Origin of the sequence: Agromyces zhanjiangensis (assembly GCF_040496055.1) — a bacterium.
Lineage (GTDB): Bacteria > Actinomycetota > Actinomycetes > Actinomycetales > Microbacteriaceae > Agromyces > Agromyces zhanjiangensis.
Genome location: NZ_JBEPKB010000011.1, coordinates 1 through 57,327, shown reverse-complemented (window position 1 = coordinate 57,327; position 57,327 = coordinate 1). Strand labels below are relative to the sequence as shown.

The 57,327-nt window shown below is 68.5% G+C and carries 47 protein-coding genes (1 of these 47 only partly in view); 24 read left to right on the top strand and 23 right to left on the bottom strand.

Annotated features, from left to right (window positions below; all coding sequences use genetic code 11):
* From ABME02_RS17040 to ABME02_RS16980, 13 genes are all read right to left on the bottom strand, one after another.
* On the bottom strand, positions 1-404 hold the 5' portion of the coding sequence (locus tag ABME02_RS17040) for a TetR/AcrR family transcriptional regulator (protein WP_353816553.1). It extends 184 nt beyond the left edge of the window; 404 of the gene's 588 nt are visible here — the first part of the coding sequence; it begins with the start codon at positions 402-404; the stop codon falls past the left edge of the window.
* A complete protein-coding gene (locus ABME02_RS17035) occupies positions 391-990 on the bottom strand; it encodes a sugar O-acetyltransferase (protein WP_353816552.1) in 600 nt (199 codons plus the stop codon). Before ABME02_RS17035 ends, ABME02_RS17040 begins: the two co-directional genes overlap by 14 nt.
* Positions 991-1,245: 255 nt before the next feature.
* Positions 1,246-2,079, bottom strand: a complete 834-nt coding sequence (locus tag ABME02_RS17030; RefSeq protein WP_353816551.1) for an SDR family oxidoreductase — start codon at positions 2,077-2,079, stop codon at positions 1,246-1,248.
* Positions 2,076-2,516 (bottom strand): nuclear transport factor 2 family protein, encoded by a 441-nt coding sequence (locus ABME02_RS17025; RefSeq protein ID WP_353816617.1) that lies wholly within the window; start codon positions 2,514-2,516, stop codon positions 2,076-2,078. Before ABME02_RS17025 ends, ABME02_RS17030 begins: the two co-directional genes overlap by 4 nt.
* 17 nt (positions 2,517-2,533) lie before the next feature.
* Positions 2,534-3,325, bottom strand: coding sequence for an enoyl-CoA hydratase-related protein (locus ABME02_RS17020; protein WP_353816550.1), 792 nt, complete (start codon positions 3,323-3,325; stop codon positions 2,534-2,536).
* Positions 3,322-4,557 (bottom strand): CaiB/BaiF CoA transferase family protein, encoded by a 1,236-nt coding sequence (locus ABME02_RS17015; protein WP_353816549.1) that lies wholly within the window; start codon positions 4,555-4,557, stop codon positions 3,322-3,324. The genes ABME02_RS17020 and ABME02_RS17015 overlap by 4 nt, the downstream gene beginning before the upstream one ends.
* Before the next feature lie 148 nt (positions 4,558-4,705).
* On the bottom strand, positions 4,706-5,503 hold the full coding sequence (locus ABME02_RS17010) for an enoyl-CoA hydratase/isomerase family protein (protein ID WP_353816548.1): 798 nt from the start codon (positions 5,501-5,503) through the stop codon (positions 4,706-4,708).
* Positions 5,500-6,648 carry a thiolase family protein gene (locus ABME02_RS17005; RefSeq protein WP_353816616.1) on the bottom strand — a complete coding sequence of 383 codons (1,149 nt, stop codon included), beginning with the start codon at positions 6,646-6,648 and terminating at the stop codon, positions 5,500-5,502. Before ABME02_RS17005 ends, ABME02_RS17010 begins: the two co-directional genes overlap by 4 nt.
* A 2-nt stretch (positions 6,649-6,650) precedes the next feature.
* The gene (locus ABME02_RS17000; protein WP_353816547.1) at positions 6,651-7,388 is read right to left on the bottom strand and encodes an SDR family oxidoreductase; all 738 of its coding nucleotides are present in this window, start codon (positions 7,386-7,388) and stop codon (positions 6,651-6,653) included.
* A gap of 24 nt (positions 7,389-7,412) precedes the next feature.
* On the bottom strand, positions 7,413-9,194 hold the full coding sequence (locus ABME02_RS16995; RefSeq protein ID WP_353816546.1) for an acyl-CoA dehydrogenase: 1,782 nt from the start codon (positions 9,192-9,194) through the stop codon (positions 7,413-7,415).
* A 90-nt stretch (positions 9,195-9,284) separates the two neighbouring features.
* Positions 9,285-9,743, bottom strand: coding sequence for a MaoC family dehydratase (locus ABME02_RS16990; protein ID WP_353816615.1), 459 nt, complete (start codon positions 9,741-9,743; stop codon positions 9,285-9,287).
* A gap of 155 nt (positions 9,744-9,898) precedes the next feature.
* Complete coding sequence (locus ABME02_RS16985; protein WP_353816544.1) at positions 9,899-11,077, bottom strand: TetR/AcrR family transcriptional regulator; 1,179 nt, start codon at positions 11,075-11,077, stop codon at positions 9,899-9,901.
* Positions 11,078-11,298: 221 nt separating this feature from the next.
* Complete coding sequence (locus ABME02_RS16980; protein WP_353816543.1) at positions 11,299-12,096, bottom strand: histidine phosphatase family protein; 798 nt, start codon at positions 12,094-12,096, stop codon at positions 11,299-11,301.
* A gap of 168 nt (positions 12,097-12,264) precedes the next feature.
* Between ABME02_RS16980 and ABME02_RS16975 the strand changes: the two genes are divergently transcribed.
* The 4 genes from ABME02_RS16975 to ABME02_RS16960 all read left to right on the top strand — a co-directional run bounded on the left by ABME02_RS16975 (position 12,265) and on the right by ABME02_RS16960 (position 17,256).
* Positions 12,265-13,569, top strand: a complete 1,305-nt coding sequence (locus tag ABME02_RS16975) for an MFS transporter (RefSeq protein WP_353816542.1) — start codon at positions 12,265-12,267, stop codon at positions 13,567-13,569.
* Positions 13,569-15,368, top strand: a complete 1,800-nt coding sequence (locus tag ABME02_RS16970) for a glycoside hydrolase family 3 protein (protein ID WP_353816541.1) — start codon at positions 13,569-13,571, stop codon at positions 15,366-15,368. The genes ABME02_RS16975 and ABME02_RS16970 overlap by 1 nt, the downstream gene beginning before the upstream one ends.
* A gap of 131 nt (positions 15,369-15,499) precedes the next feature.
* A complete protein-coding gene (locus ABME02_RS16965) occupies positions 15,500-16,468 on the top strand; it encodes a lipocalin-like domain-containing protein (RefSeq protein ID WP_353816540.1) in 969 nt (322 codons plus the stop codon).
* 8 nt (positions 16,469-16,476) lie between these two features.
* On the top strand, positions 16,477-17,256 hold the full coding sequence (locus tag ABME02_RS16960; protein WP_353816539.1) for a TetR/AcrR family transcriptional regulator: 780 nt from the start codon (positions 16,477-16,479) through the stop codon (positions 17,254-17,256).
* 37 nt (positions 17,257-17,293) lie between these two features.
* On the opposite strand, the gene ABME02_RS16955 is transcribed toward ABME02_RS16960, so the two are convergent.
* On the bottom strand, positions 17,294-18,448 hold the full coding sequence (locus ABME02_RS16955) for a PucR family transcriptional regulator (protein ID WP_353816538.1): 1,155 nt from the start codon (positions 18,446-18,448) through the stop codon (positions 17,294-17,296).
* A 103-nt stretch (positions 18,449-18,551) separates the two neighbouring features.
* Here ABME02_RS16955 and ABME02_RS16950 point away from each other — a divergent pair, with 103 nt between their 5' ends.
* Genes ABME02_RS16950 through ABME02_RS16940 form a run of 3 tightly spaced genes read left to right on the top strand, consistent with a single transcriptional unit; the run spans position 18,552 to position 24,103 of the window.
* A complete protein-coding gene (locus tag ABME02_RS16950; RefSeq protein ID WP_353816537.1) occupies positions 18,552-22,034 on the top strand; it encodes an indolepyruvate ferredoxin oxidoreductase family protein in 3,483 nt (1,160 codons plus the stop codon).
* Positions 22,034-22,915, top strand: coding sequence for a fumarylacetoacetate hydrolase family protein (locus ABME02_RS16945; RefSeq protein ID WP_353816536.1), 882 nt, complete (start codon positions 22,034-22,036; stop codon positions 22,913-22,915). Before ABME02_RS16950 ends, ABME02_RS16945 begins: the two co-directional genes overlap by 1 nt.
* Positions 22,916-22,948: 33 nt before the next feature.
* On the top strand, positions 22,949-24,103 hold the full coding sequence (locus ABME02_RS16940) for a serine hydrolase domain-containing protein (protein WP_353816535.1): 1,155 nt from the start codon (positions 22,949-22,951) through the stop codon (positions 24,101-24,103).
* Between the two features lie 66 nt (positions 24,104-24,169).
* Here the strand turns inward: ABME02_RS16940 and ABME02_RS16935 are convergent, their stop codons facing one another.
* The 3 genes from ABME02_RS16935 to ABME02_RS16925 are packed head-to-tail and all read right to left on the bottom strand — an operon-like array spanning position 24,170 to position 27,388.
* A complete protein-coding gene (locus tag ABME02_RS16935) occupies positions 24,170-25,162 on the bottom strand; it encodes a lipocalin-like domain-containing protein (RefSeq protein ID WP_353816533.1) in 993 nt (330 codons plus the stop codon).
* Positions 25,146-26,138 carry a quinone oxidoreductase family protein gene (locus tag ABME02_RS16930; protein ID WP_353816531.1) on the bottom strand — a complete coding sequence of 331 codons (993 nt, stop codon included), beginning with the start codon at positions 26,136-26,138 and terminating at the stop codon, positions 25,146-25,148. The genes ABME02_RS16935 and ABME02_RS16930 overlap by 17 nt, the downstream gene beginning before the upstream one ends.
* On the bottom strand, positions 26,138-27,388 hold the full coding sequence (locus ABME02_RS16925) for a DUF3500 domain-containing protein (RefSeq protein WP_353816530.1): 1,251 nt from the start codon (positions 27,386-27,388) through the stop codon (positions 26,138-26,140). Before ABME02_RS16925 ends, ABME02_RS16930 begins: the two co-directional genes overlap by 1 nt.
* Before the next feature lie 203 nt (positions 27,389-27,591).
* Between ABME02_RS16925 and ABME02_RS16920 the strand changes: the two genes are divergently transcribed.
* From ABME02_RS16920 to ABME02_RS16905, 4 genes are all read left to right on the top strand, one after another.
* On the top strand, positions 27,592-28,839 hold the full coding sequence (locus ABME02_RS16920; protein ID WP_353816529.1) for an acyl-CoA dehydrogenase family protein: 1,248 nt from the start codon (positions 27,592-27,594) through the stop codon (positions 28,837-28,839).
* A 27-nt stretch (positions 28,840-28,866) separates the two neighbouring features.
* Entirely contained in the window at positions 28,867-29,667 is an 801-nt protein-coding gene (locus ABME02_RS16915) for an alpha/beta fold hydrolase (protein ID WP_353816528.1), read from the top strand.
* 105 nt (positions 29,668-29,772) lie between these two features.
* Positions 29,773-30,474, top strand: a complete 702-nt coding sequence (locus ABME02_RS16910) for a GntR family transcriptional regulator (RefSeq protein ID WP_353816527.1) — start codon at positions 29,773-29,775, stop codon at positions 30,472-30,474.
* 152 nt (positions 30,475-30,626) lie between these two features.
* Positions 30,627-31,211 carry a flavin reductase family protein gene (locus tag ABME02_RS16905; RefSeq protein WP_353816525.1) on the top strand — a complete coding sequence of 195 codons (585 nt, stop codon included), beginning with the start codon at positions 30,627-30,629 and terminating at the stop codon, positions 31,209-31,211.
* 40 nt (positions 31,212-31,251) lie between these two features.
* Here the strand turns inward: ABME02_RS16905 and ABME02_RS16900 are convergent, their stop codons facing one another.
* The 4 genes from ABME02_RS16900 to ABME02_RS16885 form a co-directional block, all read right to left on the bottom strand.
* Positions 31,252-31,998 carry an IclR family transcriptional regulator gene (locus tag ABME02_RS16900; protein ID WP_353816524.1) on the bottom strand — a complete coding sequence of 249 codons (747 nt, stop codon included), beginning with the start codon at positions 31,996-31,998 and terminating at the stop codon, positions 31,252-31,254.
* Between the two features lie 175 nt (positions 31,999-32,173).
* Entirely contained in the window at positions 32,174-32,473 is a 300-nt protein-coding gene (locus ABME02_RS16895) for a hypothetical protein (RefSeq protein WP_353816523.1), read from the bottom strand.
* Positions 32,474-32,768: 295 nt separating this feature from the next.
* A complete protein-coding gene (locus tag ABME02_RS16890; RefSeq protein ID WP_353816522.1) occupies positions 32,769-35,399 on the bottom strand; it encodes a family 78 glycoside hydrolase catalytic domain in 2,631 nt (876 codons plus the stop codon).
* Between the two features lie 75 nt (positions 35,400-35,474).
* Positions 35,475-36,065 (bottom strand): TetR/AcrR family transcriptional regulator, encoded by a 591-nt coding sequence (locus ABME02_RS16885; RefSeq protein WP_353816521.1) that lies wholly within the window; start codon positions 36,063-36,065, stop codon positions 35,475-35,477.
* A gap of 167 nt (positions 36,066-36,232) precedes the next feature.
* Here ABME02_RS16885 and ABME02_RS16880 point away from each other — a divergent pair, with 167 nt between their 5' ends.
* Together ABME02_RS16880 and ABME02_RS16875 are read left to right on the top strand one after the other, a co-directional pair.
* Entirely contained in the window at positions 36,233-37,540 is a 1,308-nt protein-coding gene (locus tag ABME02_RS16880; RefSeq protein WP_353816519.1) for an MFS transporter, read from the top strand.
* Between the two features lie 22 nt (positions 37,541-37,562).
* Positions 37,563-38,816 (top strand): family 1 glycosylhydrolase, encoded by a 1,254-nt coding sequence (locus ABME02_RS16875; protein ID WP_353816518.1) that lies wholly within the window; start codon positions 37,563-37,565, stop codon positions 38,814-38,816.
* 281 nt (positions 38,817-39,097) lie between these two features.
* Here ABME02_RS16875 and ABME02_RS16870 read toward each other — a convergent pair whose 3' ends face one another.
* A complete protein-coding gene (locus ABME02_RS16870; RefSeq protein WP_353816517.1) occupies positions 39,098-39,778 on the bottom strand; it encodes a TetR/AcrR family transcriptional regulator in 681 nt (226 codons plus the stop codon).
* Positions 39,779-39,935: 157 nt separating this feature from the next.
* Here ABME02_RS16870 and ABME02_RS16865 point away from each other — a divergent pair, with 157 nt between their 5' ends.
* The 8 genes from ABME02_RS16865 (at position 39,936) to ABME02_RS16830 (ending at position 50,740) form a co-directional block, all read left to right on the top strand.
* Positions 39,936-41,267 (top strand): MFS transporter, encoded by a 1,332-nt coding sequence (locus tag ABME02_RS16865; RefSeq protein WP_436408295.1) that lies wholly within the window; start codon positions 39,936-39,938, stop codon positions 41,265-41,267.
* A 52-nt stretch (positions 41,268-41,319) separates the two neighbouring features.
* A complete protein-coding gene (locus ABME02_RS16860) occupies positions 41,320-44,016 on the top strand; it encodes a family 78 glycoside hydrolase catalytic domain (protein WP_353816515.1) in 2,697 nt (898 codons plus the stop codon).
* Between the two features lie 67 nt (positions 44,017-44,083).
* On the top strand, positions 44,084-45,322 hold the full coding sequence (locus ABME02_RS16855) for a glycoside hydrolase family 1 protein (RefSeq protein ID WP_353816513.1): 1,239 nt from the start codon (positions 44,084-44,086) through the stop codon (positions 45,320-45,322).
* Complete coding sequence (locus tag ABME02_RS16850; protein ID WP_353816512.1) at positions 45,319-46,152, top strand: SDR family NAD(P)-dependent oxidoreductase; 834 nt, start codon at positions 45,319-45,321, stop codon at positions 46,150-46,152. Before ABME02_RS16855 ends, ABME02_RS16850 begins: the two co-directional genes overlap by 4 nt.
* A gap of 120 nt (positions 46,153-46,272) precedes the next feature.
* Positions 46,273-46,428, top strand: a complete 156-nt coding sequence (locus ABME02_RS16845; RefSeq protein WP_353816511.1) for a hypothetical protein — start codon at positions 46,273-46,275, stop codon at positions 46,426-46,428.
* Positions 46,425-48,170, top strand: coding sequence for a family 43 glycosylhydrolase (locus tag ABME02_RS16840; protein ID WP_353816509.1), 1,746 nt, complete (start codon positions 46,425-46,427; stop codon positions 48,168-48,170). The genes ABME02_RS16845 and ABME02_RS16840 overlap by 4 nt, the downstream gene beginning before the upstream one ends.
* A 39-nt stretch (positions 48,171-48,209) precedes the next feature.
* Positions 48,210-49,013, top strand: a complete 804-nt coding sequence (locus tag ABME02_RS16835) for an SDR family NAD(P)-dependent oxidoreductase (protein WP_353816508.1) — start codon at positions 48,210-48,212, stop codon at positions 49,011-49,013.
* 224 nt (positions 49,014-49,237) lie between these two features.
* On the top strand, positions 49,238-50,740 hold the full coding sequence (locus tag ABME02_RS16830; protein WP_353816506.1) for an MFS transporter: 1,503 nt from the start codon (positions 49,238-49,240) through the stop codon (positions 50,738-50,740).
* 55 nt (positions 50,741-50,795) lie between these two features.
* Here the strand turns inward: ABME02_RS16830 and ABME02_RS16825 are convergent, their stop codons facing one another.
* Positions 50,796-52,013, bottom strand: a complete 1,218-nt coding sequence (locus ABME02_RS16825) for a helix-turn-helix transcriptional regulator (RefSeq protein WP_353816505.1) — start codon at positions 52,011-52,013, stop codon at positions 50,796-50,798.
* Positions 52,014-52,161: 148 nt separating this feature from the next.
* On the opposite strand from ABME02_RS16825, the gene ABME02_RS16820 reads away from it, so the two are divergent.
* Genes ABME02_RS16820 through ABME02_RS16810 form a run of 3 tightly spaced genes read left to right on the top strand, consistent with a single transcriptional unit; the run spans position 52,162 to position 57,187 of the window.
* Positions 52,162-54,402 (top strand): glycoside hydrolase family 2 protein, encoded by a 2,241-nt coding sequence (locus tag ABME02_RS16820; protein WP_353816503.1) that lies wholly within the window; start codon positions 52,162-52,164, stop codon positions 54,400-54,402.
* Between the two features lie 2 nt (positions 54,403-54,404).
* Positions 54,405-55,796 carry a glucuronate isomerase gene (gene uxaC / locus ABME02_RS16815; protein WP_353816502.1) on the top strand — a complete coding sequence of 464 codons (1,392 nt, stop codon included), beginning with the start codon at positions 54,405-54,407 and terminating at the stop codon, positions 55,794-55,796.
* Positions 55,793-57,187, top strand: coding sequence for a mannitol dehydrogenase family protein (locus ABME02_RS16810; RefSeq protein WP_353816501.1), 1,395 nt, complete (start codon positions 55,793-55,795; stop codon positions 57,185-57,187). The genes uxaC and ABME02_RS16810 overlap by 4 nt, the downstream gene beginning before the upstream one ends.
* Positions 57,188-57,327 lie beyond the last annotated feature (140 nt).

The window sequence follows — 57,327 nt, the reverse complement described above, 5'->3', positions numbered from 1 at the left end:
GCGGTGAGGCGGCGATAGCCGCGCTCGCGGGCCGCGAGCGTGTACAGCTCGTGGGTGAGCACGAGTTCCCGGCTGCTTCCGAACACGTCATCGCGGATGATCGCGATCACGGCGTCCAGCGCCGACGCCGGATCATGGGCGGACGCCATCCGCTCCTCGAACCGTTCGCTGATCGTGGTGGTGAATCGCGCGAACGCCTGATTCAGGAGGTCGTCGATTCCGTCGAAGTGGTAGGTCATCGAACCCAGGGGGACGCCGGCGCGCTCCGCGACCCTGCGGTGGGACGCGCCGGCGACTCCCGATTCGGCGATGACATCGAGGCACGCGTCGATGATCCGGTCGCGCCGGTCGGGGTCGTTGCGGCGGCCGCGGCGGCTCCCGACGTTCGATTCAGCTCGTGGCATCCTGGCTTCCGATCGCGCGGATCACCCGCGCGGGGTTGCCGACCGCGATCACCCCCGCGGGGATGTCCTTGGTGACCACTGCGCCCGCGCCGATGACGGAGTCGTCGCCGATGGTGACCCCGGGGCAGACGATCACGCCGCCTCCGAGCCAGACGTTGTCACCGATGGTGATCGGCTGGGCTGCCTCGAGCTTGTCGCGGCGCGGCTCGGGGTCGATCGGGTGCGTCGGTGTGAGCAACTGCACGTTCGGCCCGATCTGGCAGTCGTCGCCGATCGTGATCGCCGCAACGTCGAGCGCGGTGAGGTTGTAGTTCACGAACGTGCGCTCCCCGATCGAGATGTTCTCGCCGTAGTCCACGAACAGCGGCGGTTTGACGAACGCGCCCTCGCCGAGGTGCCCGACCAGCGCCTCCAGCAGGGGGCGGGCCGCTGACTCGTCCGCCACGGCGGCGCGGTGGTAGGCGTCGGCGAGCCGGACGGCGCGCTGCGCGATGCGGCCGCTCTCGGGGTCGTCGGCGATGTAGAGGTCTCCGGCGAGCATGCGCTCCCGATTCGTGCGCGGGTCGCCAGCGAAGTATTCGGTCATGGATCCACGGTACCAGAGAGTATGTACGAGTGTACGCATAATCGCCACTGTCGGACCCATGCGCCCGCTCAGCGACGGTGCGATCGCTCGGGACCGCGGATTCCGCGGCCGCATCCTCGAGGCGACCGTGCTTCTTCACCCGCGACAGATCGTGCTCCGCGGGGAACGGGTCCGACTCCCCAGCGAAGATGCGCCGGGACTTGGAACCACGATCAGAGGGTCACCGCGCACCGTCGTTCGCCCAGCGTTCGGTGCTCACCACGCATCCAGGAAGAGGTCCAGCTGAAGGTTCTCCTCCGAGCCGCTGGTGGCGTAGGAGCTGAGGTCGGTCCTGCCGGTGGTTCGCAACACCTCGGCGTCGATATGGCACGTGCCCGTGGTCATCGCTGCGTCCGAGGTGAACAGGACTACGGCGGCGTCCGCCATGATCTGGGGAGTGCGGGATCGCTGAACCCCCGCGTCGCCGCCGACGACGTTCCGCACGGCCGCCGTCGCGATGAGCGTCTGCGGCCACAGGCAGTACGCGGCGATGCGCCCGCGCTCCTGCTCCGCGAGGCCCAGCGTGAGAAGGCTCATCGCGTACTTCGACATCGTGTAGGGGGCGTGGGCACCCAACCAGTAGCGGTTGAGGTTGAGCGGAGGGGACAGCGTCATCACCTGAGCGCGCGGGGATTCGTGCAGGTAGGGGAGTGCAGCGCTCGTCAGGGCGAAGGTGCCTCGCACGTTCACATCGAGCATCAGGTCGAAGCGCATGGGCGCCACGTCGCCGAAGCGACCGAGGTTGATGGCCGAGGCGTTGTTCACGACGATGTCGATGCCCCCGAACGCGGCGACGCACTGCTGTACGGCGTCCTCGACCGTCGCCTGGTTCCGCACATCGCCGGCGATGGGAAGGGCTCGTCCGCCGGCCTCCTCGATCGCGGCGGCGGCCGCCCCGATCGTCCCCGGAATCCGCGGATCGGGAACGACGGTCTTCGCCACGAGGGCGATGTTCGCGCCTTCGCGTGCCGCGGCGACGGCGATAGCGAGACCGATCCCGCGACTGCCGCCCGACATGAGCAGGGTCGCCCCCGCGAGACGGCCGGTCATGCGTCGCCTCCGAACCGGAACACCCCGACCGCGCTCCGCCGCGAGATGCGCCAGCCCGTGCGGGTGAGGACGAGCTGGTCGTGGAACTCGGCGAGGAGTTCGGGGCCGGGGGTGGGCACCATCGCCTTCCTGTCGCCCGATGCCCGGACGATCATGGCGTACGAGATCGCGCGGGCGGACCGATCGGACTCCACCTCGACGTCTCTCGTCGTGAAGAGATGCCGTTCGATCAGGGACGACGGCCGCTCACTGATCACCTCGAGGATCCGTTCACGACCGAGCAGGGTCTCGCCGTGGCGGTGCCAGACCCCGTCCTCGGCGAAGAGCTCACTCGCTTCCTCGAAGCGGCGGTGGTCGAGCCGGTGAGCGAAGGCGATGAGCGTGTCGCGGCAGTGAGCGGCGATCGCCGGCTTCTCGGCGCGCGGGTCGGACATCATCACGAAGTGCTGCTCCTTCATCGGCCTGTGAAGCGCGGCGCGCGCTTCTCTCGAAATGCGATCGGGCCCTCGAGCGCGTCCTGCGAACGCATGCAGGCGTCGATGGCCTCGAGAGCGGTGTGGTCATCGACAACGTCAAGCGCAGCGGCGATCGAGAGCTTCGCCGCACGGATCGTGAGTGGGGCATTGGCGGCGAGTGAGGCGCCGAAGCCCGCAACCTCCGACTCGAGCGATGCCGCTGTCGTGACCCGATTGAGGAGCCCGATGCGCTGAGCGGTCTGTGCGTCCAAGCGGCCCGCACCGAAGAGGATCTCTGCGGCGTTGCCGGGGCCGACGACGGCGACCAGCCGGCGCGTCAGCGCGAGCGGGTAGCCGATTCCCATGCGCGCCGCAGGGATCGAGTACAGGCTCGCCTCGTCGCCGAAGCGGATGTCGGCGGCCAGTGCGATCGCCATGCCTGCGCCGAAGCAGACGCCGTGGATCATGGCCAGAATGGGGGTCGCTGCATCCGTCAGTGCGCTGAACATCGCATCGACCGCGCTGTCGTAGTCGACCTGGGCCTCTGCCGACGTGCCCCGTGCTTCGAGCGCGCGGATGTCGGCGCCCGACGCGAAGACGGCATCACCGGCACCCCTGATCGCGATCATCCGCACGTCGGAGCGTGCGTCGAAGTCTTCCACGGCACGGGCGAGCGTGCGCATCATCTCGGCGCTGAGCGCATTGCGTCGAGCGGGGTTGTCGATGACAACCCAGCCGATCGCTCCCTCGCGCGCGGCGGTGACGACCCCCTCCGGCATGGACTGCGTCATGCGATCGACCTCGATCCCGCCGTGCTGCCGGGCTGCGCGACGACTGCTTGCTCCGTCAGAGTGCGGATCGTGTCGTCCGCGTATCCGAGCTCAGCAAGGACATCGTGGCCATCGGCGCCGAGCGGCGGCGGCGCAAGGCGCACGGAAGTCGGCGCACCGTCGACCCACAGCGGACCCCGTATCAGGCGGTCCGTGCGGCCTTCGGGCCCGGCGACCTCCTCGACCAGACCCAGCGCGACGACCTGCGGGTCTTCGAAGACCTTGTCCATCGTGTAGATCGGGCCGCAGGGGATTCCACCGGCACGCAGCTCCTCGACCCAGTCGGCCGCGCCACGGCGCGCGAACAGGCGGTTGAGTTCCGCGGCCAGGGCGACCCGATTGGCGCTGCGGTCGGCCGGCTGAGCGTACTCAGGGCGCGTCGCCAGGTCGGGTTCGCCGAGGATGCGGCAGATGGCGATCCATTGGGCATCTGTGCCGACGGCGACGTTGATCGGGATGTCGGCGGTATCGAAGGTTCCGTAGGCGGCGATCAGCGGGTGATCGTTTCCCTGTGCTTCGGGGACCTCGCCGGCGCTGAGGAATCGCTGCGCCTGGAAGGTCATGAGGGATGTCGTGCATTCCAGCAGTGAGGTGGTGATCCGTGCCGGATGGCCGGTGCGGCCGCGACCTGCGAGCGCTGCCGCGACGCCGACCGCCGTGTACAGCCCCGTGACGATGTCGGCGATCGGAACTCCGACGCGCATGGGAGTGTGCTCGCCCGCGCCCGTGACGGACATCAGCCCCGACATCCCCTGTGCGACCTGATCGAGACCGGCGGCGTCGCGCAGCGGTCCGATCGGCCCGAAACCGGTGATGGACGTGACGATCAGGTCGGGCGCCTCGCGCTCGAGTACCTCGGACCCCAGTCCCAGCTTGTCGAGTACTCCAGGTCGGAAGTTCTCGAGCAGCACGTCGGACCGTCGGGCCAGATCGAGCAGGATGCCCTGCGCCTCGGGTGTGCGCAGGTCGAGGGCGATGGATCGCTTGTTCCGGTTGGCGGACAGGTAGTACAGGCTCCGGTCGCCGTCGAACGGCGGCCAGTGGCGGGTCGAGTCACCCTTCGGGAGGCCTTCGACCTTGATCACCTCGGCTCCGAGGTCAGCCAGCAGGGAGGCGCAGAGCGGTCCGGAAAGCGCGCGCGTGAGATCGAGGATCCGGATGCCGGCGAGGGGAAGGGTCTCGCTTGCGCTCATCGGAAGGGCTCCGCATCCATCGTGCGCGGGCAATGGAAGGAAGTCATCGTCGGCTCCTCGTCTCTGCGGTGCTGCGGACTCGATCTATCGGTCCGCTGCTTCGGGCGTCGTCCCGCATTCGGGATCATCGCGGGTGGATGGCCGGGCATCAGTCTCCGTTGAATTTCGCGGAATGCTTGGTCAAGAAGGCCGCCATTCCGGCCTTCTGGTCGTGCGTCGCGAAGAGCGGAACGATGAGCTCCCGCTCCAGTCGGCAGCCCGTGGTGAGGTCCAGTTCGACTCCCCGATCGATCGCATGTTTGGCCGCGATGAGCGCGCGGGTCGGTCCTGCTGCGAGAGCCTGAGCCCATTCGACGGCGCGCGCGTAGGCATCTCCCGCCGCCGTCACCTCGTCGACGATGCCGAGCGCGAGGGCTTCCGCGGCAGTGAGGCGCCGGCCGGTGAAGACGAGATCCTTCGCCCGCGTGGGCCCGACAAGCCGCGCCAGCCGCTGCGTGCCACCCGCTCCGGGGATGATTCCCAGTCGGATCTCGGGGAGGCCGAGGACCGCGCTGTCGCCGGCGAACCGGAAGTCCGTCGACAACGCCAGCTCCAGTCCACCGCCCAATGCATACCCTTCGATCGCGGACACCGTCGGAACCGGGATCGCCGCGATGCCGTCGGTGAAGGCCTGGAGCGTCGTGACGTAGCGGTCCATACCCTCCGGAGCCATCGACGCCATCTCCGCGATGTCGCCTCCGGCCGCGAATACGTGGTCGCTTCCGGTCACGATCACGGCCCGGACGTCGGAGCGGCTCCTCACTTCGGCTGCCGTAGCAGCCAGCTGCTCGGAGACCGCCGTCGACAGGACGTTCAGCGGGGGACGATTGAGGCGGATCGTCGCGACGGGGCCGTCGACGTCCAGCTCGACGAGTGGGTTCGCGCGCGTCGCGTCACCGGTGGTCACAGCAGCTCGTAGATGATCGCGTTGGCCATGCCGCCGCCCTCGCACATCGACTGAAGCCCGTATCGGATGCCGTCAGTCCGCATGTGGTGCAGCAGCGTCGTGCTCAGCCGAGCGCCTGAGCCTCCGAGCGGGTGCCCGAGTGCGATCGCGCCTCCGCGGGGGTTGACCCTCGCGGGGTCGGCGCCGGTCTCGGCGGTCCACGCCGCGACGACCGAAGCGAACGCCTCGTTGATCTCGAAGGCGCCGATGTCCTCGATTCGCAGCCCTGCTCGACGCAGCACCTTCTCGGTGGCTGGGATCGGGCCGGTGAGCATCAGGATCGGGTCGCTGCCGACGGCGACGGCGCTGTGGACGCGCGCGATCGGCGTGAGGCCGAGCTCGGCTGCCTTCGCTGATGTCATCAGCATGACCGCCGCCGACCCGTCCGAGATCTGCGAGGCGTTTCCCGCCGAGACGACGCCGTCCTCCTGGAACGGCGTGGGGAGCCCGCCGAGGATCTCGACGGTGCTGCCCGGGCGGATGCCCTGGTCGGCGCCGACGGGGCCGGCGGGGGTCTCGATCGGCACGATCTCGTCGGCGAACAGGCCCCGGGATGCCGCATCCGCTGCGCGTCCGTGCGATTCGACCGCCAGCTCATCCAGGGCCGTGCGGGTCAGGCCCCAGCGGCGGGCGATCATCTCCGCACTCACGCCCTGGTTCACCAGGTGTGGGTATCGCGCCCGCATGCGGGGGCCGTACGGGTCCTTCTCACCGATGTTGGAGAACATCGGCGTGCGAGACATCGACTCCACGCCTCCGGCGATCACGACGTCGGCCTGGCCTGCGATGATCGCTGCAGCTGCCGAGTGGATCGCCTGCTGGGATGAGCCGCACTGGCGGTCGATGGTCGTGCCGGGTACCGACTCGGGCAGTCCGGCCGCCAGAACAGCGTTGCGTCCGATGTTCGCCGCCTGCTCGCCGACCTGGCTCACACACCCCCACATCACGTCTTCTATCTCGGCCTCGTCGATGCCCGTCGACGCGATCAGGGCTGAGAGCACATGCGCCGACAGATCCACGGCATGGACGTCGGCGAGGGCGCCCTTGACGGGCTTGCCGACTCCCACCGGGGTTCGCTTGGCCGCGACGATCACGGCATCACGCATCGTCATATCGAAAGTCCTCCATCCACGCGCAGCACAGCTCCAGTGATGTAGCCGGCCTCGTTCGAGGCCAGGAAACCGATGGCGGGGGCGATCTCACTCGCCTCCGCGAAGCGACCCAGGGGGATCTGCGCCGTCAGCACGGCCAGCTGCTCCTCCGGAATCGACTCGACCATCCGGGTCGCGGCATTCGGTGAGATCGCGTTGACCGTGATCCCGAACCGAGCGAGCTCCTTGGCGGCGGTCTGAGTGAAGCCGATGATTCCGGCCTTCGCCGTCGAGTAGTTCGTCTGGCCGACGATGCCGTGGAGCCCCGAATGCGACGTGATGTTGATCACGCGTCCGCGACCCTGCTCGCGCATATGCGGCACGACAGCTCGAGTGAACCGGAACGTCCCGCCAGCGTGGGTGTCGAGCACGGTGTCCCAGTCGTCGTCGGTCAGCTTCCACATCATGCGATCGCGCAGGATGCCCGCGTTGTTGACGAGGACATCGACGCGTCCGGTCTCGGCGACCACCTGGGCGACTACGGCGGAGACCTGATCGGTATCGGAGACCGACGCGAGGAGGGGACGGACCGCTCCGCCGCCGGCCGCCTCGTCGAGCGCTGCCTGGTCCAGGTCGACGACGTAGACGGTTGCTCCCCATGCGGAGAACGAGCGGGCGACCGCGAGCCCGATGCCGCGTGCGCCGCCGGTGACCAGGACGGTGTGCCCGGTGAAGTCGAATGTCAGCGTGGACACGTGCTTCCTTTCGTGCGTGAGGAGTCAGATGAGCGCGTCGTCGAGGTCGGCGAGCATGCGGTCGCCGGAGGCGAGCAATGCGAACCGAGGCTCGGCGCGCGGCAGGACATGTCGGAAGTAGAACTCCACGGTCAGACGCTTGGCGGCCGCGAACACGTCCGTTCTGGCGCCGAGCGCTGCGAGTTGGTCGAGGAGGAGCCAGCCCACGACGACGTCGCCTGCGGCCTCCAGGTAGTCGCTCGCGTTGGCGAGCGCCGCACGGGCGTCACCTGCTTCCCAGAGCGCGTCAGTCACGTGCCGCAATCGTTCTGCACGGTCGCTCAGAATGGCTGCAAGGTCGGGAGCCACCTCCGCGCAACGTGCCACCGTGTCGTGCATTCGGTCGAGAAGGAGAGTCAGGCCCGCCCCGTCGGCGAGGCGCACCTTGCGACTCAGCAGGTCGAGAGCCTGAATGCCGTGGGTGCCCTCGTGGATCGCGTTCAAGCGGTTGTCGCGGTAGAACTGCTCCACCGGGAAGTCGCGGACATAGCCGCTGCCGCCGTGGATCTGGATCGCGAGGTCGTTGGCTGCGAGCCCCCACTGCGAGGGCCAGCTCTTGGCGATCGGAGTGAGCACATCGAGTAGCAGATCGGCGTCACGGCCGTCAGCGCCATCTGCGCTCGCCTGCGCGAGGTCCAGAAGACGAGTCGTATAGAGGACGAGCGCGACCGAGCCCTCGGAGTACGACTTGGCCTCCAAGAGCATGCGGCGCACATCGGGGTGGCGGATGATCGCCACCGGCGGGAGCGACGGATCCTTGCCTCCGAGCTCGCGCCCCTGCTCGCGTTCCCTCGCCCACGCGCGGGCGTGAAGGAATCCGGTCGCGGATAGGGCTGCGGCTGATCCTCCGACCGCCAGCCGCGCCTCGTTCATCATGTGGAACATGTAGGTGAGGCCGAGGCCCTCGTCGCCGATGAGATATCCGATCGCCCCCGACTCGTCGCCGATGGGGTGAGCTCCAGAGCCGTAGGTCAGGACGGTGTTGACCGTTCCGCGGTAGCCCATCTTGTGGTTGATGCCGACGAGAGCCACGTCGTTGCGGTCGGTCAGCGCTCCCGGCTCTCCGAGCCACTTCGGAACGATGAAGAGTGAGAGGCCCTTGACGCCGTCGCCCCCAGTGCGGGCGAGGACGAGATGGACGATGTTCTCGCTGAGTTCGTGGTCGCCACCCGAGATCCACATCTTGTCGCCTCGGATGCGGTAGGTGCCGTCGGCTTGCCGGGCAGCGTGCGTCCGGAGGTCGCCGAGACCCGAGCCGATGCCGGGCTCCGAGAGGTTCATCGTGCCGAACCACCGGCCGTCCACCATCGGTGCCAGGTAGCGATCAGCGAGCTCCGCGGAAGCGTGTGCGCGGATCAGATTGGCGGCCGCGGTCGTCAGCAGCGGGTAGCCCGCTGTGCTGATGTTGGCGGCCTGCAGCCACATCAGCGCCGCGCGATAGACGACATGGGGGAGTTGGATGCCGTCAGCCTCGTAGTCCATGGTGGCGCCGACGAGCCCCGCCTGCGCGAACGCCGCAAGTGCGGGGCCGATCGCGGGGTGGAGCCGCACGACGCCATCCACGACCTGCGGCTCGTCCAGATCGGCTGCGCGGTTGTGCGGTGCGAACTGATCCTTGGCCAGGCGTCGCGCGAGATCGATGACGTCGTCGTAGGTGTCACGACCGTGGTCGGCATATCGCTCGAGTTGGACGAGGTCTTCGACCCGCAACCATTCGTGAAGGACGAACGTCATGTCAGCGGGGTCGAGGATCCGCGAATCGGTCAAAGCGTCGTCTCCTTCGACAGGCTGTGTGCTCCGAATGTCGGAACTGTACCACAAGACGGACCAGCTCATCACATGGTGGATCGTTGACGATCACGCGGCAGGGTAGAAGCGGAACAGACACGTCGCGGCCACTGCTGGGCGCGTCGCGTCCTGGACGCCGAGGAGCTGCTCGACGGTGAGCTGCCATCCGCCTGCGATCTCAGTCACCGACTCCACCGTGGAGTGCAGTCTCACCGCGGAACCCGCCGGAACGGGAGAGATGAATCGAAGGCGATCGATGCCGTAGTTGACGCTCATGCTCGAGCCCGTCACGGTGAGGACCTGCTCCCACAGTGGCGCGATGAGCGCGAGTGAGAGGAAGCCATGCGCGATCGTGGTCCCGAACGGGCCTGTCCGAGCTCGCTCTGCGTCGAGGTGGATCCACTGGTCGTCGCCTGTCGCGTGAGCGAAGAGGTCGATCCGGTCCTGTCCGACTTCCAGCCAGTCCGAGTATCCGAGATCCACGCCCGCGAGGGTCGGCAGGTCGGTGATGGAGATCGTCGTCGGCATGAAGGTCACTTCCCTGCTTCTCGGAGGCTGAACGCGAATGGGCGCAGCGGGTGCTCGAGCGGTCTTCCTCGCTGCAGCGAGGTGAGACTATCAGCCGTGATCTACTATGTGATCCTGCGTGCCAGAAAGTGGACCGAGCGAAGTGATCGTGCCGGTCAGTGGGAGGGGAGGATGTCGGTGAGGTGCAGAGCGAGCTCGGCCGACACGTCGATCGCAGCCTTGTCGTACAGCCATTGGATCTGCAGCCCGTCCCAGAGCGCGACGAGCCAGATCGCTTCGCGGTCGGGGTCGAGGTGCTGAGGAAGGTCGCCATCGTCAGCGGCGCGGCGGAACGCCGTGGCCATTGTGCCGATCGATCTCTGGAATCGATCGGCGAAGTACTCGTGCGCGGCGTGATCACGCGGCATCGCTTCGCACGAGAGGATGGCGTACAGCTCGACGAGTCCGGCGGACATCACGGAGTTCTGCAGCGCGTCCTCGGGGAGTGCCAGCAGGGCTGCGCGCGCAGTCGGGTGCGACCGCTGCTGCACCGTGGCGACGGTCCGCGCGTCCCGCTCGAGAAGGACGGCCTCGAGCAGGTCGCTCTTCGTGCCGAAGTGGTGGAAGAGCGCGGACTTCGTCACGCCGACCCGCTCCGCCACCTCCCGCAGCGAGGTGTCGCCGTAGCCGCTCGTGGCGAAGAGGGCCATGGCCTCGTTCACGATCCGGTCGCGCCGCGCGCGCCCCGCGGCGTATCCGACGACCTCCTCCGCCACCTTCCGGCTGGCGGTGAAACGCAGGGAGAACTGTTCATCGGCGGGCGCGCCGGGCGGGAATCCCAGTGGTGATGACCCGTGATCGAGAGCCAGATGCCCGCGCCTCTCCGTCATCATGCCCGCAATGTCGATCTTGGCTCCGAGGTAGGAGTGCATGATCCGCAGTCCGTCGAATCCTGCGATCAACCATCGAGCGGACGAGGTCGGATCCCGCTGTGCCCCGAACTCGCCGTCCTCCCGCGCGTTCTGAAGAGTCGCGGCAAGGCTGCTGACGCCGGATGCATATCGGGCGCGCATGAGTTCGTGTGCCGGGTGCCGGGCTGCGGTGGCTTCGCCGGCGATAGCGGTCAGGAATGTTGCGCGTTCGTCGCCACGGGCGTCGGACGTGCCGGCCTGCGGGTGCGCCAGGGTGCCGACATCCATCTCAGCGTTCCCCAGCAGCTCGCCCACCAGGTCGTCCTTCGTCGTGAAGTGCCGGAAGATGGCCGGTGCGCTCAGTCCTGCGGCGGTTGCGATGTCGCGCATCGACACCGTGCGCTCGCCGCGCTCCGTGAACAATCGCGCTGCGGCGTCGAGCACGCGGTTTCGGGTCTGCACTCCGCGAGGGCTGCGAGGCAGTGCGCCCGCGCCGACTGAATCCATCCCTCGCCTCCTCTCGTGCCCGCGCCGAGTGGTGGCGTCGCGGCCGGCCTCCGCCGACGGATGGTTCATCCTAACTTTCCGCGATCAGCTGGGTCGGGGTCGCGCGAACCCCGAATGGCGGAGTGCGATGCCTCGCCTGGCACCGCACCCCGGCACCCTCAGCGTGCGTAGCTGGTGTCGTTCACGGTCTTGACCGTCCACGTGCCGGCCTTGTATTCGAGGAGGTTGACCGCGCCGTTCGAGATTCCGGTGGGGGGGAGATGGGCACCCATCTCGTCGAGCACGCACATGATCGTGACGCCGCTCGACACCACGAGCACCTGGTCATCGCGGTGCTTGGCGGCGTCCTCGGCAATCGTCTCGAGCGCATCCATCATTCGCGTATTCACGTCGTGGCAGTCCTCGGCCGGAAGGGTGGGAACGGGGTTGATCTCCTTGACGGCGCTCATGACGTCCGCCAGCGTTCGACCGTCGGACAGGACGGCGGGAATCGAATCGACGCCGAAGTGGTCCATGATCTCGGCCCACATCTCGCCGTTCTCCCCGCCTTCGAAGCCCCCGAAGTTGATCTCGCGCAGGCCCTCGAGTCGGACGGGCTCGACCGTCGACTCCATGGCGTCCAGCATCACGGTGGCGGTCTCGTAGTGCCGGACCATGTCGGCGGAGTAGGCGGCATCCATCTGTCCTTCGCGCGCGCCGAGGTTGGCGCCGATCTTCTCGGCCACGTCGACCCCCGGCGCGGTGAGCGGGGAGTCGGACCAGCCCTGGACGCGGTCCATGACGTTCAGGATGGTCTGCCCGTGGCGCGTGAGGAACACGCGGACTGTGGGGGTGTTGTTCGCCTTCTCCGGCGTCGCCGGGGCCTGCTGTGCCTGCGCGCTCCAACCGCCGAGCAGGGAGGCGCCGAGCGTGATGCTGATCGCGACGGCGAGGCGGGCGATGGTGCGACGACTCATGTCATCTCCTTCGATGAGCGGGTGGGCTGAGCCACCCGGTGAACGTGATCGAATTGAAGTTATCACGCGGTCGATTTATTGTTTACAGGCGGTCAGATTAGATCGCGTGCGTGCGATGACGTCACGCTCGAATCGGCGCCGAAGCAGACGCCAGCGAAAGGACCACCCATGACGAAGATGTCTCCCGCGGCTGCGACCGCGTCCGCCGGCACGGTCGGCTTCACGGCGCCCGGAACGACTCCCTCCCGTGCCCCGCGCGGATATGCGGCGGGGCTCGCGAGCGTGACGTTCGGAATGATGCTCGTCCTGCTGACGCCCGTACTCGTGACGATGGCCTTCAAGATCCAGCACATCTCGGCGTCCGCCGAAGAGGCAACCGGCTATCTCGGGCTGGTGCTGGGAACGGGCGCGCTGTTCGCTCTGCTGAGCAACCCGCTCGCCGGGCGACTGTCGGATCGCACGACCTCGAGATGGGGCATGCGTCGGCCGTGGATCGTCGGTGGCGCCGTCGTCGGCCTCGGCGCCTCCGTGATCATCGGTGCGGCCAGTTCGATCTGGGTCGTCCTGGTGGCGTGGTGCATCGTTCAGGCGTCGATGAACGCCGTTCTCGCTGCCGCGAACGCAACGCTTCCCGACCAGGTCCCCGCTTCGGGCCGAGGCAAGGTGTCCGGCATCGTCGGCATCACGACGCCGATCGCGATTCTCGGCGGAAGCGCGCTCATCAACTTCATCAGCGACGACGTCCTTCGCTTCGTCGTTCCCGCGGCGATCGGCACCGCGCTCGCGCTTCTCTTCGCGCTCCTGCTGAAGGATCGACGCCTCGCCGAGCGGCCGTCGCACCGATTCACGATCGGGCAGTTCCTCGGCTCGTTCGTGTTCAACCCGGTCAAGCACCCCGACTTCGGGTGGACCTGGCTGACGAAGTTCCTCATCATGTTCGGCTACGCCGGCGTCGCGACCTTCCTGCCCTTCTACCTGGTCGACAAGTTCGACCTCGGCGAGCAGGCGGCCATCTCCACGATTCTGCTCGCCAACCTCGCCGGCATGGCGGCCATGATGATCTCGAGCCCCCTGGGCGGAGTCCTCAGCGACCGAACCGGGAAGCGTCGCGTGTTCGTGACGGCCGCAGGACTCGTCATGGTGATCGGCCTCGTCATCCTCGCATTCGCACCGAGTATCCCCGTGCTCATCGCAGCGCAGGCGATCATCGGACTCGGTGCAGGCTCGTTCTTCTCCGTCGACCTGGCCTTGGCGACCGAGGTGCTGCCGAACCCCGACGACACCGCCAAGGACCTCGGAGTCCTCAACATGGCCAACGCGCTGCCGCAGTCGATCGCCCCGGCGATCGCCCCGGCGATCATTGCGCTCGGCGCGAGCACCGCTCTCGGTGGGTATACCACCTGGTACCTCTTCGGTGCGGTCATCGCGTTCGCCGGCGCTGTCCTCGTCTACCGAATCAAGGGAGTCAAGTAATGTCCGAAGCCACTACTCGAGCCGAGCATGCGATCGTCGACGTCCGCCCGTGGCTCGACGCCGATCTGTCGATAGCGCAGCGCGTCGAACTGCTCCTGGCCGAGATGACGCTGGAGGAGAAGGCCGGGATCCTCTTCCATTCGATGCTCCCGATCGGTGACCTCGACACACCGAATCCGATGGTGCCGCTCCCGACCGCGCGCGAGCTGGTCGTCGGCAAGCACATGACGCATTTCAATCTGTTGGGTGCCGCGCCGACCGCGGGTGAGATCGCCCGATGGCACAACGCGCTGCAAAGCCTCGCGGCATCCACGCGTCTGGGCATTCCGGTTTCGGTCTCCAGCGACCCGCGCCACTCCTTCAGCGACAATCCGGGTGCGGCGATCATGTCGGGGCCGTTCTCGCAGTGGCCCGAGCCGCTCGGCCTCGCCGCGATCGGAGACGAGGCTGTCGTCGAGCGATTCGGCGACATCGCTCGCCAGGAGTACACCGCTGTCGGTCTGCGCGTGGCACTGCATCCGCAGGTGGACCTTGCGACCGAGCCGCGCTGGTCGCGCCAGGTGGGCACGTTCGGCGAGGACGTGGAACTGGCATCCCGTCTCGGCGCGGCCTACATCCGCGGTTTCCAGGGCGATTCGTTCGGCATGGGATCCGTCTCGACCATGACGAAGCACTTCCCGGGGGGCGGCCCGCAGAAGGATGGCGAGGATCCGCACTTCCCGTACGGTCGCGAGCAGGTGTACCCCGGTGGCGAGTTCGAGCTGCACCTCAAGCCCTTCGAGGCGGCATTCGAAGCGGGAACCCGCCAGGTCATGCCCTACTACGGCATGCCCGTGGGAACCGAGTACGAAGAGGTCGGCTTCGGGTTCAACAAGGCGATCGTGACCGGACTGCTCCGAGAGCGGTTCGGGTTCGACGGGGTCGTCTGCGCCGACTGGGGCGTGCTCAGTGACGCCATCGTGTTCGGCGACACGCACCCGGCGCGCGCATGGGGGGTCGAGGACCTCACGCCGCTCGAACGCGCGAAGAAGGCGCTGGAAGCCGGAGTCGACCAGTTCGGTGGCGAGGCGTGTCCGGAACTGGTCGTCGAGCTGGTCGAGTCGGGTGCGGTGGCCGAAGAGCGTGTCGATGTGTCCGTGCGACGCTTGCTCCGCGAGAAGTTCGAGCTCGGCCTCTTCGAGGACCCCTACGTCGACGAGGCGGCGGCGAACGACATCGTCGGTCGTGCCGACTTCCGCCAGGCGGGCGATGCCGCTCAGCGGGCATCGATCACTATCCTCACCAACGGTGTCGTGGGCTCGACCGGTCGACCTGTGCTGCCGATTCCGCGCGGCCGGAAGATCTATGTGGAGGGGATCGAGGCTGACGCCGCGCGGAACTATGGAGACGTGGTCGCATCGCCGGCCGAGGCCGATGTCGCCATCCTTCGCCTGCACGCACCCTTCGAGCAGCGCGCCACGGTGTTCGAGAACTTCTTCCACGCGGGCTCGCTCGCCTTCCCGGATGACGTCCTCGAGCACGTGCGCGACGTCGCGGAATCGGTCCCGACCGTTGTCGATGTCATGCTCGACCGGCCGGCGATCATCGAGCCGATCGTCGAGGCGGCCGTCGCGGTCACTGCGAACTGGGGCGCCAGCGGGGACGCGCTACTGGATGTGCTGACGGGCGGCGGTGGGCCGCGGGGTCGCCTGCCGTTCGACATCCCGCGATCGATGGTGGCCGTCGAGGCGTCTCGACCCGACGTCCCGTTCGACACGGCAGATCCCCTCTTCCGTCACGGACACGGACTCGATCTGTAGTCGATCGACTCACGAGGCTCCCTCCGCGCCCGCATGCGCGGAGGGAGCCTCGTTCGTCCCAGCGGTGACCAATTCGACAAATCTGGTCAGCGAGTCATATCCTGAGGACCTGACAAACGAAGGAGAGACTCATGGCCGTCCAGCCCAAGACTCTTGTCCCCGGGGTGACTCCCGCTGTGGATGCCGCATCCGACCTCGCATTCCGAAAGGGATTCACGACGAACTCGTGGTTCGCGATCGGGCATTTCGAAACCGAGGAAGGGGAGACGCTCGACTTCCTGCATCACCTGATCCTCACGGTGCTGCCCGACTCGACCGAGATCAGCTACTCGGCGTTGACCCTGACCAACAGCACCACCGGCCAGCACATCGCCCAAGAGGATCTCTTCCCGGCGGCGATGTCGACGGTCGAGACGGATCGGTTCGCCGTCGCCATGCCGACCGGATCGATGTCCGGGGATCTGGATCGAATTCGCGTCTCCGCAACCGTTGACGGCGCCACGCTCGACATCACCCTCGCTCAGCGCGAAGGCGTCATCTTCAATGGGGGAACCGGCCGGTTCCCGCTCCTCGGGATGGATGTGCGGCAGTACTCGCTGCCGCGGATGGAGGCATCCGGCACCATCACGATCGGCGAGCGCGTCTACAACGTGACCGGTGGTGAAGGCTGGTTCGATCGTCAATGGCAGAACCAGCCGGCGCTTCTCCAGGGGCGATGGACCTGGATCGATCTCAACCTCAGCAGCGGGGATCGGATCAGCCTGTGGGACGTGGTGGACGCGGGCGGCGTCGAGAACGCCTGGGCGACGATCCTCCAGCCCGACGGGACGCAACTCGTCGTGCCGGTCGAACCGACGTCGGTGGGTGCGTCGGACGTGTGGCTGAGTCCGCTGTCGGGGCAGCGCTACCCGACCAAGCTGACCGTGCGCATCCCATCGCTGGATGCTGAGATCGAGGTTCGCGCCACCGTACGGGAGCAGGAGCTCGGCAACGACCCGCGCCTGGCGCACTATGAGGCGGCCAGTACGATGAGTGGGACGTTCCGCGGCCGGCCCGTCACGGGCTTCGGCTTCATCGAGCACGTGGCCGACTGGCACTGAGAATGGCGATGCCGACGCACATCGGTGCGTCGGCATCGTTGTCCGCGCAGGGGGGAGATGCATCCGTGGGTACCGGCGCTCGACCGCTTGCATCCGCAACCGGCCGGCGCAGCAGGCTTCGCATCGGCCATGCTGCGACGACGTTGCTGCTCAGCTCCGGATTGCGAAAGCTCACCGTCGCCGAGATCGCTGCAGAGGCCGGCGTCGGCAAGGGCACGATGTACCTCTACTGGCCCAGCAAGGAGAAGCTGTTCGCAGACCTCCTGGTCGGCGAGGCCCGAGACAGCCTCGATGAAGTCCTCGCTCTCGTCGGGGACGTGAGTGGACAGCTCACGATCGGGGGACTCGCGAGACTCGTCACCGCGTCGGTGACGCGTCGTCCGCTGATGAGGTACATGCTGGGTCACACCGATGCCGACCTGGACCGCCTCCTCGCGGACCGGGCGCTCTTCGATGGAGACCTGCGAGCGACTGACCCGAAGGTGCTCTGCCTGGCCCTGTTGCCGGCCTTGAGGCAGCACGGCCTCGTCCGCATCGACGGAGCCGCATCCGATCAGGCGTTCACGCTCAATGCCGTGCTGCTCGGCTTCGTGGCGAGCGTCGTCAGCGTCGATCGCGATGGTGCGCCCGATGCACGGTTCGGCGAGCTTCTGGAGTCCACGGTCGATACCCTCTTCGGACCGTCGACTCCACCTGCACCGCAGGACATCGAAGAGGCGGGGAAGGCGGTTGCACGGATCCTCACCGACCTTCGAGACAAGCTGGCTGAGGACGAGAGCTCATCCTGATCGCTGCCGGCGACCACACGGTCGATGCCGACCGCGACTATCGTTCCGAAGCATCCTCCGTCGTTCGATCCGCGCCGCTCGCGCTCGCCGTCGAGGCGATGAGGCCCTGGGGCGTCCGGATGTCCCAGCCGGTCATCGCACACCATCTGTCCAGGCGGTAGGTCGCAGTGTTGGGATGGATGCGCAAGGTCCGGGCTGCGGCCGAGATCGAGTAGCCGGACTGCGCGAATGCAGTGACCGTCGATGCAAGGGGGGGGTGATCGGCGGCTACGCGCTCTCCGGAACTGAGGATCGGTGCCAGCCGCGCGCGAGCGGCATGCAGGATCACCGCGAGCCAATCCGCGTCGAACGAGATGTCCTTGTCGGTCGCAGCCGCGAGTCCCACGCCGTCCTCAGCGTCACGAAGACTCAGTGCTGCGCCGACGATGCCTGCCCGACGAAGCCCCACTCCGATCCTCACGGGGCCTGCGGTTCGGTGGATGGTCTCGAGCACGGCAGCGTGATCGTCCTGCATGATCACCGCGATGCGATCTCCTTGTCGCAGCGCGGCCGCTGAAAGTCCCGCTGCAACGAGCGCCGCATCCACGCCGTCGAGGTCGCCGCGGTCGGACTGAGCCGAGCGCCCCGCGCAGATCGCGACGAAGTCGCCGCTCGGGAGGAAGCCCAGGCCGGCAGCGGCACCGGTGCCCTCGGTCTCGTCGGAGATGCGAAGGGCGTCGAAGAGGCGACGGCGCAGCTCCAGGCGCGTTGCCGATGCGAATCGAAGGCTGGTCGAATGCGCCTCGGCTGCCGCCGCGGCGAGCCTCTGGAACCACATCCAGATGTGGGTGACCTCCTCGGAGAGCTCTGCACGAAGATCAGGAGTGCTTGCGCCGGCCGCTCGCAGCAACCGGCGCCAGACCTCGCGATACGCGACGTGGTAGGCCTCGACCAGCTCTGGCAGCGACAGGCCCTGCGCGGCACGCTTGGCGCCCAGGGTGCGGGCGGCGGCGATCACATCGACGGACGGAGGCCGGCGCGAGGAGAGGCCCTCGATGATTCGCTCCAGGTGAGCGCGCACGTCGGGGTTGTGATCCATGGCGGGCACCGTGCGATACCCCGGCACCTCGGACCGTATGCGCCCAGCGACGGACTCCGCGAGCACGTCGAGATCGTCATGCAGCTGTGCAATCAGAGACTGAAGAGTCGCCATTCGTGATTCTCCCGAAAGCTGGCGCGAATTTTCACGATATTCAGTCTGCAGTCTGACACATTCACGACATAGCATCGTGAGATCGAAGTGGAGGATGCCAACGATGGCTCTTGATCTCAACGACCGAATCGTCGGCACGACCGGCCATCTCCCCATGACCGGCATCCAGGCGCTCGCCCGCCTGCCTTTCGAGGCCGTGAGGGACGAGCGACGCAAGGGCCGCCGGGTTGCGGCATTCGTGTCGGGATACGAGGGTTCGCCCTTGGCGGGCTACGACCTCGAGCTTCAGCGCCACCGAGAGCTGCTGGCGGAGAACGAGATCATCTTCGAGCCCGGAGTCAATGAGGAACTCGCGGCCACCGCGGTCCAGGGGAGTCAGCTCGCAGCCGCTTCGCCGGAGTGCACCACAGACAGCGTTCTGGGCTTCTGGTACGGCAAGTCCCCGGGACTGGATCGGGCGGCCGACAGCTTCCGCCATTCGATCCTCATGGGTGTCCCCGCCAACGGAGGCGCCGTCGCCTTCGTCGGCGACGACCCTGCGGCCAAGTCCTCCACGGTGCCCTGCGCATCCGAAAGGCTGATGTTCGATCTGGGGATGCCGACGCTCTACCCCCAGGATGCGCAGGATGTCATCGACCTCGGGCGCCATGCCGTTGCGATGTCGCGCGCGAGCGGACTCTGGGTGGGTCTCAAGATCGCCGTCGCCGTCGCCGATGGGTCCTCCTCGGTGGATCTGTCGTCCGACCGGGTCGTGATCGAAGGGCCTGAGCGCGCCGTCGACCACACCGTCACCGCGAAGATGCTCCAGCCGACGCTCGATGTCCTCGAGCGCAGTCGTGACGGCGAGCGCACCCGGGCCGCGATCGACTATGCCCAGCGGAACGGGCTGAACGAGGTCATCGGCGCCGGGCGCGGCGACCGAGTCGGGATCGTGGCGGCCGGCCCGACGTTCCTCGAGCTGCGTCGGGCGCTCGAGCTGCTGGGCCTTCACGATGACGCGCTGCGTGACGCCGGCGTGAGGTTGCTGCGGCTCGGCATGATCAGCCCTCTCGAGCCGAAGGTCATCATGGAGTTCGCCCGAGACATCGACGAGATCATCGTCGTCGAAGAGAAGCGCTCCTTCATCGAAGCCGCGATACGTGACCTCCTCTACGGCGTCGTCGGAGCCCCGGCCGTGATCGGCAAGCGCCACCCGGATGGCCGGACGCTGTTCCCCTCGAACGGTGAACTCTCGGCCGATACCATCTCGACGGCGCTGGCCGCGCGACTCGCCGACATCGGCGGCTTCCCGACGGTCGATCACTGGCGTGCGCGCCGACGTCCGGCTCGGATTCCGCTCGCGATCTCTCCTCGCAAGCCCTTCTTCTGTTCGGGGTGCCCGCACAATCTGTCCACCAAGGTCCCGGAGGGGACGCTCGTGGGCGCGGGGATCGGCTGTCACGGCATGGTCGTCACGATGTCCGATGACCAGCTGGGGCACATCACGGGCCTGACGCAGATGGGAGGCGAGGGAGCCCAATGGATCGGCATGGCGCCCTTCGTGTCCCACGGTCACCTGGTGCAGAACCTGGGCGACGGCACCTTCCACCACTCGGGGAGTCTGGCGATCCGCGCCGCAGTGGCAGCCGGGTCGCACATCACCTACAAGCTGCTCTACAACTCGGCGGTCGCGATGACCGGCGGGCAATCCGCCGTGGGTGGACGCACCGTCGCGGAGATCTGCCGAGGCCTGCTCAGCGAGGGGGTCACGCGCATCATCATCACAACCGAGGATCCTCGGCGCCATCGCAGAGGCGGCATCCCCCGCGGGGTCCAGGTATGGCACCGTGATCGGCTGATCGAAGCCCAGACGGTGCTTGCGGCATCCCCTGGCGTCACCGTGGTGATCCACGACCAGGAGTGCGCGACCGAGCTCCGACGCAAGCGCAAGCGCGGACTCGCGCCCGACCCGCGGGAGCGGGTCCTCATCAACGAGCGAGTATGCGAGGGATGCGGCGACTGCGGTGAGGTGTCGAGCTGCCTCTCGGTGCAGCCCGTCGATACGGAATTCGGGCGCAAGACGCGCATCGACCAGTCGTCCTGCAACAAGGACTACTCCTGCCTGCACGGGGACTGTCCGTCGTTCGTGCGCGTGCTCCCGGGGACTCAGCCAGTCGTACGGCCGGAGGTCCAGCCCATCGGCCCGAACGCGTTCCCCGATCCATCGCTGGAACGATCACAGGAGCATGTCACCCGGATCACCGGCGTCGGCGGCACCGGAGTCGTGACCGTGTCTCAGATCCTCACGGTCGCGGCGACCCTTGCCGGAAACCCCGTGCGAACTCTGGATCAGACGGGGCTCGCCCAGAAGGGGGGCGCGGTCGTCTCCGACATCATCGTCACCCCCGCCGAGGCCCCGGCAACCGGGCCCCGTGCCAATCGGGCGACCGACGGAGAATGCGATCTCTACCTCGCTGCCGACCTGCTCGTGGGCGCCGACCCGAGGTACCTGCGTGTCGCTGAGCCCGAGCGCACCGCCGCTGTCGTCTCGACCTCCAAGGTGGCCACCGGCGAGATGGTGGTCGATCCGGATGTCGTCTACCCCGACACCGAGCCGATCGTGCGTGAGATCGCGTCCGTATCGCGGCCCGGGCTGATCGAGCTGGATGCGCGCCGGCTCGCGACCGAGCTCCTCGGACACGACCAGTTCTCCAACCTGCTGCTGATCGGGGTCGCCTTCCAGTCGGGCGCCCTCCCCATCCCCGCGGCCGCGATCGAGGAGGCCATTCGCGTGAACGGCGTCCAGATCGACGCCAATGTGCAGGCGTTCCGTCGAGGGCGTCAGTTCGTCGCCGATGCGGCCGAATTCGAAAGGGCGAGACGTGCGTCGGTGCCGGCTCCCGTGAAGACGATCGCACCAGACGTAGCCGATCTCATCGGACTGGTCGACGCCGGTGAGGGCAGCGAACTGCAGCGGCTGCTCGCGATCCGAGTGCCCGACCTCGTGCAGTACCAGGATCGAGCGCTCGCCCGGTCGTACGCCCAAGCCGTTGAGATGGTGCGACGCGCCGAGGCCACTATGGCCCCCTCGGACGACGGGCTCGCCGAGGCCGTCGCGCGCAATCTCTACAAGCTGATGAGCTACAAGGACGAGTACGAAGTCGCACGTCTCGCGCTGGACCCGCAGTTCATCGCCGACGCCTACGCGCAGTTCGGCGCCGATGCCACGCTGTCCTACCAACTGCATCCGCCCTTCCTGCGGGCGCTGGGGATGAAGAGCAAGATCTCGCTCGGGCCATGGTTCCGGCCCGCCTTCCGGGTGCTCGCATCCATGCGACGGCTGCGGGGCACCGCGTGGGACATCTTCGGATACGCGTCGGTCCGCCGCCTCGAGCGTGAGCTCGTGGCTGAGTATCGCTCGGCCATCGATGCCATCGTGGCGGGATTGGAGTCTCGGAACCACGCTCACGCCGTCGAGATCGCCGAGCTTCCCGAGCTCGTCCGCGGCTATGAGGAGATCAAGGTTCGCAACGTGGCGAAGTATCGCGCCAGGCTGGAAGAGCAGCTCGCAGCGTATGCCGAGCCCGTGGCTGTGGAGAGTGTCTGATGGAATCGATCGACTGGGAAGGCGGCCTGGGCCTCGGGCGGGCGATCGTGCGCGGCGAGCCGCGGGTCGTGCTGCGGCGCGCGGACCAGGAGGAGTCGCTGCTGGCCGTCGTCGACGGTCGGCTCTTCGCCGATGTCCCAGAGCTGCTGGAGGCCACCGGGGGAGACATCGAGCGGATTCAGGCCGGGCCGCGCGAGCAGGTGCGCGACGATGAGTTGCTGAGCCCCGTCGGTGCGCCTCGAAAGATCCTCTGCACAGGGCGCAACTATCTGGATCACGTGCGAGAAGCGGGGCACGCGGCGCCCCCCGAGACTCCAGAGCTCTTCGCGAAGTGGGCGACGAGCCTCTCGGCACCCTATGCCGACATCGCACTTCCCGTGGAGTCGAACCAGATCGACTTCGAGAGCGAGCTCGCCGTCGTGATCGGCCGAAGGGTCCGTCGCGTGACACCGGACGACGCGGCGGATGCGGTCTTCGGCTACACCGTCGCCAGCGACGGGTCCGTGCGCGACTGGCAGTTCCGCAGCCAGCAGGCGACGGCGGGCAAGGGGTGGGACGGGTTGACGCCACTGGGGCCGGTGATCGTGCCGGTCGGCGGGATCGGCGCACGTCCCGATCTCCTGATCGAAGGCGTGCTGAACGGCGACGTCCTCCAGTCGGATCGGACGAGCGGCATGCTCATCGGCGTGCCCGAACTGGTCTCATTCGCATCCACCTTCGTGACCCTCGAGCCCGGTGACATCCTTCTGACGGGCACCCCCGCAGGTGTGGGCGCTGCCCGGACGCCACCGCGGTACCTCACCGACGGTGCGGTCTTCGAAGCCCGCATCGAAGGCATCGGGTCCGTACGGAACCGTTATGTCGCCGAGGAGCCCGTATAGGGGCCACGGCTCGCTCGGCTCGATCGGAGTGACATGAACTTGGAATCGCCCATTCGAGACGCGGTGGATCGCGCGATCGGCGACGGCCTCGTCGAAGCTGCGGCCATCCGAGTGTCGACGGGGAATGGGCTCATTGCGAATTGGGCTCGAGGCGAGACCGGCGGTGTCGCGGTCACGGAGGACTCGGTCTGGTGGCTCGCGTCGCTGACGAAGCCGGTCGTCGCGATGGCCCTTCTCGCCTGCGTCGATGACAGCATGGTCTCGCTCGACGACCGCGTCGCCGATCTCGTCTCGGGGTTTCCCGCACTGCCTCTGGTGCGCCGGGTCAGGGCGGGCGCTGCCGTCGTCCCGGCGCCACCGTTCTCTGCGGAAGATCCGAACGAGTGGATCGTGGAGCGTGGGCACACTCCGCTGACGCTGCGGCATCTGGTGACGGGGACATCCGGGCTCCAGACCCTCTTCGTCCCGAATGCGGCGGTGCCGCCGGTCATCCCAGGGTCGACGCTCGCGGGATTCGTCGATGCCGTCGCCGCGGCTCCGCTCGACTTCGAGCCCGGCACGCGATGGCACTATTCGAACACGACGGCGTTCGAAGTCATCGCGCGCATCATCGAGGTCGTCAGCGGGCGGGATGTCAGGACGCTGGTGCGCGAGCGGATTCTCGAACCCATCGGCGCGTCGACCGCGAGCTTCGGGATCTCTGACGCTCACGCTGCGCGCACTCTCCCCGTTCCCCCCTTCTTGGTGGGGCATCCGATGGTGGACGGCTCGTTTCCATCCGGCTCCGCGGGGATGTTCGCCACAGCCGAGGACGTCGAGCGGGTGGTCAAGCTGCTCCTCAGCGGAGAAGGTGAGGACGGCGTCCGGGTTCTGCCGGAAGACCTCGTTGCCGGCGCGACGTCCAACCAGATCGGGGAGCTGCGTCTCGGGGGGCTCACGCCCGAGCTGTACGGAGGACTCCACGATCGTCGGGATCCGCGCTTCGCGTTCGGCTACGGCGTGATCACGGTTCAGGGGACGACCGAACAGGGGATCCCAGTCGGCAGCTTCGGCTGGGACGGCATCGGGACCCGCCGGTTCTGGGGCATTCCCTCGAGGGGCGTCGCGTTGGTGATGCTCGTCGAGGGCGCAGGAGCCGCGGCATTGCATCGCCAGATCGAAGGCATCGTGATGGCGTCGACCTCATAGCGCCCCGGCGATGGAAGCGGGGGCGTGATCCACGGATCACGCCCCCACGCGCTGTCTGGCGTCGAGTCAGGTCGCCATCCAGTCGCCCACCATCTCGACGTAGCAGTACCCGTTCACAGGTTCGCCCATCACGGAGCCCGTGACGGAGCTGGCGCCTTCGTATCGGCTGAGCACGCCCTTGACCTCTTGCTCTCGAGGGTGGGGGACGACCTCGAACGCGGCATCGAGATCGGGGAGTCGTACGGTCCAGCGCGTCGGATACCGTGCCCCCGACTTGGGCGTGAGCCAGTAGTCGGTCGCGTCCTCGATGAGCGGTGTGAGTCGCGTCACGGTGTGGTTGCCGCTCTCGTCGATGACGGTCGCCCATCCGTCCGGCGTGCCGTCGGTGGCGATCGCATCCCAGAGGCTGACCCGCCACCCGTTGTCGAGGTTCAGATCCATCCAGGTCCACTTGCCGGGGAGCTTCAACCCCTGTCGCTGCCACTGCCGATCGAACCACGAGGTTCCCTCGACGGTGAACTCGCGCCCGTCGATGGTCACGGTGCCGGTGGTCTGCAGCGTCGGCAGCGAGTACTGGCGGACGTCCATCCCCAGAAGATCGAATCGACCGGTGCCCTTGTTGTAGAGGGGGTAGCCCACGGGGCGCATGGTGACGTCGATGCTGGCGTTCTTCCACTTCGCGCGAGCGCGCAGCTCATGGAGGTCGCCCCCGAGCGAGCTGTTCGGCGTCACCAGAGACAGGCGGTCTTTTGCGACCTTGGCCCGGAACGCGGGGTACGCGACATCGGTCGCGCCGACCCAGCCGGTCGTCTCGTCGGTGATCCCCGCAGAGCCGTTCACGGCGACGATCACGCCGTTGGCGTTGAGCGTCATGATGTGCACGAGGAAGCTGATCGTGTGTCCTTCGGCCTCGAAGTGGCCGATGGCGAACCACGAATCGAAGGTGGCGTCCTTTCCTTTGGGCAGCAGACCGCTCGCGATGTCCACCTCCGGAGAGGCACCGGATGGCGGCGTGCCGAGGTTCTGGATGAGGGACTGGTCGCTACGGGATGAGGACATGTTTCACTCCTGATTCGTACGGTGCTGTCCACGCCTCGACGATCTCGTCGAGAGCCCGGGCGGTGACGGAGAAGCTCATCCGGCCATCGAGCAGCCGCTCCCAGATCCAGGTGAGCGCGTGGCTCTTCGACGCGACGGGAGTCAGGACGCTCGCGAAACCCATCACCGTCACCTGCCGAAGCCGGAGGATCCCGGCGGGCACGACGGCAGTCGCGTCGAGGGCATTGCCGATGTTCACGACCCGGGCCTTCGGTGCGCACACCCGGAGCGCCGCACTGAAGCCGAATCCGTAGAGTGCATCCAGCACGACCGTCGGCGGCGGCGCTTCCGAGAGGCGACCGGCGAGCGAGTCGGCATCGTCGCCGGCCGCGAGCCCGATCGTCGTCGTCGCCCCAAGGGTTGCGAGGACCTCGAGCGATGCCGAATCCCGTCCCACCGCGATGATGTGGGATGCGCCCCGCTCTCGAGCGATCTGCACCGCGAGTCGTCCGACTGAACCGGTGGCTCCCAACACCAGGACGACGTCCCCTTCGCCGACCTTCGCGAGGTCGACAAGGGGCAGGAAGGCGGCGATCCCCGTGTTCGCGACGCCGACGGCAAGCGCCGGATCGAGTCCGTCCGGGACGGGCAGAAGGCTCGCATCCTCAAGCACGGCGAAGTCGGCCAAGGTCCCCGGCGACGGCGAAGACGCGTGGGCCTCTCCGAAGACGAGCCGGCCGGGTTCGAACGAGTCCGAGGAAACGACCTCGCCGACGCATTCCATTCCCGGTACGTACGGTTGATCGTGGCGCAGGCCGGGCACCATGCCCGCCGCGATCCCCTTGTCGATCGGGTTGATGCTCGCCGCGCGAATGCGCACCAGGGTGGTGCCGGGGCGACGATCCGAGAGCACGATGCTCCCGATGCGCGGCACAGCGCCCGGATGGTCGACGATCGCCGCGCGGGTCTCGGCGACCCCGCTGGTTTCGCTCGCCATCACGCCTCCGCGGTGAGTGTCTGCTCGGAGCCCGTCGCCTGTCTCACGAGCTGCACGCCGTAGTCGTTTCCATTCGGCGTGCGGACGATCGTGTGGACATGGAACCGCTCGGGGTTCTGGTTCGCCAGCGCGAGTCCACCATGGTGATCGAACTCGATCAGGATCACCGGGCTCTGCACTCGGTAGTAGAACACGTCGTCATCACCGGTTCCGCCGATCCAGCAGAACCACGTGCTCTCGAGGTGCTTGCGCGCGTCGGCCACTCGGGCGGCCCGAGGCCCATCCGGCTGGTAGGAGAGGAACTCGTCGACGATCTTCCAGAGCAGTTCCTGCTGCTCGCCGGTGAGCTCTGTCGCGCTGATGCCCTCGTACGGGATGAGCCGGTTGTCCTGGAAGCATCCGGCGAGGTGGAGTTCGTCCCCGGGAACGAGCCGCCCGGGGGGAAGATCGGGCGAGCGCTTGTCGTCGAAGAGGATCGCCTTCGCCCGCTGAGCGTCGTCGAGCGACTGGATGAGGTCGAGTCCTGCGCGGTCGAGTTCGAGGAACTCCGTCGTCCCCGCGAAAGCGCCCTCGTCGATCTCGTTGGGCTCCGCGCCGAAGAAGACCGGAGTGAACACTTGCTGCGCGCCCAGGAACAGGGTGTTGAGGCAGACGTGGTGACCCCAGAGGTTCCATCCCCAGGGCTCGGTCATCGAAGGAGTGCCGAAGATGTTCAGGTTGTAGCTGTGCTCGTTGATGACGACCGGCACCTCGAGGATCTCGCCGAGGAAGGCGTTGATGCGCATGAGGTTGACGATCTTCTCGTACCCACGGGGGCTGGTGCTCGAAGCGATCAGTTCCATGCTTCGCTCGAGCGATTCTGGGGTGAGCTCCTCGAGACGCGCGCCATAGGGCAGGATCAGGAACTCGGGGTTCATCCATGCCCGCCAGACCTTGCTGTCGAGCGGGTGCTGGATCTTCTCGCGCTCCTCGTCCGACAGCGAGTCCAGGAGCGCCGTGGCGGCGTCCACGGCCGCCAGCGTGGGGGCGCCTTCGTCCGCGCCGACCGCGAAGAGATTCTCGAGGACGGCGCCGTCGGCGGTCACGCCCTGGAAGGACGTGGACTCGAAGAGCTCGAGCCACTGCGTGATCACATCGCCCAGGACAGGCACCCCACGCATGACGTCGGCGTACTCGTAGGGATCGAGGCCCCCGAGGTCGCCCAACAGCGGGTGCTTGGGGAAGACGAACTCGCGAAAACGGCTGGGCATACGCGTACCTCCTTGTACGTGGTTCCAGTGAGCATGAAGCTATCGCCGAACCGTATGCTAGTCAATGGGTCCACCATGCGGATCGAAATGATGATGGCTCTCAGTACGGTGACGTGGTTGACACTGCAATCTATTCATGGTGACATGTCACAGAACGATTGGTTGCATCTCAGTGTGGGATGCTCGCGATGGAAGAGTCAACGATGACCACAGTGGAAACGTCCCTTGCCCCAGGATCGGCCTCGGCCGCCGAGGACCTCGACGGCGCCCGCAGTCGCGCGAACGTCGACCTCATGATCGGGCGTCTGAATGGGATCGCTACGGAGCTCGAGGCCGAGATCGAGGGCAACGAGCGCGCTGGCGTGCTCAGTCCGCGTACGCTCGAGCTGCTCCGCCAGATTCAGTTGCCCTCGATGCTCATCCCCGAGTCGCTCGGCGGGATGGGCATGTTCCCCCGTGATGCGCTCGCTGTCGGCGAGAAGCTCGCCGCGATCGATTCCTCAGTGGGCTGGGTGGGGATGAACTGGTCCTCGACCGGTCTGCTCCTCGCGTTCCTCACCGAAGAGACCGCGAAGGACCTCCTCGAGAGTGGGCCCGCACAGCCGTGCTTCGGCGCGTCCGGCACTCCCACCGGTAAGGCACTGCCGGCTGACGGCGGCTATCGGGTGTCCGGAAAGTGGGCCTACGGCAGCGGCGATCTGCATGCGGACTACGTCATCGTCTCTGCGGTGCTCGCAGATGACGAGGGGCAGCCCGTCATGATGGGCACTACTCCCGTCATGCTGTCGTTCGTCGTGGAGGCCAAGGACATCACCCCGCTCGGGAACTGGGATGTGCTCGGGCTGCGGGCTACCGGAAGCGTCGACTTCGTGGTGCAGGACGTGTTCGTTCCTGAGGACCGGGTGTTCAGCTCGTTCGGTGCGCCGCAGCAGGAGGGGCGCCAGGTCTCGGGTGGCATCTGGATCATCCTCACCATGCTCCACACCGCCTTCGCGCTCGGTGCGTCGCGTCGACTGCTCGATGAGGTCTCGGCGTACGCCCTGCGGCCTTCGTCCTTCGGCAAGGTGCTGGCCGACAATCCGCAGTTCCGCGATCAGTACGCCCGTCACGAGATCGCTGCCCGCAGTGCTCGCGCCTGGGTCTACGAGGTCTGGGACGAGGTCGACTCGCTCATGAAGTCCGGTGCTGCGATCGAACGACGTCACATCACGCTGCTCCGCGCAGCGATGATCAACCTCCATCTGGTGGTGCGCGAGCTCGCCACCTTCGTGTTCGCCAAGGCCGGCGGTACCTCGCTGCGCGCCGGGACGCTGCAGCGCTGGGTGCGCGACTCGCTCGCCGGCTGCCAGCACATCATCGTCAGCGATGGGATCTATCCCGATGTCGCACACGAACTCCTGGGGGCACCGGAGAATCTCGTGTGGACTCCGCTCGGCCTGCAAGCAGTGTGATCCGACCTGCAAATGATTGGAGCGCATATGAGCATCTCTGAACCCGGCGCGAAGTTCCGTGCCGGCACCGTCACCGTCGGCGACTACGTCCTGGACTACGCCGAAGCCGGACCGACTGAGCCCGCTGCCACGATCGTCTCGTTCCCCGGCTCGGCAGGCCTCGAAATGTCGACCGCGAAGGACACCCTGGCTGACACCTACCGGATCATCGAGATCAACCCACCCGGGTGGGGTGGGAAGGAGGACCTCACCCATCCGATGGGCATGGACGAGTTCGCAGCGGTACTCGTCGAGGCCGCTGACCAGCTCGTCGACGGGCCGTACTTCCTGCTCGGCACATCGATGGGTGGAGCGAACGCGATTCACGCGGCCGTCATGAAGTCCGACCGAGTGAAGGGCGTGGTCCTCGAGGCCTCGATGGCGCCGGTGGCCCGAGAAGACCTGTACTTCCCGGATCCGCCCGCGATCGACCCGAGCATGGGGATCGAGAACTACCCGCTCCCTCCGGTGCATCCGCGCAAGCCGTGGGCGACGGAGGACTTCATGCGGACGCAGATGCTGAACCGCATGAAGATGTTCCCGTTCACGCGACTCGACATGCTCCCGGCCGCGCTCGCGGACCTCGCTGCGCAGGGAACGCCGGTGCTGGCGCTGCTGGGAGAGTCCGATGAGATCATCAAGCCGAGCCAGCGCGACCGATATGACGAATACCTGCCCGATGCCCAGTACGTCTCCATCGCGAGCGCGGGACACGACATTCAGAACACGTCGCCGGAAGAGTTCGTCGACGCTGTCAAGGCGTTCGTGAATCTTCACAGCGGCGCGTAGCGGCCGCACCTCCCGAACACACGCGGGGAGCCGAGTACCATTGCCAACTGACATGTCAGTTGGGTCGTAGGCGGCGACCCGCGTGTGCGAGGAACGGTGTGTGAGATGGATACGGTCAGGGTCTCCCTGGGCGAAGCAGCCTACCGGCGCCTTCGCGAGGACATCATCACGTGCACCTTGCTTCCCGGGCAGCGAGTGACCGAGAAGGAGCTCGCGGCGTCCCGCGAGCTCGGCATCGCCCCGGTGCGCCAGGCGCTCACCCGTCTTGCACACGAGGGGCTGGTGCGCACGATCCCGCGCAAGGGATATCAGGTGGCACCGCTCAGCCCGAAGATCGTGGACGACCTCTTCGCGGTCTGGAGGGTCGTCGGGACCGAGTTGGTGCGACTCGGCGTCCAGCACGCCACCCCGGCACAGTTGGCGGAGATCGCCCGCGGGTTCGCGGAGATCGATGAAGCCACTCATGAGGTGGACGGCCGGCATGTCATCCGCGCGGCTGACGAGACATTCCGCATGCTCGCAGAAGCCACCGAGAACACGTACTTGATCGCGGTGAGCGATCGTCTCAGTGGTGATCTCGCGCGCGTGTTCACGCTGGTCCTGGGGAACGACCCGAGTGCTCTCACGCCCGACAGCACGATGGACTGGGTGCGCGACATCCTCGATCAGCGCAATGCTGACGCTGCGGCTGCCTCGACCGCCCGCATGATCGATCGGTCGCGAGAGGCGATTCTGCAAGCGCTGACGCGGTGGCCCTCGGTGATGGAGGCGGAGTTGTCGCCGATCCCCACCGTCTCGCGCGCCTGAGCGCAGCTGGGTAGATCCAGGCCGACGCTGCGGTTCGCGCCGGACGAGGGGCCGTCGCGTCTCACGAATTGACAGTTTACTAAGACGCTGTGAAATGTTACTGTGGCGAAGATCGATGACGATCCCACAGAGAATGCGAGGGCGCACTACTCATGACTACCTACGACGCAGCCGAGGGCACACACTTCTCGCACCGAGATGTCGAGCCGATGACCGGCGACCTGACGGAAGACGGCATCGCACCGGACGAATTGCGTGGACTCTTTCGCGATCACCCGTCCGGCGTTGCCCTGATCACCGCAGACTCGGGATCCGGCCCGGTCGCGATGACCGCCTCATCCCTCTTCTCTGTGAGTGCGGCGCCGGCGCTGATCGTGTTCTCCGCGGCCGAGGCGTCCTCGAGCACTCCCGCGCTCCTGGAGGCTGACACGGTCGTGATCCACCTGCTCGACGAGGCGACCCACGACCTTGCGATTCTCGGTGCTACCAGCGGTATCGATCGGTTCGCTGATCGCGCGGCGTGGGCGCGGCTGGCGACGAATGAGCCGTACTTTCTCGCGCCCGAGCGTCGCATACGAGCACGTGTAGTCAAGAAGGTCGATGCAGGAGCAGCGACGCTCTTCGTCGTCCACGCACTCGAGTCCTCGAACTCGAGCGCGGCCGAGCACGACGGCCGCCCGCTCGTCTACCACAACCGGACCTGGCACGTCCTCGGCGACCACTCCCGTCTGTCGTGAGGCGCGACGACCCCGGGCGAGCCGCTGTCTCGCTCGGGGTCTAGAAGCCGAAGGCGAGTTGTCGCCCGATTTCCTCGGCTGCGGCGTGCATGACAGGACCCACTTCGCGGACGCGCTTCTCGGGCATCCGATCACGGGGAGCCGAGAGCGAGAGGGCGGCAACGGGCCTGCCGGAGTTGTCGCGGATCGCTGACGCGACTGACACGACGCCATCCTGCAGTTCCTCGCGACTCACCGCGTAGCCGGCGACTCGTGCCGCGCGAATGTCCGCAAGGACATCGGCTGGGGCGGTCATCGTGTGACTCGTGATCGAGGAGAGCCCGTCCTCTATGTATGACGCGAGCTCGTCGTCATTCGACGCGGCGAGCACCGCCTTCCCATTCGAGCTGGCATGCAGCGGGGCGCGCATGCCTACCGGGGCCACGGCGCGCAGGGCGTGCGGGCTGTCGACTCGTTCGACAAGTACGATCTCGCGCTTGTCGGGCACGGCGAGGTGGATCGTTTCGTCGGTTTCGGCGCTGAGGCGATTCATCACGGGAAGGGCGCGGTCGCGAAGGCCGCCGCGTTCGATCGCGGTCACGGCGACGGCGAAGGGGCGGATGCTGACAACCCAGCGCTTCGTTGCGGGTGACTCCATGGCGACCCAGCCCGCGATCGCAAGCGTCTCGATGCACCGCTGGACGGTCGACTTCGGCAGCTCCATCTTGCGTGCCAGGTCGCTGAGGCCGACAGGTTGTTCACGCGCCAGCATCTCGAGGACGGCGATCGCCTGCAGGGTGCTGCTCATTGCCACAGCGCGCTCCGTTTCTCTCGAGTGTCACGACCGTCTGAGCATTCCCATCGGTCCACATCATGATACGCACGTCGCTCGCGGTGTCTGCTCGTGCTCGCCGGGACGGCGACGCCTCGGCAGGGCGGAATTCGAGCGTTCTCGAGGTGCATTCCGCCCTGCCGCACGGTTGTCAGAGGCGACGGCCCGTCGCCTTCGAGGAGGGGAAGAAGCCCGCCTTGATCTTCCCGCTGAGCGCGTCGCCTTCGATGGTGAGGTTGAAGTTGATCTTCATCTTCATCGGCGTGGTCACGTCGATGTGGAAAGAGAGGTTGTCACCGTCCACGGTGGCATCGAGGATATCGGTGCTTCCGCCCATCGACGTGATCGTCCCCGTTGCTGTCCCGCCGTTGGTGACGACATCGAGCTGTGACTCCTGCTTGCCCATGGGCGACGGCGACTCGATGTGCCAGCGCCCGTCCATCTGTGACATGTGGATTCCTTCGTTGGAGAGATATGGTCCACAGTGCGGTCTATATACCCATACTGTGGTAAGCACAGTACTACACCAATGGCCCTATCGCTCGGCACGGTGGTCGGTCGCGCGCGCGGTCGCGGTGGTGATCACCTCGCCGTCGAGCGCGGATCCGGCTGCCTGCCAAGGCGATCGGCGGTGTCGCTCGCCTCGCCTGGTCTGGTGACGACGCCCTCGAGCCGGCCCGTTCGGGTGAGGCGAGTCGCCCGCGCCAGGACTGCGGCCCCGGATCGGTACGATCCCTGGCACCGCCTCAGTCCGCGTCGAACGCCGCCGCCCGCGCGGCGGCGCGCCCCGGGGTGAACCGGCAGGCGAATCGGTGCGTGCCTGAGGCCACGGTCGTGGGCTCCGACCCATCGGGGAGCACCACGACTGCCTCGGTCGACGGCGGCACGACGACCTCGAGCGCGAAGTCCTCGCCGTCGAGCGTCCACGACACTCCGGCTCGCCCGTACGGCGTCTCGTGCTCGGCGCGTACCCACTCCAATTCGGGCGCGGGCAACGGTGCCACGCGGATGACGCGATAGCCCGGGGCGCCCGGTGCCAGCCCGGCGACGCGGCGGTGGAGGAAGTCGGCGACCGCACCGAACGCGTAGTGGTTGAACGAGGTCATGGTGCCGGGGTTGATCGTGCCATCGGGCAGCATCGAGTTCCAGCGTTCCCAGATCGTCGTCGCCCCCATCGTCACGGCGTAGAGCCACGACGGGCACTCGCGCTGGAGCAGCAGGCGCCAGGCGGTCGCGGCGTGGCCGGTGTCGGCGAGCGCGTCGCAGACGACCGGGGTCCCGAGGAAGCCGGAGCCGACGTGGAACCCGTCGGTCGCGACCTGCTGGGCGAGCAGTTCGCCCGCGTGGGGGCGCTGCTCGGGTCGCAGCAGGTCGAACGCGATCGCGAGAGCGTAGGCCGTCTGCGAGGGGAAGGCGGCCCTGCCGGACGGGGTCGTGTACTCGGCGCGGTACCGCGCGGCCGCGCGTTCGAACAGCGCTGCGTAACGCTCGGAGGCCGCGTCATCGCCGAGGACGTGCGCGGTGTCCCGCACTATCGCGGCCGAGCGGGCCAGGTAGGCGGTCGCGACGGCCTGCCAGGGCAGTCGCGCCGCCCACGGCTGGTCGTCGGGGGCGTCGGCGTCGAGCCAGTCGCCGAAGGAGAATCCGCCGCCGGGGAAGTCGACGTCGGCGCCGGCCCGCGCGGCGAACGCGTCGACCCATGCGGTCATCGACGCCCATTGGCGGCGCAGGATCGCCTGGTCGCCGTACCGCTCGTAGAGCGTCCACGGGACGATGGTCGCGGCGTCGCCCCAGCCCGCCTCCGCGCCGAGTGGCGGCAGGTGCGGGTCGACGTCGGCCCACGGCACGTAGACGGGCACGTTGCCGTCGTCGTGCTGGTCGGCGGCGAGGTCGGCGAGCCAGCCGGTGAGCATGCCGGCCGTGTCGTACAGGTAGGCCGCGGTGGGCGCGAAGACCTGCAGGTCGCCGGTCCAGCCGAGCCGTTCGTCGCGCTGCGGGCAGTCGGTGGGAACGTCGAGGAAGTTGCCGCGCATGCCCCAGACGACGTTCTCGTGCAGTCGGTCCAGCAGTGGGTCGGATGCCTCGAACGTACCGAGCCGTCGCAGGTCGGTGTGCAGCACGACCGCATCGACCGAACCGGCGTCGAACGCGCCGGGCCATCCGGTGACCTCGGCGTACCGGAATCCGTGGAAGGTGAACTCGGGCTCCCAGGTGAACGCCTCGCCGGCCAGCACGACCTCGTCCGTCGCCTTCGCCGCGCGCAGGGGACGGGTGCCGAGCTCGCCGTCCTCGAGCACCTCCGCGTGCCGGAACGTGATCCTCGTACCCGGTGCGCCCGCGGGCACGCGCACGCGCAGCCGGCCGACGAGGTTCTGGCCGAAGTCGACGAGGCGCTTCCCCGACGGCGACGTGATGACTCCGACCGGGGCGACGACCTGGGTGCGGCGCACCGCCGGTCCCTCTGGAGCGACGAGCTGGTCCGGATCGAACGCGACTTCGGAGACCGGCGTCCAGCGCGCGTCGTCGAATCCGGGTGCGCTCCATCCGTCGACGACGCGCCGGGCGTCGAATGTCTCGCCCAGGTAGAGGTCGGCGCGCGTGACCGGCCCGGGCGCCGAGCGCCAGGTCGCGTCGGTGCCGAACACGGTGCGTGATCCGTCGGCATGGTCGACCTCGAGTTGCACGAGCGCGGCCGTCCGGTCGCCGTAGACGTCGCGCAGGCCCGCGAAGCCGAGGTGACCGCGGTACCAGCCGTCGGCCAGGTGCACGCCGATCGCGTTCGGCCCCTCGCGCACGAGGTCGGTGACGTCCCAGGTGCGGGTGCGCAGCCGATGGGCGTAGCTGGTCCAGCCGGGGTGCAGCACGTCCTCCCCGACCGGTGCGCCATTGAGGTGCAGGGTCATCACGCCGTGCGCGGTCGCCCGCACGCGGGCACGGAGGATGCCGCCGGGCAGCGCCGCCTCGCCACGGAGCAGCATCGCGGGCTCGCCGTCGGCGCCGGGCGCAGGCAGGTCGGGGGCGACGAGCGACGCCCGCCAGAGGGCCGGCTCGAGGAGACCGGTCTCGAGCTCGGTCGGATCGCTCCAACCGGATGCCTCGCCGTCGGGGCCCCACACGCGCACCCGAACCACGCGTCGCGCCCGACTCGGCAGTGGTGCCGCCGGCCACGCGACGAGCACCTGCGCGTCGCCGTCAACGCGCCCCGTGGTGAACGCGGCGCCCGGGGCATCCGGGTCGACGATCTCGATCTCGGAGGCGTGCTGGTGCCAGCCCGCAGCATCCGTGTCGACGATCCATGACAGGCGGGGCGTCGCCTCGCCGATGCCGAGGGGCTCGCGGTGGTGCTCGACGGTGACCGGGCGGACGATGGTGCTCATGGGTGGCCTTCGGATGTGTGGACTGGGGGAGGGTGTGCGGACGTCCGCGCGGGCTGCGGATCCGCCCGGTCGTCGTCAGAGCGGTTCGACGAGGAAGCCGCTGAGGTGCTGCCGGATGTCCTCGGCCATGTCCACCTCGAAGTCGTTGAGCCAGAGCAGTTCGAGGCCCTCGGTGGTGGCGAGGGTGCTGAGGGCCGCGCGCCGTGGGTCGACGCCGTTGCGCAGGCCGCCCGTGTCGCCGATCTCCTCGAACGCGAGCGTGACGGCGTCAGCGATGCGACGGAACCGCTCGGTGAAGTACGGACGCGCGGGATGGTCGGGGTCGGTGGCCTCGGCCGAGAGGATCGTGTAGAGCTGGACGACCCCGCGCTGCTCGGCTTGGGCTTGTGAGATCGCCACGAGACCCGCGAGGAAGTCGCGGCCATGGAGGCCTTCGAGGCTGACCTCGGCACGCGCATCGCGCTGTTCGAGCACGGCCCGCAGCAGGGCGAGCTTCCCGCCCGCGAAGTGGTGCAGCACGCCCGTCTGGGTCATGCCCACGGCCTTCGCGATCTCGTTGACGGAACTCGCCGAGTAGCCGCCCTTCGCGAACACCGCGAATGCGGCGTCGAGGATCTGCTCGCGTCGTTCAGCGCTCTTGCGGTACTCGCCCCTGGGTCCGGCCATCGCATCAGGCTACGGCTGCAACACCAAAATATGCAACCCATGAAGTTTTCAAACTGAAAATATGGAACCGTGCAGGTTTTCGTGTTAGCGTGTCCGCCGTCCCGCTCGGGACACGTCGACGACGACCGATGTCGCACCCAGCGACGACACGGCAAGGAAGCCAACACATGACCAACACGACCGACGCCCCGGCCTCCCGGGCCGACGACGGCACCGCCGTCCCCACCGCAACGGAGGCGTTCCGCGCGATCGCGGCGCCCCGTCGCGGCTTCGTCTTCTTCCTGGTGTTCGCCGCCGTCGGGGCGGGCGCGGCGAACATGACCGCGGCGCTCCTGACGCTCACGCTCAAGGCGACCGAGCTCGACGCGGCCGCCGCGACCACGACCATCTCGATCTCGAGCGGCATCGCGGGTCTGCTGACGCTCTTCGCGCTGCCGATCGTCGGCGCCCTGAGCGACGCCTCCCGCTCGCGTTTCGGACGTCGTCGTCCGTTCCTCGTCGCCGGCGCGCTCGCGTTCGTGATCGGCGGCATCCTGCTCGTCGCGGCGCCGAACGTGCCCGTGTTCGTCGCCGCGCACCTGTTCATCACGCTCGGATTCGTGTGCGCGAGCGTCACGACCACGGCGCTGATCGCCGACCAGCTGCCCGCGGACCGCCGAGGCCCGGCTTCGGCGTTCGTCAGCCTCTCGACGGCGATGGGCGCGCTCGTCGGCATGGCCGTCGCCCAGCCCTTCGGTGCCGACCTCGTCCCGATCGTCGGCATCCCGACCGTGATCGCCGTCGTCGCGATGCTCGCCCTCGTCGCCGTGCTGCGCGACCCGCAGGTCCAGCAGCCGGCGGCGAGCTTCGACCTCCGCAAGATCATCGGCGTGTTCTGGGTCAACCCGGTGAAGCACGCGCGCTTCGCGCTCGTCTTCACCAGCCGCATGCTGGTCTTCTCCGGCGTCGCCGCCCTCAACGGCTACCAGGCGATCTACCTCCTGCAGCGCGTCCATCTGGAGCCGGCCGGCCTCGGTTCGGCGATCCTGCTCACGGTCGTCGTCAACCTCGGCATCTCGCTGATGGTCGCACCGGTGATCGCGAAGCTCAGCGACAAGCTGAACCTCCGCAAGCCGTTCATCGTCGTCGCCGCCGTCATCCTCGGCGCGGGACTCGTGTTCGCCTCTACCGCCGAGGACTTCCCGACCTACCTCGTCGCGTGCGGCATCGTGGCCCTCGGCCAGGGCGTGTACTTCGCGGTCGAGCTCGCGCTCGCGACTCGCGTGCTGCCCGACCCCGAGAACCCGGCCAAGGACCTCGCGATCATCAAGGTCGCCGACAACCTTCCCGTCTCGATCGTCGCCGCGGTCGCCCCGGCCCTGCTCGCCGTCGGTGCCGGTACCGCGGGTCCGAACTTCGGGGCGCTGTTCATCGCGGGTGCGATCTCGGCGGTGCTCGGCGGCCTCGTCATCCTGTTCGTCCGCGGCGCGCGCTGAGTAGGGGAGAAGGAGACCCGAGATGATGCACCAGTTCCCCGACGACTTCCTCTGGGGCGTGGCCCTCGCGGGCCACCAGAACGAGGGCGACAACGTCGACAGTGACATCTGGCACCTCGAGCAGGTGAGCCCGTCGCTCTTCCGCGAACCCAGCGGCGCGGCGTGCCGCGGCTACGAGCTGTGGCCGGAGGACCTCGACCGGGTCGACAGCCTCGGCCTGAACGCCTTCCGCTTCTCCATCGAGTGGGCTCGCGTCGAGCCCGCCCGCGGGGAGGTCTCGCAGGAGGCGCTCGACCACTACGAGCAGGTCGTCGACGGATGCCTCGAGCGAGGCCTCGCACCGATCGTGACGTTCAACCACTTCGCGGCGCCGCACTGGTTCGCGGCCTCTGGCTCGTGGCTCGCGGACGACGCGGGCGCGCGTTTCGCCGACCAGTGCGACCGGGTCATGGCACGCATCGGCGACCGGATCGCCGCGGGTGTGACCCTCAACGAGCCGAACCTCGAGCAGCTGCTGGAGAGCAAGCTGCCCCCGCACGTCGAGCGCATCAAGCTCGACATGCTCGCTGCCGCCGCGACCGCAGCCGGCAGCGCGACGTACTTCGCGGCGAACGTCATCCCCGCGGACGCCCAGGAGGCGTTCCGGGACGCGTTCACCGAGGTGCACCGCACGGCCAAGGCCGCGATCAAGGCGCGCCGCGCCGACCTGCCCGTGGGCGTCTCGATCGCGATCGCCGACGAGGTCGCCCTGCCGGGCGGCGAGGCCGGCCGCGACGCCAAGCGCGCCCGGGTCTACGACCACTGGCTCGAGGTGGCGCGCGACGACGACTTCATCGGCGTGCAGAACTACGAGCGGGTCTACCACGGCCCCGACGGCGAGGTCGTGCCCGACGGAGACCGCAACGGCATGGGCACGGTCATCGAGCCCGCATCGCTCGCCGGCGCCGTCCGCTACGCCCACCAGACGTCGGGTGTTCCGGTGTTCGTCACCGAGCACGGCCTGCAGTCGCCCGACGACCTGCAACGCGCCGCATTCATCCCGGCCGCGCTCGAACTGCTCGGCGCGGAGATCGCGGCCGGCATCCCGGTGCTCGGCTACTGCCACTGGACCCTCATGGACAACTACGAGTGGATCTTCGGATACGAGCCGCAGCTGGGGCTGTTCGAGGTCGACCGCGAAACGATGGCGCGCACGGCGAAGCCGAGCGCGCGCGCGTACGCGGAGTTCGTGAAGGCGCAGGCGCGCGTGGGCGTCGCGGCGGCGTCGGCGGGCTGAACCCGAGGGGTCTCGCGACCCCCAGGCGACAGCTTCCAGCGGCACCCACGATCCCGGCCGCCGACCCCGCCGATGCGCGTACCTGCTGGCGTCCGCAACCGCATGTGTGCGTGCCACGGTGCAGGCTGTCAAGAGTCAGCGGTTCGAGTCCCCTCAGAAGCCCGGAGCGAATCGCTCATCGGGTCCTTCGGTGTCGCGTCGAGACCGATCGCGTCGGCCGCAATGCGGTCGACGCGATCTACGGCGGGCGATGAGCCGGGATGCGGTTCGGGCGGCATGGTTCAATTGCTGGCGTCGGTCGTGACGAGTCGCATGAACGTCTCCAGCAGCGGAAGCGTGTCCCGCGACGGATCCAGCAGGGCCTGGATGCGCAGGCCGTCGATCATCGCCATCAGCATGGTCACCTTGTCGTCCGCGGTGAGCTCTTCGCTGTCGTGTGCGGTCGTGAGTCGGCCGCTGGAGAAGTGGACGCGCATGCGCTCGCGTCGGGCGATGAAGAAGTCATGCGCCGGGTGGTCGGGTTTGGTCGCGGCGACGGTGATGGCGAGCCAGTTGCGCTGGTGGTCCGGGTGGGCGAACTCGTCGGCCAGCACGCTCGAGAGCACGTGCTCGGCGGGCACCTCGGACTGCATGATGCGTCGCGCCATCTGCTCGTCGTCGTCGTCGCGCTGGACGAGGGCTGCGAGGAGCAGGTCGTCCTTGCTGGCGAAATGCCGGAGAAGAGCGGCGTGGGTGAGGTTCGCCCGGGCAGCGATGTCGCGCAGGGATGCTCGCTCGTAGCCGTGCTCGGCGAAGCTCGCCAGCGCTGCGCGGACGATCTGGGCGCGGCGCGCGGGGGTGCTGGCGGACGGGCCGCGACGGCGCCGACTCAACGCCTCTGGCGCACCGGACGCCTGGGAATCCGGCGTCTCCGCCGCGCTCAGCGTGATCGAACCGTCCATGTCGTCTCTCCGTCGGGCCATCCCTCGAGTCTGGCAGGCCAGGCTTCGCCGTCACTTGCCAATAGTAACCATGATGGTTACTCTTGGCCATCAGGTAACCAATCTGGTTACTTTTAGGTGTTCCTGCAGTCCGGCCCGCGTACGATTCGCGTGGTCGGCTTCACTGATGAAGGAGTCAATGGTGACCAAGCACGAGCCGGGCGCGGAGCACGCCGCTGCCGTCATCGTCGCCGACGCGAACATCCCCCCGGTCATCGACGACACATCGCCGGAGCCGCAGCAGCCGATGAGCCGGAGCTACATCTTCTGGCTGATGCTCGCGAGCTTCGGCGTCTCGATGGCCATGATGGTGCCGCTGGCCTACGGCATCGCCGTCCGGATCAGCGAACTCGCGCCCGGGCATGAAGAGGTGCTCGGATACATCACAGGTACGGCGCAGGCGGTGTACTTGATCATCAGCCCGATGATCGGGATCTGGAGCGACCGGACACGGTCCCGCTTCGGGCGACGGACGCCCTTCATCTACCTCGGGATCGTGATCGGCCTCCTCGGCCTGATCGTGATCTCCCTGGCGCCGAACCTGCTGGTCGTCGGCGCAGGTTGGGTGCTTGGAATGTCGGGATGGTCGATCGCCGGCGCGCCGCTGCAGCTGCTCATGGCCGACAAGCTCCCCGAATCGCAGCGCGGCAAGGTGTCGGCGCTGACCGGCCTGATGACCCAGATCGCCCCGGTGCTCGGCATCGGCGTCGCCTACGCGGTGTCCTCCAACACGACACTCGTCTTCCTCGTGCCCGGCGTCATCGGCGCCGTGATGCTCGGCATCTTCCCCCTCATCAAGCCCGAGGGCAGCTCCAAGGACCTGCCGCGCACCGGGCATGTCACCGTCCGGGCGGTCGTGACGAGCTACGGCTTCAACGTGCGCAAGTACCCCGACTTCGCATGGAACTGGCTCGGACGATTCGTCTTCTTCGTCGGCCTCTACTTCAACACCACGTTCGGCACCTTCTTCTACGCCCAGCGCCTCGACCTGCCCGTCCGCGAGGTCGCCGGCATCGTCGCCACCGTCGGAATGATCGGTGTGCTCGCCGCGGCCGCGGGTGCGTTGATCGGCGGATTCCTCTCGGACAAGCTCCAGCGCCGTCGCCTCTTCGTGATGATCGCCGCCGTGCTGTTCGTGGGCGGCGCGGTCGCGGAGGCGACCGCCTGGAACCTCCCGCAGATCATCTTCGGTGCCGTGCTCATGCAGCTCGCGATCGCGGTGTTCGCCACCGTCGACCAGGCGATCGTCTTCGCGATCATCCCCGAGCGCGATCAGGTCGGCCGGTACATGGCGGTCGTCCAGTTCGCGCAGAAGATCCCGAGCGCACTCGCACCGCTCATCGCCGGCGTCGTCATCACCATCGGCGCGGTCGGCGACGTGAAGAACTACACGCTGCTGTACCTGACCGGCGCGGTCTTCGCCCTCGTCGGCGGCCTCATCGTCCTGCTCAAGGTCAAGTCGATCCGCTGACCGGAACGCGACCCGCCCGACCTGTACCGCATTCCAACGGAAGCGAACCAGCATGCGCACTGACCCCTACGACCTCGCCGTGGACAGCGGCGGTGACGGATTCCGCGTCACCGGCGCCGCCCCCCGTCTCTCGTGGAAGGATCCGGTCGACCGTGGGCCCCGTACGGCCTATCTCGTGGAAGCGGTGATCGACGGAGCATCGCCTGTCACCGCCGCCGTCGCCGGGCACCGCCTGGCGGCATGGCCCTTCGCCGCGCTCCGCAGCGGGCAGCGGGTGCGGTGGCGCGTGGCCGCCGACCAGCCCGGGGCGGATGCCGCGTGGTCGGACTGGTCCGGGTTCGAGGCGGGCCTCCTCAACGGGGACTGGACCGCGCACTGGATCTCGCCGGTCGAGGCGCCCGTCGGCTCCGAGGACGACCCCGGATACGGGCGGCGTGCTGCCCACGTGCTCGCGGGTCGGTTCACGCTCGCCGGCGAGGTCGTGTCCGCGCGGCTCTACACGACCGCGCTCGGCGTCTACGCGGCGACCGTGAACGGCGAGCGCGTCGGCACGATCGAGCTCGCGCCGGGTTCGACATCGTACGAACGCACGCTCTACGCGCAGGCGGCCGACGTCACCGCCCTCCTCCGTGAGGGTGGGAACACGATCGAGCTCGAGCTCTCGGACGGGTGGTTCCGCGGTCAGGTCGGCGCGTTCCGGCTCCCCGCCGGATGGGGCACGACGCTCGGCGCTCGCGCCGAACTGCACCTCGAGCTCGCCGACGGCACCCGCCGGGTCGTGCGCAGCGACGAGACCTGGACGAGCCGCCGGTCGGCGATCACCCGCGCCGACCTCATGGACGGCCAGACGCTCGACCTGTCCGCATCGCGCGAGGCCGAGGCATCCGTCCTCCTCGACGTCGTCAAGGCACCGCCCACGATCGACTGGTCGCCCGCGCCGCCCGTCCGCGTCGTCCAGACCCGGACGCCCGTCGCGCTGCGTCACCTCGCGGGCGGGGTGTGGATCGCCGACTTCGGCCAGAACGCCTCGGGGTGGATCCGGCTCACCGACCTCGGCGCGCCGGGCACCCGCACCGTGATCGAGTACGGCGAGGCGCTCGGCCGCGACGGGGACCTCGACACCTCGCACCTCGACTCCGAGCGTCCGGGCGAAGCGCCGAAGCCCTTCATACAGCGCGACGAGGTCGTCGCTGGGGAGCAGGGCGGCGGCGAGTTCGAGCCCCGCCACACCGTGCACGGCTTCCGCTACGCCCGGATCACGCGGTCCGACGGCGCCGCGGCCGTGGCGCCCTCCCTGCAGATGCGCATCGTGCAGACCGACCTCGCGCGGACCGGCACCTTCGCGTGCAGCGACGACGACCTCAACCGCCTGCACGAGATCGCTGACTGGAGCTTCCGCGGCAACGCGGTCGACGTGCCGACCGATTGCCCGACCCGCGAACGGCTCGCTTGGACCGGCGACTTCCAGGTCTTCGCGCCGATGGCGACGCGCCTGTACGACGTTCACGGCTTCAGCCGCAAGTGGCTGCGCTCGGTGCGCGACGACCAGCTCGACGACGGCCGGATCGCGAACTTCTCGCCAGACGGCCGGCGCATCAAGCACCACCTCGACGACCAGTTCGCGATGATGACGGGCTCGTCGGGCTGGGGCGACGCGATCGTCGCCGTTCCGTGGGAGCTCTACCTCGCATACGGCGACGAGCAGGTGCTCGCCGAGAACGTCGACGCGATGGTTCGCTGGGTCGAGTGGGCGCTCGAGCAGGCGCGCACGACCAGGCACCATGGCCGTGCGCAGGCGTCGCCCGAACCGGAGCCGTTCGAGCAGTACCTGTGGGACGGCACCTTCCACTGGGGCGAGTGGACCGAGCCGAAGCAGCGCGACGCCGACGGCAACCGCATCGATCCGATCACGCACAACCCGATGGCCTGGTTCCTGGCCGACAAGGGCGAGGTCGGCACCGCCTACCTGCACCGATCGACCGCGACGCTCGCCCGCATCGCGGGCATCCTGGGCCGCGACGAGGATGCCGCCCGCTACGCGGCGACCGCCGAGCGCATCGCCGACGCGTGGCGGCGGGCCTACCTGTGCCCGGACGGCACGACCACGACCGATACGCAGGCCGCCTACGTGCGCGCCCTCGCGTTCGGCCTCGTCCCCGACGAGCTCCGCGAGCGAGCGGTCGACCGACTCGTGGAACTGGTGCGGGCGGCCGGCACGCATGTCGGCACCGGATTCCTCGCCACCGGCGACCTGCTCCCCGTGCTCGCCGACCACGGGCGATCGGATGTCGCGTACGAGCTCCTGCAGCAGCGCACCGCGCCGTCGTGGCGGTACATGCTCGACCGCGGCGCGACCACGATCTGGGAGGACTGGGAGGGCATCGACGAGCACGGCGACGCCCACGAGTCGCTCAACCACTACAGCAAGGGTGCAGCCATGCGCTTCCTGCACACGCACACGCTCGGTCTCCGGCAGGAGGCCGACTCGATCGCGTGGGAACACCTCGTGATCGAACCCGTTCCGGGCGGCGGGATCACCTGGGCGCGCGGCACCCACGAGAGCCCGCAGGGCACCATCTCGGTCGAGTGGCGCATCGAGGGCGAGCGGATGGCTCTGGCCGCCGAGATCCCGTCCGGCACCGTCGCGCGCGTCGTCCTTCCCGACGGCAGCGAGCACCGGATCGGACCCGGCGCCTTCGAGGCATCCGCCCTGCTGCCCTCGGCCGAGGCCGTGCCGGCCGCCAGCTGAACCGCCCGACCGACCCCGACGCATCCGACCCCGACCCAACCGCTCAACGAACGAGAGGAACGAACCCATGACGACCTTCCCCGACGGATTCCTGTGGGGCGCCGCGACCGCCGGCCACCAGATCGAGGGCAACAACGTCAACAGCGACTGGTGGGCCCGCGAACAGATGATGCCCGGCATGGAGCTCTCCGGCGACGCCGTGGACAGCTACCACCATTACGCCGAGGACATCCGCCTGCTCGCCGAGTCCGGGCTCACCTCCTACCGCTTCAGCCTCGAGTGGTCGCGCATCGAACCCGTGCGCGGGTACTTCTCGAAGGCCGAGCTCGCGCACTACCGCCGCATGATCGACGCCTGCCTCGAGCACGGCGTGACCCCGGTCGTGACGCTCCAGCACTTCACCACGCCGCAGTGGTTCGCCGCGCTCGGCGGGTGGGACGGCCCCGACGCCGAGGCACTGTTCTGCGCGTTCGTCGAGCAGGCGTGCACGATCCTCGACGGCGTCGAGTGGGTCGTGACCATGAACGAGCCGAACATGCAGGCCGCCATCATGACCGCGATGCGACACCTCGCCGCGTCCGGTGGCGATTGGACCAGCCCCACGGTCGAGGCCGACGGCGACGACGAGAAGAAGCAGCAGCACGGCCAATTCCTGACCTACGCCGATCCCGAGATCGGCCGCATGTTCACCCGCATCCACCACGCCGCGCGCGCGATCGTGCGTGAGCGCACCAACGCGAAGGTCGGCTGGACCATCGCGGCCGGCGCGCTGACCGCCGTGCCCGGCGGCGAGGAGAAGCTGCTGCAGATCCGGTACGGCAAGGAGGACGTCTACTGGGAGGGCAGCCGAGGCGACGACTTCGTCGGCGTGCAGGCGTACTCGAGCCAGCAGGTCGATGCGAACGGCCTCGTGCCGCACCCGCCGCATCCCGACAACACGCTCGTCGGCACCGCGTACCGCCCCGACTCCCTCGCGATGGCCGTGCGCCACGCATGGGAGGTCAGCGAGCACACCCCGATCCTCATCACCGAGAACGGCATCGCGACCGCCGACGACGCCCAGCGCATCCGGTACACGACCGCGGCGCTCGAGGGCCTCGCGGGCACCATCGCCGACGGCATCGACGTGCGCGGCTACCTGCACTGGTCGCTGCTCGACAACTTCGAGTGGGGCCACTGGGAGCCGACCTTCGGCCTGATCGCGGTCGACCGCGACACGTTCGCGCGCACCCCGAAGCCGAGCCTCGCGTGGCTCGGCGAGGTCGCCGCCCGCAACGGCCTCGAGGCGACGGAGGCCGCAGCATGAGCTTCCCGTTCGCGGACGTCTCGACCCGCTCCCTGACCGACCTGCTCTCGCTCGCCGGTCGGCGAGCTGTCGTCACCGGCGCGGCGCAGGGCCTGGGCAAAGCCATCGCGGCGCGCCTCGCCGAGGCCGGCGCCGACCTGCTGCTGATCGACCTCAACGAGGATGCTGCGCGCACGGCTTCCGCGGAGCTCGCCGAGCGCTTCGGCGTCCGCGTCGCGAGCACGCGGGCCGACGTCGCCGATGCGGCCTCGGTCGCGGCGGCAGCGGACCTCGCAGTCGCCGAGCTCGGCGGCATCGACGTCTGGGTGAACAACGCCGGGATCTTCCCGAACGCGCCCGTCACGATGATGCCCGACGACATGTGGGACGCGACGTTCGCCGTCAACGCCCGCGGTGTCTTCCTCGGTTCGCGCGAGGCCGCGCGTCGCATGTCCGCCGACGGCTCCGGGGGCGTCATCGTCAACATCATCTCGACCGCGGGCGTACAAGTGGCGTTCCCGGGGATGGCCGCCTACGTGGGATCGAAGCATGCCGCGCTCGGCATGACGAAGTCGCTCGCGGTCGACCTCGCCCCGCTCGGCATCCGCGTGCTCGGGGTCGCCCCGAGCTTCGTGCCCACCGAGGGGAATATCGCGGCCGCGAAAGCGGGCGCGGAGGCTGCGGCCGCAGCCGGCCTCGAGATGCCGCCGCTCGACGTGATGAACACGAGCATGATCGGCCGCATGGGCACGCCGGACGACATCGCGCGTGTCGTGCTCTTCGCGGCGAGCGACCTCTCGATCATCATGACCGGAAGTACGCTCCTCGCTGACGCGGGCGAGACGGTCTGAACCGATGACGCCATCCGGGCGCCGACCGCTGAGGGCGATCCAGCAGATCCAGATCGGCCGGGTCACGTCGACGGAGGATCAGGCGCGCGCTGCGCCAGCGTCGAGCTCGGCACCGGGACCATGCCCATCGACGCGATCATCGACCGCGCAGCCGCCATGCGCGTGGAGGCCGCGCTCCTCGAGACGCACAAGAACTGGATCGGCGGGTCGCGCCTGCGCAGCGCGGAGTTGAGCGCCCAAGTGCTTCGTCGACGACTACCACAGGAGAACTCATGACCGATCGAATCGTCTGCAACCCGCTCGACCTCGCCTACCGCTACCAGGACGTACGGACGCCGTTCGTCGGGCGCAGCGTGCACCGCGAGGCCGCCGACCCGACGGTCGTCTTCTACCGCGACCGCTATTACATGTTCGCGTCGATGACCCGCGGTTTCTGGCACTCCGAGGACCTCGTCGCGTGGACGCTTCAGCCGAGCGAGAACATCCCGGCGATCGACTACGCGCCCGACGTCCGCGAGGTCGACGGAGCGCTCCTCTTCACAGCGTCGCGGAAGACGAAGGGCCGCTTCTTCCGCAGCGTCGACCCGCTCGCCGACGACTTCGTTGAGGTCGCCCCGAGCGATGTCGCGTTCTGGGATCCCGACACCTTCCAGGACGACGACGGCCGCCTCTACCTCTACTGGGGCTGCTCGCACAATCGGCCCGTGAGCGGCGTCGAACTCGACCGCTCGACGCTGCAGAGCCTCGGCGACCCGGTGCCGCTGATCTCGGCGGAGACCGCGACCCGCGGATGGGAGCGCACCGGAGACGACTACGTCCCCGAGGTGCGGCGTGGACTGAGCGGAAAGATCATGGACGCCTACATCGGCGACGCGCCGTTCATCGAGGGCGCGTACATGAACCGCGTCGGCGACCGCTACTACTTGCAGTACGCCGGTCCGGGCACCCAGTTCAACACGTACGCCGACGGCTGCTACGTCGGCGACGGACCGCTCGGCCCGTTCGAGTACGACCCGCACAGCCCGTTCTCATCGAAGCCCGGCGGGTTCATCACGGGTGCGGGGCACGGCAGCACCTTCCAGGACCGGCACGGCAACTGGTGGCACGTCGCGACCATGCGCGTCTCGGTCAACGCCGACTTCGAACGGCGGATCGGGATGTTCCCGGCCGGGTTCGACGAGGACGGCGTGCTGTTCTGCAACCAGAACTTCGCGGACTTCCCGATGCAGGTACCCGACCGCCCGTTCGACCCGTGGCGCGAGGCGTCCCCGGGCTGGATGCTCCTGTCGCACCGCGCCGCGGCGACCGCCTCGTCGGCGGCCGAGGGGCACGATCCGGCGCTCGCGACCGACGAGTCCGTGCGCACATGGTGGGTCGCCGGCTCGGACCGACCGGGGGAGTGGCTGCAACTCGACCTCGGCGCGGAGGCGACCGTCAATGCTCTGCAGGTGAACATCGCCGACCACGACCTGGCGCCGCGTGCGCCCAAGCGCCGCGACCTCGCGAAGGCGACGTTCGGCAAGCGTGCGGTCTTCCCGGACTCGCAGCCGACCGAGGTGCGCGTCGAGCTCTCGCTCGACGGCGTCGAGTGGACGGTCGCGCACGACACGATCGGCACGCGCGCGGACGCCCCGCACGCGTTCATCGCGCTGCCCGAGGCGCAGCGTGCCCGGCACGTGCGGGTCACCGCGGGTGCGTTGCCCTTCGGTGGCGTCTTCGCCGTGAGCGGGCTGCGCGTGTTCGGCCTTGCCGACGTCCCGCTTCCCGACGCGGTCGAGGTTGGCGGCGAACGCCACGACCCGCGCACGGCGTCGCTGCGTTGGGATGCCGCACCCGGCGCCGTGGGCTACAACGTGCGCTACGGGCTCTCGCCCGACAAGCTCTACCACTCGTGGCTCGTCTACGACCGGACCGACCTCGAGGTCGGATCGCTGAACGCCGGTCACGCGTACTGGTTCGCCGTCGACAGCTTCAACGGCGCCGGCGTCACGCCCGGTGCAGTGACCCGCCTCGGCTGATCCGCCCACTTCGAACGCTCCCAACAGTCAGGACATCACATGGACATCAGGAACAGGGTCTTCGTCGTCACCGGTGCGGGCAACGGGATCGGCCGCGAGACGACGCTCCGGCTCCTCGCCGGCGGAGCCTCGGTCGCGGGCGTTGATCTCAGCGCTGACGGACTCGCCGAGACCGCGCGCCTCGCCGACGCGGACCGCCGGTTCTCGCAGCACGTCGTGAACATCACCGACCGCGACGCGGTGGCGGCGCTGCCCGCCGCGGTCGACGCGGCTCACGGAGCCGTCGACGGCATCGTGAACATCGCCGGGGTGATCCAGCAGTTCGTGAAGGTGGTCGACCTACCGTTCTCCGACATCGACAAGGTCATGAGCGTGAACTTCGGCGGCGTCATGAACATGTGCAAGGCGTTCCTGCCGACGCTGCTCGCACGCCCGGAGGCTGCGATCCTCAACGTCGCGAGCATGGGCTCGTATGCGCCGGTCCCGGGGCAGGCGGTCTACGGTGCGTCCAAGGCCGCGGTGAAGCTCCTCACCGAGGCGTTGTATGCCGAGCTCCTCGACACGAAGGTGCAGGTCTCCGTGGTGTTTCCCGGAGCGATCGGCACCGATATCGCCGCGAACTCGGGTGTCGACCTCGCGGGGGGCACCTCCGCAGAGAACACCGCCTACAAGACCACGAGTCCGGTCGAGGCCGGCAGGGTCATCGTCGCCGCCATCGAGAAGGGGCGGTTCCGCGCCACGATCGGCTCCGACGCCGCGGCGATGGATCGGCTGTCCCGCCTGAACCCGAAGTTCGCGACCACGCTCATCGCGAAGCAGATGGGCGAACTCCTCGAGGCGTGATGGGCGGGTTCCCGTCGATGAGGGCCGGAGCGCAGTCGTGCGCTCCGGCCCTCTTCCGTCGCCGGGGCAGCGGCTCCGCACACGGCGCCGATTTCCTTCTACACCCGCTCGACGCCTTCTACTCGGCGGGCCTTCCCGCTTCCTACTGTTGCCTTCAGCTCATGAAGCGACCGTCGGAACGACCGTCGGTCGGCCGAGCGGATTCTCGAAGGAGCGAACACGCAATGGCGCGTAACCCGAAGCAGACGGCCAGCGAGGCGGATGGCGTCACGTACCGTCGCGCGAAGACCTGGGAGATCGCCCTCTCCCAGATGAACAACGGCTCGGCGATGATCTTCTACGTCCTCGTCGGCCTCATGAGCTACCTGCAGAACGCCGGCTACGGCATCGCGGTCGCCGCGGCTGGACTCATCCTCACGTTCACCCGCGTGTTCGACGGCCTGATCGATCCGCTGCTGGCGCTCATCATCGAGAAGGTGAACTTCCGGTTCGGCAAGCTGCGGTTCTTCATGCTGGGCGGATGGCTCATCCGGTCGCTCGCGATCCTCATGCTGTTCGTCTGGGCGGCCGACACCGGACTCGGCGCGGGCTTCTTCATCGCGATGTACGTCGTGTACATCATCGGCTCCTCGATGAACGACATCGCCGGCCAGATGGCCGGGCCCGTACTCACCAACGACCCCCGGCAGCGCCCGACCGTGCAGCTGTGGTCGACGGTCTACGCGTACTTCGTGCCGGCGATCTTCACGATCCTCTCGACGGTGGTGTTCCTGCCCCGCCACGGCAACCAGTTCACGGTCGAGATGCTCAGCGAGACTGCGCTCACGTACGTCGCATGCTCGCTGGTGTTCCAGATCCTCGCCTGCATCGGCGTCTCGCGCATCGACAAGCCCGAGAACTTCGCCCACCTCTCGGTGGACCGGGCCACGGCCGAGGTCTCGATGCGCGACATGTGGAACCTGCTCACGAAGAACGGGCCGTTCCAGCGGTACCTGATCAGCGGCGCGTCCGACAAGCTCGCCCAGGTGGTGAGATCGCAGGCCGTGATCGCCACGCTCATGTGGGGCATCCTGCTCGGTGACATGCAGCTCGGCTCAGTCCTCGGCCTCATCGCAATCCTCCCGGGCATCGTCTTCGCGATCTTCGGCGCCCGCTACACCGGCAAGCACGGCTCGAAGGCCGCGACCGTCACCTGGACGTGGACCTGCCTGATCCTCGCCGCGCTGCTCACGGTCTTCTGCCTGGTGGTCGACATGGGGTCCATCCTCGGCAACCTGGCGCTCACGATCGGGTTCTTCCTCGTGTACCTGCTCCTGAACGGCGCCTCGATGGTCGTGACCGTCGCGTCGGGTGCCATGCGGGCTGACGTCATCGACTACGAGCTGGACCGGTCGGGCAAGTTCCTGCCCGCCACGGTCACCGCGACGTACAACATCGTCGACCAGGTCATCTCTTCGCTCGGCGCGACGCTCGCGCTCGGCGCGGTCGCCCTGATCGGGTTCACCACCGTGATGCCCCAACCAACGGACAGCCCGTCCACGCCGATCCTGCTGATGAGCCTGCTGCTGTTCTTCGGCCTGCCGATCCTCGGCTGGGCGTGCACGCTCATCGCCATGCGCGGCTACAAGCTCGACCGTGCAGAGATGATCGAGGTGCAGAAGCGTGTCGGCGAGCGCAAGGCCGCCTTGCAGGCGGCTGAGCGCGAGGATGAGGGCGTCCTCGCCTGACCTCGCTCCGGCTCGGGGACCGCGGATCCGACGCGATCCGCGGCCCCCGCGTGCGTCAGGTCGTGTGCGCCTCGCGGTACGCGGTCGGCGTCATGCCGTGCGCCTCGCGGAAGACCTTCACGAAGTAGTTCGCGTCGTCGTAGCCGACGAACAGGGCGATGTCGCGCACGCTCTGCGACGTGGTGGCGAGCAGGCGGCCCGCACGCTCGGCCCGCTGTCTGGCCGTGTAGGCCGCGATGGTCAGGCCGGTGGCGGCCTTGAACCTGCGTGCGAGCGTCGACGCCGAGACGCCGAGCCGCTCCGCCAGTTCCGTGGTCGACACTTGGCTGCTGAGGTGCAGGTCGATCTCATCGGCGACCTGCCGGACCAGCTGCGGGTAGGTGCGCTGCTGATGGCGGCGCACGTGGCGGCAGAAGTCCGTGACCATCTGCGCCGTGAACGAGACGGCGCGACGCTGGTCGGAGGTGTGTCCGATGCGGTGCAGGCGCTGGGCGTACTCCTGGGAGATCGCGTCGATCGTCACCGGGGGCAGCCCGCCGCGCTGTGCCGCGACCCGCGCCATGATCCGCAGGATCGTCGTGCCGAGGAACGGGGTGTACAGGTAGCTGATCGTCTGCGGCATCCGCCCCATCCGGTGCAGGGCCGCCAGTGCGCGCTCGGACGACCCGTCCGCGACCGCATCCATGAACTCCCGCTCGAGCCGGTATCGTTCTTCGATCACCGTGAAGGCGGCAGACTGCGGGGCCTCGCCGAAACCCGGCGTGATCGCGCCGCCCTCGGCGACGACCTGGCGAAGGCTCCCGAGGAGGTCCTCGCTCCCGGCGGCCCGCAGCATCGCAGCGGCACCCCGGTAGACGTATTCGGCGTCCACGATCGGATAGCGGGTCCGGTACAGCTTGTAGGCCGGCAGGTGCGCGATGGGGATGCCGAGTCGGCTCATGGCCTCTTCGGCCACTCCGGGGTGCATCGGCTCGTGGGTGTAGGGGCCGATGACGAGCAGACGGTCGTCCCAGCGTGCCAGAGCGATCGCCATGCCGAGGGGCTCCAGGATCTCGTGCACGGCCTGTGGTTCCATCTCCCGCACGAACCCGCGCAGCACGGCGGCGGTGAACGCGGGCTGGATGCGGGGATCGAGGCAGTGCGCGGCCTCGAACTCGTCGAGCGCCGCCGCGACGTCGGTCGCGAGCTGCACCGGGCAGCTCAGCACCTCGGCCACGGCGACCGCGACCGGTTCGAGCGTCGCGGGACTCGGTGGGGGTGACGTCGTCGTCATCAGGGCCTCGGTTCATCGAGTTCAGGAGTTGGTGCCGAATCAGTACTGATCGTGCGTGACCAGTTCTATCATCCCGTCGCGCCGGCTCCGTACGGTGGGCGAAGCCGCACCGGCGCGCGCCGGTGCATCCACGTCGAAGGAGGCACCCATGACGCCCGATGCCAGCCACCCCCGACGAGTCGTGACGATCCACGACGGTTGGGCGTTCGCGCCGGTCGAACTGTCGACGGCCTCGAGCTGGGAGGACGTCGCCGCGGCGGGGGAGCAGGTCGTGCTGCCGCACACGTGGAACGCGATCGACGGCCAGGCGGGCGGCGAGTACCGTCGCGGCCGGTCGACGTACGCACGGGTCATCGAGCCCGACGCAGCCGACGACGAGACGTGGATCGAGTTCGCGGGGGTGAACTCGTCGGCCGAGGTGCACTTCGGCGGACGACTGCTCGCCCGCCACGACGGCGGCTATTCGACGTTCCGCGTCGACCTGACCGAGGGCCTCGCCGCCGGCGCACGCACCCTGCTCGTGATCGTCGACAACGCGGCGAACGAGCACGTCTACCCGCAGCAGGCCGACTTCACCTTCTACGGCGGCATCTACCGCGACGTGCACCGCATCACGGTCGGCCGCGAGCACTTCGACCTCGGAGACCACGGCTGCCCCGGCCTCACCGTCACCCCGACGCTCGAGGGCGACCGCGCCGAGGTGGCACTGCACGCCCGAGCGACGGTCCGGGATGCGGCGACCGGTGTGCGCTTCACCGTCGAGGGCGAAGCCGCCGCAACCGTGCCCCTCGTCGACGGCAAGGCGCACGCATCCCTCGCGATCGAGCGCGTGCGCCGTTGGCACGGCTTGCGCGACCCGCACCTCTACACCGCGCGCGCCGAGCTGCTCTCAGGCGACACGGTGCTCGACACCGTCGACCTGCGGTTCGGCTGCCGCGAGTTCGCCGTTGACCCCGAGCGCGGGTTCCTCCTGAACGGCGAGGAGTACCCCCTGCGGGGCGTCTCCCGCCACCAGGACCGCGAGGGCGTCGGTAACGCGATCACCGAGGAGATGAGGCAGGAGGATCTCGCCCTGCTGCAGGAACTCGGCGTCACCACGGTGCGGCTCGCGCACTACCAGCACGACCAGCGCTTCTACGACCTCTGCGACGAGGCGGGCATCGTCGTGTGGGCGGAGATCCCGCAGATCACCGTCTTCCTGCCGGGCGCGACCGGGAACGCGCGCGACCAGCTCACCGAACTCATCGTGCAGAACCGCCACCACGCGAGCATCGTCTGCTGGGGCCTGTCGAACGAGATCACCCTCGCCGGCTCGGGCGACGAGGTGGTCGCGGCGCACCGCGAACTGAACGACCTCGCGCACGAGCTCGACCCCACTCGCCTGACCGCGATGGCGAACCTCTTCCTGCTCGAGACCGACCACCCGCTCGTCGGCCTGCCCGACGTCATGTCGTACAACCTCTACTTCGGCTGGTACGTGGGCGAGGCCGCCGACAACGACTCCTGGCTCGACGACTTCCACGCCGCGTACCCCGAGATCGCGATCGGCCTCGCCGAATACGGCGCAGACGCGAACGCGCAGTTCCAGTCCGCCGCACCCGAGAAGGGCGACTACACCGAGGGCTACCAGGCCCTGTACCACGAGCACATGCTCGCCATGATCGAGCGGCGCCCGTGGCTGTGGGCCACGCACGTGTGGAACCTCGCCGACTTCGGATCGGCCGGGCGTGACGAGGGCGGCGCGGCCGGCCGCAACCAGAAGGGGCTCGTGTCGTTCGACCGTACCCTGAAGAAGGATGCGTTCTACCTCTACAAGGCGGCCTGGTCCAGCGAGCCGTTCGTGCATGTCGCCGGGCGGCGCCGCGCCGAGCGGGCGGAGGAAGTCACCGAGGTGATCGTCTACTCCAACCAGGACCGGGTGGTGCTGTCGGTCGACGGCGTCGAGATCGGCGCCGTCGAGGGCCGCCGGGCCTTCCGCTTCCGCGTGCCGCTGACGGGCGAGCACGAGATCACCGCCCGCTCGGGCGCGCTCGTCGACACCGTCATGCTCCGCAAGGTCGACGAGGTGCCGGCCGCGAGCGTGATGCCCACGACGACCATCGCGAACTGGTTCGACGATGCCGAGCTGCCCAGCCCCGACGGGTTCTACTCCGTGCGGGACTCGCTCGGCGACATCAAGCAGTCGGAAGACGGCGCGCGCGTCATCGCCTCGGTGATGGAGGCCGTCGCAACCAGCCGCGGCGAGGTCGGGCACGGCGTCGAGATCCCGCCCGCGATGCAGGCCATCGTCGACCGCATGAGCGTCGAGAAGCTCATCAAGCAGGCCGGCGGCGTGTCGATCGAGACCGTGGCGGCGCTGAACGCCCGGCTCAACCTCATCGCCAAGTGACCATGCCGCCACGAGATCCCGCACGCCTGCTGCCGGCCGACCCGTCGACCAGGGCGGTCGCGCTCGACCTGCACGCGCGCGTGGCAGGCAGCCCGATCATCTCGCCGCACGGCCACGTGCCGCCGTCGCTGCTGCTGCGCGACGAGCCGTACGCGGACCCGGTGGCGCTGCTGCTCACGGGCGATCACTACGTGACCCGGCTCCTGCACGCCGCCGGGGTCGACCTCGCCGACCTGGTCGTCGACGAGCGGGCGGGGCGCGACGCGCGCACGGTGTGGCGCGCGCTCGCCGCGCACTGGCACCGGTTCGCCGGGACGGCATCGGGCTACTGGATCGAGGAGGAACTCGACGGTGTCTTCGGCATCACGAGCCCGCTCGGCCCCGACACCGCGGATGCGACCTACGACGAGATCGCGGCCGCCCTCGCGCGTCCGGAGTTCCGGCCGCGCGCGCTGTTCGAACGGTTCGGGATCGAGTTCCTCGCCACCACCGACGACCCGCTCGACGACCTGTCCGAGCATGCGGCGCTCGCGGCATCCGCTCTCGGCGGTCGAGTGGTGCCGACGTTCCGCCCCGATCGGTACCTCGACCCCGACGCGATCGGGTTCGCGGGCAACGTGGAGCGGCTGCTCGGCGCGACTGGACACGCTGGCGACTTCGCCGGCTACCTCGGTGCGCTGGAGGACCGGCGGGATCACTTCATCCGGCACGGCGCGGTTTCGACCGACCACGGGGTCGAGGAGCTGTTCACGGTCGAGCTCGATCCGGGCGAGGACGAGCGGCTGTTCCAGGCGGTGCTGGCCGGCACTGCGAGTTCGGGGGACCGGCGCGCGTTCCGCGGGCACATGCTCGTGCAGATGGCGCGGATGAGCGTCGACGACGGGCTCGTCATGACGATCCACCCGGGCGTGCTCCGCAACCACTCGACCCACACGCACTCCCGGTTCGGTGCGGATACCGGGCACGACATCCCCGTCGCGACCGAGTTCACGCGCGGCATCCGCCCGCTGCTGGAGCGCTACGGCCTCGAACGCGACTTCCACCTCGTGCTGTTCACGGTCGACGAGACGACGTACTCGCGCGAGCTCGCGCCGCTCGCTGGGTTCTACCCGAGCGTCTATGTCGGCGCGCCGTGGTGGTTCCTCGACGCACCCGACGCGATCGCCCGCTACCGGGCCGCGGTGACCGAGACCGCGGGCTTCTATCGCAGCAGCGGGTTCATCGACGACACACGTGCGCTCCTGTCGATCCCGGCACGCCACGACACCGCCCGACGGGTCGACGCCGGATTCCTCGCGCGCCTCGTCGTCGAAGGCCGGGTCCGAATGGATGCCGCGGAGCGCATCATCGACGACCTGGTCGACGCCATTCCCCGAGAGGTGTTCAAGCTGTGACCGCCGACACTTCGATCCGGCTCGCTCGTGCCGCGACGGACGCGCCGACTCCGCCGGAGCGGATCGTGCACCTGGGGCTCGGCGCCTTCCACCGCGCCCACCAGGCCTGGTACACCGCACACGCCTCGGACGCCGCTGAGTGGGGGATCGTCGCGTTCACCGGCCGGAGCCGTGACCTCGTCGACCGGCTCACCCCGCAGGACGGCCTGTACACCCTCGTCGAGCGGGCCGCGGACGGCGACCGGTTCGAGCTGGTCCCGTCGATCGTGCGCGTCGAGGCCGGCGACGACGTGGCCGCGTTCGTCGCGGCCGTCGCCGACCCGCAGATCGCGATCCTCACGCTCACGATCACCGAGGCCGGCTACCGGCTCGCCGCCGACGGTTCGCCGAATCTCGAGGACGCCGCCGTGGCATCGGACGTCGACCTTCTCGCCGCCGCGTTTGCGGACACCGGCGAACCGACGTCGGCGCTGCCCACGACGGCGCTGGGCCGGGTGCTGCTCGCCCTCGACGCCCGCCGCCGCGCCGGATCCGGCGCGATCGCGCTCGTGCCCTGCGACAACCTGCCCGACAACGGCGGGCTCCTGCGGCGCGCACTGACCGAGCTCGCCGGCCGTGCGTCGTCCGATCTCGCCGGATGGCTCGGCACTTCGGTCGCGGTCGTGTCGACCTCGATCGACCGCATCACGCCCGCCATCGACGTCGACGCCGAGGCACGCGCGGTGCTCGACGCGACCGGATGGCTCGACGCCGCGCCGGTCGTGACCGAGCCGTTCGCCGATTGGGTGCTCGAAGGCGACTTCCCCGCCGGCCGCCCCGACTGGGAGTCCGCAGGCGCCCGGTTCGTCGACGAGATCGTGCCGTGGGAGAACCGCAAGCTCTGGATGCTGAACGGCGCACACACGGTGCTCGCCGCGTTCGGTCCGACCCGCGGCCACGCGGTCGTGTCCGACGCGATCGACGACCCGGTGTGCCTCGGCCTCGTCGAGGCGCTCTGGGACGACGACGCCCGGCAGCTCTCCGCCGTCGACCTCGCCGACTACCGCGCCGCGCTCCTCGGGCGCTTCCGCAACCCCCGCATCGAGCACCGGCTCGCCCAGATCGCACAGGACTCGACCACCAAGGCGCGCCTGCGCATCGTGCCCGTCGCGGTCGGCGAGCTCGAGGCCGGCCGGCCCGCAAGCGGATGCGCCGCCGCGATCGCCGCCTGGATGCTCGGCGTACGGGCGGGCACGGCTTCCGCACCGGACGATATCGACCGGGCGGCGATCGCCGAGCTCGACGCATCCGCCCGCCACGCCCTGCTGACCGTGCTCGACGCGCGGCTCGCAGCCGACGCCGGCTTCGCGACCCGCGTCTCGGACGCGATCGCCACGCTCGAGACATCCTGACCCCGAACCGCTCACCCACGATCCACGGAGCACCGCATGAGCATGATCATCGACAAGGCTGAGGTCATCGTCACCAGCCCCGACCGGAACTTCGTCACCCTCAAGCTCACGACCGACGACGGCCTGACCGGCCTCGGCGA

What these genes read in the sequence shown, in the direction of transcription:
- ABME02_RS17035 (WP_353816552.1), bottom strand. Translation starts at nt 990, where the DNA reads ATGACCGAATACTTCGCTGGCGACCCGCGCACGAATCGGGAGCGCATG.
- ABME02_RS17030 (WP_353816551.1), bottom strand. Translation starts at nt 2,079, where the DNA reads ATGACCGGCCGTCTCGCGGGGGCGACCCTGCTCATGTCGGGCGGCAGT.
- ABME02_RS17025 (WP_353816617.1), bottom strand. Translation starts at nt 2,516, where the DNA reads ATGATGTCCGACCCGCGCGCCGAGAAGCCGGCGATCGCCGCTCACTGC.
- ABME02_RS17020 (WP_353816550.1), bottom strand. Translation starts at nt 3,325, where the DNA reads ATGACGCAGTCCATGCCGGAGGGGGTCGTCACCGCCGCGCGCGAGGGA.
- ABME02_RS17015 (WP_353816549.1), bottom strand. Translation starts at nt 4,557, where the DNA reads ATGAGCGCAAGCGAGACCCTTCCCCTCGCCGGCATCCGGATCCTCGAT.
- ABME02_RS17005 (WP_353816616.1), bottom strand. Translation starts at nt 6,648, where the DNA reads ATGCGTGATGCCGTGATCGTCGCGGCCAAGCGAACCCCGGTGGGAGTC.
- ABME02_RS16990 (WP_353816615.1), bottom strand. Translation starts at nt 9,743, where the DNA reads ATGCCGACGACGATCTCCATCACCGACCTGCCGACCCTCGCGGGCGTG.
- ABME02_RS16980 (WP_353816543.1), bottom strand. Translation starts at nt 12,096, where the DNA reads ATGAGTCGTCGCACCATCGCCCGCCTCGCCGTCGCGATCAGCATCACG.
- ABME02_RS16975 (WP_353816542.1), top strand. Translation starts at nt 12,265, where the DNA reads ATGACGAAGATGTCTCCCGCGGCTGCGACCGCGTCCGCCGGCACGGTC.
- ABME02_RS16970 (WP_353816541.1), top strand. Translation starts at nt 13,569, where the DNA reads ATGTCCGAAGCCACTACTCGAGCCGAGCATGCGATCGTCGACGTCCGC.
- ABME02_RS16965 (WP_353816540.1), top strand. Translation starts at nt 15,500, where the DNA reads ATGGCCGTCCAGCCCAAGACTCTTGTCCCCGGGGTGACTCCCGCTGTG.
- ABME02_RS16960 (WP_353816539.1), top strand. Translation starts at nt 16,477, where the DNA reads ATGCCGACGCACATCGGTGCGTCGGCATCGTTGTCCGCGCAGGGGGGA.
- ABME02_RS16955 (WP_353816538.1), bottom strand. Translation starts at nt 18,448, where the DNA reads ATGGCGACTCTTCAGTCTCTGATTGCACAGCTGCATGACGATCTCGAC.
- ABME02_RS16950 (WP_353816537.1), top strand. Translation starts at nt 18,552, where the DNA reads ATGGCTCTTGATCTCAACGACCGAATCGTCGGCACGACCGGCCATCTC.
- ABME02_RS16945 (WP_353816536.1), top strand. Translation starts at nt 22,034, where the DNA reads ATGGAATCGATCGACTGGGAAGGCGGCCTGGGCCTCGGGCGGGCGATC.
- ABME02_RS16940 (WP_353816535.1), top strand. Translation starts at nt 22,949, where the DNA reads ATGAACTTGGAATCGCCCATTCGAGACGCGGTGGATCGCGCGATCGGC.
- ABME02_RS16935 (WP_353816533.1), bottom strand. Translation starts at nt 25,162, where the DNA reads ATGTCCTCATCCCGTAGCGACCAGTCCCTCATCCAGAACCTCGGCACG.
- ABME02_RS16930 (WP_353816531.1), bottom strand. Translation starts at nt 26,138, where the DNA reads ATGGCGAGCGAAACCAGCGGGGTCGCCGAGACCCGCGCGGCGATCGTC.
- ABME02_RS16925 (WP_353816530.1), bottom strand. Translation starts at nt 27,388, where the DNA reads ATGCCCAGCCGTTTTCGCGAGTTCGTCTTCCCCAAGCACCCGCTGTTG.
- ABME02_RS16920 (WP_353816529.1), top strand. Translation starts at nt 27,592, where the DNA reads ATGACCACAGTGGAAACGTCCCTTGCCCCAGGATCGGCCTCGGCCGCC.
- ABME02_RS16915 (WP_353816528.1), top strand. Translation starts at nt 28,867, where the DNA reads ATGAGCATCTCTGAACCCGGCGCGAAGTTCCGTGCCGGCACCGTCACC.
- ABME02_RS16910 (WP_353816527.1), top strand. Translation starts at nt 29,773, where the DNA reads ATGGATACGGTCAGGGTCTCCCTGGGCGAAGCAGCCTACCGGCGCCTT.
- ABME02_RS16905 (WP_353816525.1), top strand. Translation starts at nt 30,627, where the DNA reads ATGACTACCTACGACGCAGCCGAGGGCACACACTTCTCGCACCGAGAT.
- ABME02_RS16900 (WP_353816524.1), bottom strand. Translation starts at nt 31,998, where the DNA reads ATGAGCAGCACCCTGCAGGCGATCGCCGTCCTCGAGATGCTGGCGCGT.
- ABME02_RS16895 (WP_353816523.1), bottom strand. Translation starts at nt 32,473, where the DNA reads ATGTCACAGATGGACGGGCGCTGGCACATCGAGTCGCCGTCGCCCATG.
- ABME02_RS16890 (WP_353816522.1), bottom strand. Translation starts at nt 35,399, where the DNA reads ATGAGCACCATCGTCCGCCCGGTCACCGTCGAGCACCACCGCGAGCCC.
- ABME02_RS16885 (WP_353816521.1), bottom strand. Translation starts at nt 36,065, where the DNA reads ATGGCCGGACCCAGGGGCGAGTACCGCAAGAGCGCTGAACGACGCGAG.
- ABME02_RS16880 (WP_353816519.1), top strand. Translation starts at nt 36,233, where the DNA reads ATGACCAACACGACCGACGCCCCGGCCTCCCGGGCCGACGACGGCACC.
- ABME02_RS16875 (WP_353816518.1), top strand. Translation starts at nt 37,563, where the DNA reads ATGATGCACCAGTTCCCCGACGACTTCCTCTGGGGCGTGGCCCTCGCG.
- ABME02_RS16870 (WP_353816517.1), bottom strand. Translation starts at nt 39,778, where the DNA reads ATGGCCCGACGGAGAGACGACATGGACGGTTCGATCACGCTGAGCGCG.
- ABME02_RS16865 (WP_436408295.1), top strand. Translation starts at nt 39,936, where the DNA reads ATGGTGACCAAGCACGAGCCGGGCGCGGAGCACGCCGCTGCCGTCATC.
- ABME02_RS16860 (WP_353816515.1), top strand. Translation starts at nt 41,320, where the DNA reads ATGCGCACTGACCCCTACGACCTCGCCGTGGACAGCGGCGGTGACGGA.
- ABME02_RS16855 (WP_353816513.1), top strand. Translation starts at nt 44,084, where the DNA reads ATGACGACCTTCCCCGACGGATTCCTGTGGGGCGCCGCGACCGCCGGC.
- ABME02_RS16850 (WP_353816512.1), top strand. Translation starts at nt 45,319, where the DNA reads ATGAGCTTCCCGTTCGCGGACGTCTCGACCCGCTCCCTGACCGACCTG.
- ABME02_RS16845 (WP_353816511.1), top strand. Translation starts at nt 46,273, where the DNA reads ATGCCCATCGACGCGATCATCGACCGCGCAGCCGCCATGCGCGTGGAG.
- ABME02_RS16840 (WP_353816509.1), top strand. Translation starts at nt 46,425, where the DNA reads ATGACCGATCGAATCGTCTGCAACCCGCTCGACCTCGCCTACCGCTAC.
- ABME02_RS16835 (WP_353816508.1), top strand. Translation starts at nt 48,210, where the DNA reads ATGGACATCAGGAACAGGGTCTTCGTCGTCACCGGTGCGGGCAACGGG.
- ABME02_RS16830 (WP_353816506.1), top strand. Translation starts at nt 49,238, where the DNA reads ATGGCGCGTAACCCGAAGCAGACGGCCAGCGAGGCGGATGGCGTCACG.
- ABME02_RS16825 (WP_353816505.1), bottom strand. Translation starts at nt 52,013, where the DNA reads ATGACGACGACGTCACCCCCACCGAGTCCCGCGACGCTCGAACCGGTC.
- ABME02_RS16820 (WP_353816503.1), top strand. Translation starts at nt 52,162, where the DNA reads ATGACGCCCGATGCCAGCCACCCCCGACGAGTCGTGACGATCCACGAC.
- uxaC (WP_353816502.1), top strand. Translation starts at nt 54,405, where the DNA reads ATGCCGCCACGAGATCCCGCACGCCTGCTGCCGGCCGACCCGTCGACC.